This is a genomic window from Rhodosalinus sp. K401 (assembly GCF_041365735.1).
GTDB lineage: Bacteria > Pseudomonadota > Alphaproteobacteria > Rhodobacterales > Rhodobacteraceae > Rhodosalinus.
In genome coordinates this window covers 1-54,374 of the sequence record NZ_JBGFSI010000004.1, presented here as the reverse complement: position 1 = coordinate 54,374, position 54,374 = coordinate 1, and the positions used below count along the sequence as shown (strand labels likewise).

Here is a 54,374-nt window from a genome sequence, read left to right as displayed (position 1 = left end):
GCTCGTTCTCGTTGTGGGGGGCGCCGTCTGGCTCACCCGCGCGCCAAGCGCTCCGGAAGGGCTGCCGATGGCGGCCGAGGCGCAGGGCGCGGAGGTGGACACCTCCTCGGTCACCGAGATGGCGCTCGGCGATCCCGACGCGCCGGTGACGGTGATCGAATACGCCTCCTTCACCTGCCCGCACTGCGCGAGCTTCCACACCGGGCCGTTCGAGCAGATCAAGGAGAACTACGTGGATACCGGCAAGGTCCGTTTCATCCACCGGGAGGTCTATTTCGACAAGTACGGCATGTGGGCCTCGCTGATCGCGCGCTGCGCCGGGCCGGATCGCTACTTCGGCATCGTCGACCTGATCTACGACGGTCAGAGCGAATGGTCGCGCGCGGGCTCCGACCTCGCCATCGCCAACGAACTGCGCAAGATCGGGCGCATGGCGGGGATGGACAACGACCGGATCGAGGCCTGCCTGACCGACGCGGACAAGCTTCGGACCCTCGTCGCATGGTACCAGGAAAACGCCACCGAGCATGACATCGACGCCACGCCGAGCTTCGTCATAGACGGCGAGAAATACTCCAACATGGGCTATTCCGATTTCGCCCGCATCCTGGACGAAAAGCTCGCCGGGCAATGACCGCCCCGCTCGAAGGGGTCCGTGTCGTCGAGCTGGCGCGCATCCTGGCCGGTCCCTGGGCCGGCCAGGTCCTCGCCGACCTCGGCGCGGAGGTGGTGAAGGTCGAAAGCCCCGAGGGGGACGATACGCGCCGCTGGGGGCCGCCCTTCGTGGAGCGTGACGGCGCGCGCGAAGCCGCCTATTACCATTCCTGCAATCGCGGCAAGGCGAGCGTGACCGCCGATTTCCGCACCGAGGCGGGCCGTGCCAGGGTTCTGGAGCTGGTGGCCGGGGCGGACGTGGTGATCGAGAACTTCAAGGTGGGCGGGCTCGCCAAGTACGGGCTGGATTACGCGAGCCTCGCGCCCGATCATCCCGGGCTGGTCTATTGTTCGGTCACCGGGTTCGGGCAGGACGGCCCCTACGCCCACCGGGCGGGCTACGACTACATCATCCAGGGCATGTCGGGGTTCATGTCGATCACCGGCGATCCGGACGGCCCGCCGCAGCGCGCGGGCGTTGCGGTCACCGACATCTTCACGGGCGTCTATGCCGCGACCGCGATCCTCGCCGCCCTGCATCAGCGCGCGCGCACGGGGCGGGGCCAGCACGTCGACATGGCGCTCCTCGACGTCGCCGTGGCGGTCACGGCGAACCAGGCGATGAACTATCTGGCCACCGGAACGCCGCCCGCGCGCACGGGCAATTTCCACCCGAATCTCGCGCCCTACCAGGTTTTCGCCTGCGCGGACGGCCACATCATCATCGCCACCGGCAACGACGCGCAGTATCGCCGGCTCTGCGGGCTTCTGGGCGCTGACCACCTCGGCGAGGCGGCGGAGTTCGCGACCAACGCCGACCGGGTGCAACGCCGCGATCTGCTTTCCGCGCGGCTCGAGGCGCAGACGCGGGGCTGGTCCAAGGCCGCGCTTCTGTCCGCCTGCGAGGCCGAGGGCGTGCCGGCGGGACCGATCAACGACATGGCCGAGGTCTTCGCCGACCCGCAGGTGCGGCACCGGGGCATGCAGGTGACCCTCGACGGGGTGCCGGGCGTGCGCTCGCCCTTCGCTTTCTCGGATTCGGATCTCACGCTGCGCCGCCCGTCCCCGAAGCTCGGCGAGGACGACGGCACGGCCTAGCCTTCCGCGGTCTCCACAACGCCCGCGAGCGCGGCGTCGAGCGGCGACCAGTCCACCAGTTCGAGGCGCACCGGCAGGGTCAGGACCTTCGGCCGGAAGGCGGCCGGAAGGCGCACCGCGTCCTTCTCTGTGGTGACGAGCTGCGCGCCGAGGGCCGCCGCCTCCCGCTCCAGCCGGGCCAGCAGCGCGGGCGTCAGCGGCTGGTGATCCTGGAGCGCCTCGGCGCGGGTGAGCTCCGCGCCGAGACCCTTAAGCGTCGCGAAGAACTTCTCCGGATGGCCGATCCCCGCGAAGGCGAGAAGCCGCGCGCCGGTCCAGTCCATGCCGGTCTGGAGCGTGGCGAGATGGCCGCGAAGATGCGGCACGCGGATCGCCCCGCCCCATGTCGCGTCGAAGGCGCGCTGGGCGGGCGGCGCCCCGATGGACAGCAGCATGTCGGCGCGCGCCAGCCCCGCCTCCACCGGCTCGCGCAGCGGTCCGGCGGGAAGGCAGCGCCCGTTGCCGAAGCCGAGCGCCGCGTCCACCACCACGATCGAGAGGTCCTTGGCCAGCGCCGGGTTCTGGAACCCGTCGTCGAGAACGATCGCCTCGGCCCCCGCCGCCGCGGCGGCGCGCGCGCCGGCGGCGCGGTCCCGCGCCACCCAGACCGGGCCGAAGGCCGACAGCAGCAGCGGCTCGTCGCCCACATCCGCGGCGTCGTGGCGGCGCGGGTCCACCCGCACGGGGCCTTCAAGCCGCCCGCCGTGACCGCGCGAGACGACATGCGCCGCAACGCCCTGCGCCGCGAGGCGCTGCACGAGCGCCATGACGGTGGGCGTCTTGCCCGTGCCGCCGGCATTGAGGTTGCCCACGCAGATCACCGGCGCGCCGGGCCGCGCGCCGGGCCCCCTGGCCACGCGCCGCGCCGTGGCCCGCGCCGTCAGCGCCCCGAGAGGCGCGAGCAGGCGCGCGCGCCAGTCCGGGCGGTCGGGCGGAGTGAACCAGAAGGCAGGGGCGCGCATCAGGTGAGCCTTCCCAGGTCGAGCGTGTCGAGCACGAGGTCCACGATACGGTCCGTGGCCTCTGCCCCTTCGGAGGCGACGCTCCAGGCGGCCTCGGCCATCGCCGCGGCGCGGTCCGGCGCCAGAAGCTGCGCCAGCGCCGCGGCGAGGCCGTCGGCATCCGCGATCCGAAGCGCCGCCGCCGCCGCGTCGAGCCGCGCGTAGGCGTCGATGTGGCGGCGCACGTTCGGCCCGTGAATCACCGCAGAGCCAAGCGCGGCCGGCGCGAAGGGATCCTCGCCGCCGCGCTCCGTTTCGATGGAGCTTCCCATGAAGGTGACCGGGGCGAGGCGGTAGAGCAAGCCGAGATCGCCCGGGCCCTCCGAGACGAGCACCTGAGTCCGGTCCTGGGGCGGCCCGTCCCGCATCCGTGCCACGGAAAGCCCCGCCGCCGTGGCCATCGCCGCGGTGACCTCGGGGGTGACGGTCCGCTCCGCCGGCGCCAGCACGAGCAGAAGCCTGTGCGACAGGCGTGCCGCCGCACGATGGGCGCGCAGCACGGTTCGCATTTCGGTGGGCTGGACATGGGCGGCGAGCCAGACCGGCCGCCCCGCCAGCGCCTCGCCGAGGCGCTCGAGCATGCGAAGGTCGCAGGGCAGCGCCGCGCCGGCCTCCTGCAGCGGGCCCGTCACCGTGATCTCGCTTTCGGGAACGCCGAGACGCTCCAGCCGCCGCCCGGCGGCACCGGTGCGCGCGAAGCAGGCGGTGAAAAAGGCGAGGGTCGCCGGCACCACGCGCGGCAGGAACCGGACCGGCCGCCGGGAAAGGCCCGTCTCTTCGGCGTCCACCATCAGAAGGGGCACGCCCGCCCGTGCCGCGCAGGCCAGAAGCGCGGGCCTGACGGCGCCCCCGCCCCAGATGCCGCAATCGGGACGCCAGTGGGCGAGGAAGGCCTCGGCCGCGGCGCTGTTCTCGTCCGGCACGCGTCGCCAGATGGCCTCGCCGGGCAGCGTGTCCGGCCGGGCGTCGTCCGCACTGGTGAAGAGCAGCGCGAGACCTGGCCGCTGCGCCGCGATCCGCTGCCCGAGCTGGACCAGCCCGCGCGGCCGCGCATGGCGTCCCAGGTGCAGCCAGACAATTTCCTCCCCGGGGCGCGCTTCGGTCTCCGCCGCCGCCCCGCGCAGCGGCTTGCGGGTCAGGGCCAGGTAGGCGGCGAGGCCGGGGGCGGGTCTCAGCTGTCGAGTTCCTCGGTGGGCGAGGCCTCCGCGGCCTCGTCGCGCAGGCGGTGCAGGTGGGCGATGAAGTAGCGGGTGTGGGCGTTGTCCACCGTGCGCTGCGCCTCGGCCTTCCAGGCGTTGTAGGCGCTCTGGTAATCGGGAAAGATGCCGACCATGTGGATGTCGTCGACGTTCTTGAACTTCGTGCTGGTGGGATCGACCAGCTCGCCGCCGAAGACCAGATGCAGTCGCTGCGCCATGGCTGTTCCCTTTCGCTGTGGGCCGGACCGGCGCGACCCTACGCGATGGGGGCGCCCGGTCAAGGCGGGTCGGGCATGAGCGCCCCGGGTCAACCCGTGCGCGACACGCGCGCGATGATCGCGGCGATGGAGCCCGCGCTCGATCCCGCGACCTATCGCTTCTGCACCTGCGCGGATCCCGCCCGCGCCGCCGAGGCCGCGGCGCGGGCGCTCGCGACCTTTCGGGAGGATGAGGGGCTTTCGCTCGTGCTTGCGGTGGCCGAGGCGCGGGACATGGGCTTTCCCGACGGTCCCGCGATGCGGCGGATCACGCTTACCGTGCACTCCGCGCTCGACGGCGTGGGCCTCACTGCTGCCGTGTCAGAGGCGCTCGCCGCGCGCGGCATCGCCTGCAACGTGGTCGCGGCCTTCCACCACGATCATCTTTTCGTGCCGGAGATCCATGCGGACGAGGCGATGGAGGCGCTTTCGGCCCTTCAGCGCGCCGCGCGGGCCGGTCAGCCCCCGCCGCCCCGAAGCGCCTCGATCAGCGGCGCGTGAAGCTGCGGCGGGGCGGCCACCACGCCGGCGGTGCGCGGCGGATCGGTGTTGAAGCGCGGGGTGCCGCCGTGCCGGTCGGTCACGACCGCCCCGGCCTCGACGCAAAGCAGCAGCCCGGCGGCGATGTCCCAGTCCCAGCTTTCGCGCAGCGTCAGCATGGCGTCAAACCGCCCCTCCGCCACCAGCGCGAGGCGGTAGGCGAGCGAGGGCCGGTGATGGCGCTCGAAGTCCGGGCGCCCCCCCGGCCAGTTCCGGTCATCGAGCGCGTACCGGGTCGCCAGCACGTTCGCGCCGTCGATCTCCTGCCGGGCGGAGGCCGAGAGCCGTGCGCCGTTCAGCCAGGCGCCGCCGCCCGCCTCGGCGCTGTAGAGCAGGTCATGGGCAGGAAGATAGACCACGGCTGCGCTGATCGCGCCCCCCGCCGCCACCGCGAGCGAGAGCGACCAGCTCGAGGATCCCTCGATGAAGCCGGTGGTTCCGTCGATGGGGTCGAGGACGAAGCATCGCTCGGCGGCCAGCCGATCCGGGGCGTCCTCGTCCTCCTCGCTCAGCCAGCCATAGTCGGGCCGCGCCGGACGAAGGATCTCGGCGAGCGCGGCGTTCACGGCGATGTCGGCCTCGGTCACCGGGCCCGCGTTTTCCGGCTTGTCCCAGCGTTTCGCGGTCGGGCCGTGGAAGCGCAGCGCGACCGCGCCAGCCGTTCGGGCGGCGCGGACGAGCAGGGCGAGGTCACTCTCCTGCAAGCGTCAGCCCCTCGACCAGAAGCGAGGGCACGACGCGCGACAGCCACGGCCGCGCGTCGTTGGCGGGCACGAGGGTCAGAAGCATCTCGCGCAGGTTGCCCGCCACCGTGCATTCATTGACCGGCCAGGCGATCTCGCCGTTCTCCACCCAGAAACCGGACGCCCCGCGCGAGTAGTCGCCGGTGTTCGGGTTGATCGTGGAGCCGATCATCGAGGTCACCAGGAGCCCCGTCCCCATCTCGGCAAGAAGCTCCGCGCGGCTTCGTGTGCCCTGGGTGAGGGCCACGTTCCAGTTGGTCGGCGAGGGCGGCGAGGACACGCCGCGCGCGGCGTTGCCGGTCGAGGCCATGCCGAGCTTTCGCGCGGTGGCCAGGTCGAGCGTCCAGCCCGTCAGCCTTCCGTTCTCGACGATGGCGCGGCGGCGGGTCGACAGCCCCTCGGCGTCGAAGGGCCGCGAACCCGGCACGCGGGGGCGATGCGGATCCTCGATCAGCGACAGGGCCTCGGGCAGGACCTGCTCGCCCAGCGCGTCGCGCAGCCACGACGCGCCGCGCGCCACCGCGGTGCCGTTGATCGCCGACAGAAGGTGCCCGACCAGCGAGGCGGCGATCCGCTCGTCGAAGACCACCGGGTAGGCGCCGGTGCGCGGGCGGCGCGCGCCCAGCCGCTCCACCGCGCGTTCGCCGGCGGTGCGGCCGATCTCGTCTGCGTCGCGCAGGTCCGACTGGTAGACCCGGCCGTCGCCGTCGTAGTCGCGTTCCATGCCGAGCCCCTCGCCGGCGATCGCCACGCAGGACAGCGACCGGCTGGTGCGCCGGTAGCCGCCGGAAAATCCGTTGCTGGCCGCGAGATGCATCTCGCGCGCGCCCCAGGAGGCCGAGGCGGCCTGCACCTGGCTGACGCCCTCGACCGCCAGGGCGGCGGCCTCGGCGCGGGCCGCGTCCTGCTGCAGCGCGTCGGGCGCGGGTTCGGGGGCGGGATCGGCCAGGTCGAGCGCCGCCGCCGAGCGATCCTCGGCAAGCTGCGCCGCATCGGCGAGGCCGGCATGGGGATCCTCCGGCGCCTCGCGCGCCATCGCCACGGCGCGTTCCGCCATCTCGGCGATGGTTTCCGCGCGGGGATCGGAGGCGGACACGCAGGCTTGGCGGCGGCCCAGCATGACCCTTAGGCCGAGGTCGATCCCTTCCGCCCGCTCCGCCTGTTCCAGCGCGCCGCCGCGCACCTCGACGGTCACCGAGCGGTCGGCCAGCACCATCGCGTCCGCGCTTTCGGCGCCCGCCCTGCGCGCGGCGTCGAGAAGCTGGGCGGAGAGCGTGTCGGGGCTCGGGGTGGGCATGGGCGGTCTCCTCGGCTGTGAGCCCGTGAGGTAGACCTCGCCCCGCCGCTTCGCAAGCGGGGCGTGCCCGCCGGGGTCGCGAAACCGTCCGCGCCGACCGGACCCCCGGCCGGCGCGGCACGGCCCCGTGCGCCGGCGCTACTGGATACGCTGGCCGTTGGCGAGGATCTGCCCCTCGCCGTTGATGGCGATGTTCGAGCGCAGGACGTCGTCGCCCGCCGGCACCGCGAACATGCTCATCATCATCCGCGCGCCCATCGCCTGTTCCTCCGGCAGCAGGCCCATGCTCACCAGCGTGTCGAGCAGCGCGTTGGCGCCCGCGAGGCGCAGGTCGATCGACCCGGTGGGGTGCGGCATGCCGTTGAAGGTGGCCGTGTCGCTGTTGTCGAAGGTGAAGGCGCCCTCGCCCGTCAGTTCGGCGCCTGCCGCGCGCAGTTCCAGGCTGTTCAGCGTCATCGCCTCCAGCTGCGCGGGCTCGTCCGCGCTTTCCATGACGTCGGGGTCGAAGACGTTCACCAGGACGCGGGCGAGCCCGTCCACGTCGAGCGAGAGCGTGGCCGGATCGCGGGGCAGCATCGCGCCCGGGTCGAAGATGTTCCAGAGATTGTCGGACATCGTGAAATCGCCGAGCGTGAGACCGAGCGAGAAGGCGCGCGGCTCGTCGGACGGGGTGAGCGGCACGACGAAGGACATGACGGTCCGGGCCATCTGGAAGGACACCGGGAAGGGCAGTTCGTCGCCCTCGAGCGTCACATCGGTGCCCTCGCCCGTCAGATCGTAGGACAGCCGTTCGGCGTCGATGGCCAACGCGACGCCGCCTTGCGTCGCCCGGGTGGAGCCGGTGAGGGTCTGCCCGTCCTCCTCGGCGGAGAAGTCGGCCTGTCCGCCCGAGTAGGAGAGGCTGCTTTCCAGGGCATACCCCTCGTCGAGCGCCGCGGCCATGTCGTCGAGGTCCGCGCGTTCGGGGATGCGCGCGGAGGTCCGCGACTCCAGCGCGTTCATGCTGCCCTTGAGCGTCACGCGCCCGTCGTCGCCCTCGGGGTCGACGAAATCGACGTCGTAGTCGAGCCGCTCCATCGAGGCGCTCTGCTCGATGGCACGCAGCGGCCCGCTGCCCACCGTGGCCGTTCCGTCAAGCCCGGTGACCGTCAGCGCCGCGCGGGCGTCCCCGGGCGGAACGGGCTGTCCGTCCACCACAAGATCGGCGAGCGCGATGCCCAGCTGCGCGGCGCCGTAGTCGTAGCGCAGGCTGTCCTCCGGATCGCCCGAGACGACGATCTCGAGGCCCGACTGGGTCAGGTCGAGGCGGAAGTCGGCGGGCGGCTCGTCCTCGGGCCGGGCCGAGATCGCGACGGGCAGGGTCTCGGGGTAGCGGATGCTGACCGTGCCGTCACCGTTCTCGGTGAAGCGGATCTCGGGCACCGTCACATCCACCGAGCCTTCGTCGTCCGGCAGGGCGCGGGCAAGCGAGATGTCGCGCACCGTCAGCGTGTCGCCGGCCGCCGAATCGCTCGCCGTGACGCTGTATCCCATACCCTCCAGGTAGCCGCGCATGTCGTCCCAGACCTGCCGGGCGGTGACGTCGGCGCTCGCGCCGCCGGCGGCGAGGGCGATGACGGCGGCGAGGCCGCCGCGCAAGGTGTTCCAGCTCATGGTTCGGCCTTTCATGCGTATCGTTCGGCCCGAGCGTCCTCCCGCGCGGGCGGCAGGTCAAGCCCGAAGCCTCGGGGTGGACGTCTGCCGGGGGCAGCCGTATCACCCCGGTACGACGGAAGCGCGACATCGCGGCAGGGAGGCGAGGCATGGGCGGACTGGACGGAAAGGTGGTCATGGTCACCGGGGCGAGCCGGGGCATCGGCGCGGCCGCGGCGCGCGCCTTCGCTGCCGAGGGCGCGAAGGTGGCGCTTCTCGCGCGGAGCGAGCGGGACATCGCCGAACTGGCCGGAGAGATCGGCCCCGATGCCATCGCGGTGCCCTGCAACGTCGCGCGCTACCTCGAGGTGGAGGCCGCGGTGGGCGCCTGCCTGCAGGCCTTCGGGCGGCTCGACGTGCTGGTGAACAACGCCGGGGTGATCGAGCCCATCTCGCCCCTGGCCGATGCCGACCCGGACGCCTGGGCGCAGGCCGTCGCCATCAACCTCAACGGCGTCTTCCATGGGATGCGCGCCGCGATGCCGGTGATGATCGAGGCGGGCGGTGGCACGATCCTGACGGTCAGCTCGGGCGCGGCGCACAGCCCGCTGGAAGGCTGGAGCCATTATTGCGCCTCGAAGGCGGGCGCCGCGATGCTGACCCGCTGCGCCGACACCGAGGGCCGCGCCCACGGCATCCGCGCCATGGGCCTCAGCCCCGGCACGGTGGCGACCGAGATGCAGCGCGAGATCAAGGCGAGCGGGATCAATCCCGTGAGCGCGCTCGACTGGTCCGAGCACATCCCCCCCGAATGGCCCGCCCGCGCGCTGGTGTGGATGTGCAGGGCCGAGGCCGACCCCTGGATCGGCGAGGAGATCAGCCTCCGCGATCCCGACATCCGCGCGAAGGTGGGTCTTTCATGATCCGGGTGACGCGCGAGGGCGGGCTCTGGACCGCCGTGATCGACCGGCCGGAAAAGGCCAATTCGCTGACCCTGGAAATGCTCCAGGATCTCGCCGAATTCGCCGAGAGCGCGAGCGCGGAAGGCGCGCGGGCGCTCGTCCTGACCGGCGCAGGCGGCGTCTTTTCGGCGGGGGCGGACCTCGAGGAGGCGCGCGCGGGGCTTGCCACCTCCCCGGTGTGGGAGCGGCTTTCGGCCGCCGTCGCGGGCTTTCCGGGCCTTTCGATCGCCGCGCTCAACGGCACGCTTGCGGGCGGCGCCTTCGGCATGGCGCTGGCCTGCGACCTGCGCCTCGCCGCGCCCGAGGCGAAATTCTTCTACCCGGTGATGAAGCTCGGCTTCCTGCCCCAGCCCTCCGATCCCGGGCGGCTCGCCGCGCTGGTGGGGCCGGCGCGGGCGAAGCTGCTGCTCATGGGCGGCGCGAAGATCGGGGCGGACGAGGCGCTGGCCTTCGGGCTCGTCGATCGTGTCCTGCCCGCCGATGACCTCATGGACGCGGCGCATACCCTCGCCGCGGACACGCTCGCCGCCGCGCCCGAGCATGCCCGCGCCATCAAGGAGCTCTGCCGCTAGCGCCGCCGTCGCAGACGGCGCGCGCCCGGCGAACGCGAGTGGAAGTCCGGCGGGCGCTTCGACACCCAGCCGATGAACCGCGCCAGACGGGGATGCGCGCGCAGCGCCTCGACGGTGTGAAAGTCCCGCGCCAGTTCGGCCTCGGTCAGCGTGGCGTGGATCTCGTTGTGGCAGATCTGGTGCAGAAGCACCGTGGGCCCGCCCTTGCCGCCCTTCAGCTTCGGCACGAGGTGGTGCAGGCTTTGCCGCGCGCCCGGCGGGATCGGGCGGCCGCAGAGCGGGCAGACGGGATCGGGCGCGGTGTCGGTCATCGGCGCAGAGCATGGTCCGCGCCGCGGAAAGGGCAAGGACGCGATGGAGCGGATCGAGGCGCTGGTGGTGGGTGCGGGGCCGGCGGGGCTGATGGCGGCCGAGGAACTCGCCCGCGCAGGCCGCGCCGTGCTGGTCGTCGAGGCGAAGCCCTCGGTCGCCCGGAAGTTCCTGATGGCCGGCAAGTCCGGCCTCAATCTCACCAAGGCCGAAGCCCGCCCGCGCGTCCTCGCCGCCTACGGCGCCGCGGCGGATCCGCTGCGCCCGATGCTGGAGGCCTTCGGCCCCGAGGAGGTCATGCGCTGGGCCGAGGGGCTCGGCCAGCCGCTCTTCACCGGCTCCTCCGGGCGCGTCTTTCCGGAGGCGATGAAGGCCTCGCCGCTCCTGCGCGCCTGGCTCGCCCGGCTCGACGGGCTCGGTGTCGCGCGCCGCGTGCGCTGGCGCTGGACGGGCTGGGAGGGCGCGGCGCTCCGCTTCGAGACGCCCGGCGGGCCGCGCCTGATCGAGGCCGGTCGCACGGTTCTGGCGCTGGGCGGGGCGAGCTGGGCGCGGCTCGGCTCGGACGGGGCCTGGGCCCCGTGGCTCGCCGCGCGGGGCGTGCCGATCGCGCCCTTCGCGCCATCGAACGCCGCGCTTCGGGTGGCGTGGTCGGCGCACATGGCGCGGCATTTCGGACGGCCCGCGAAGCCGCTCGCACTTCTTGCGGGCGGCCGGCGGGTGCGCGGCGAGGCAGTGATCTCCGCGCGCGGGCTCGAGGGCGGCGGGCTCTATCCGCTGACACCGGAACTTCGCGCGGGCGCGCCGCTCTTCCTGGATCTCGCGCCCGACCTCACCGAGGCCGAGGTGGCCCGGCGGCTCGCCCGCCCGCGGGGCAAGGCGAGTCTCTCCAACCATCTCCGCCGCGCGCTGCGGCTGGATCCCGTGCGCCAGGCGCTACTGATGGAGTTCGCGCGGCCGCTGCCGGCCGCGCCCGGGGCGCTTGCGCTGCTCGTCAAGGCGCTGCCCGTGGCCCATGCCGGGCTCGCGGCCCTCGACGAGGCGATCTCGACCGCGGGCGGCGTGCGCTGGGAGGGGCTCGATTCGGGGCTTCAGCTGCGCGATGTGCCCGGGGTCTGGTGCGCGGGCGAGATGCTCGACTGGGAGGCGCCGACGGGCGGCTACCTGCTGACCGCCTGCCTTTCCACGGGGCGCTGGGCCGGGCGCGCGGCGGCGGCGGCGCGCGCCACGCCCTAGCGCGCCCCCAGCCGGGCGAGACGAATCAGGAGACGTTCCACCAGCGCCATGGCGGGGGCGGTCTGCCCCGCCGAGCGCAGCGCGAGGTCGGTGTCCACGATCATGCCGAGCCCCTCGTCGAGCCGCGGCGCGCCCCATCGCTGGGCCTGCCGGACCATGCGGTCGCGGCGCGGGCCGAAGACCGGCGGCCGCAGCCGCGCCGCCCCCTCGGACGGTCCGCCCGGGGCGGAGGCGATGGCATAGAGCGCCCGGAAATGGCGCGCCGCCGCGATCACGAGGCCAACGGGCGTCGCGCCCTGCGCCGCGAGGCGCTGCATGATCGGGCCGATCTCGCCGTCGCGCCCCTCGGCCGCGGCATGCACGGCGTCGTCCATGTCCGCCTCGGTGGAGGCGGGTGCCAGGGCCGCGACATCGGCGGGGCCGAGCGGCGTGTCGTCGGACATCTTGTAGAGCACGAGCTTTTCCAGCGTCTGGCGAAAGTCGCCCGGCTCGATCTGTCTGGCGAGCNCGCCGCGAGGCGCTGCATGATCGGGCCGATCTCGCCGTCGCGCCCCTCGGCCGCGGCATGCACGGCGTCGTCCATGTCCGCCTCGGTGGAGGCGGGTGCCAGGGCCGCGACATCGGCGGGGCCGAGCGGCGTGTCGTCGGACATCTTGTAGAGCACGAGCTTTTCCAGCGTCTGGCGAAAGTCGCCCGGCTCGATCTGTCTGGCGAGCGCGGCGAGCGCCTCGCCGGCGTCGCGCGGGATGTCCGAAAGACCGGCGCGGTCCAGTTCCGCCTCGATCTCGGCGCGGCCCATGGGCTCGTCGTAGACGCCGGCTGCGTAGGCCGACCCGTGACCTTCGAACAGCTTGCGGAGCTTCGACCGCGCGTTGAGCGAGCCGGCGGTGACGACGATCTGCGCGTCGCCCGGCCGCCATTCGCCCAGGGCGGTGGCGATCGTGTCGGCGAGGCCGTCGCCCGCCTCTTCCACGAAGGCGACGCGCGGGCCTGGAAAGAAGCCCTGCGCCTTCACCGCGTCGAGCAGACGCGCCGGGTCGCGGCGCAGGTCCGCGGCGGCGATGCGCGTCAGCCGCATCTCGGTCTCGCCCTCGGGTCCGACGAGCGCCGCGATCACCTCCTGCCGGCGAAGCGCGATGCGCATGGTGTCCGTCCCGTGGATCAGAAGCCCCGCGGCGTTCGGGTCGGGCCGGGCGAAGTAGCGGGGCGCGTCGCGGGGCGAAAGCTTCATCGCGGGCTCAGGAAAGATCCGGCGCCGCCAGAAGCAGCCGGTCCACGATCCGGTCGGCGAGCAGCCCCATCAGCCGCGTTTCCGCGTCCCGTCGTGCGGCCTCGGTGGCCACGATGCTTCCGGTGGTGGAGTAGCCGGTGAAGCCGTCGACCTCGCCCTCGGCCAGCACCGTGCCCCCCTCCGCGTCGGAGAGCGTGTAGGCCGCGCGGCCCAAGAGCTGGAAACGCGAGGTGCGCCCGTCGCGCGTGGAGCCGAGCCCCTCGGATCTGACGGAGGGCACGACATCGAGCGCGTAGCGGCCCGCCGTCGCGGCCCCGAGACGCTCTTCGAGCCGCGCGCGCAGGTCGAATCCCGCCCGTGTTCCGGGGGCGGAGAAGGCGACCTGCCCCTGAAGCCGGGATGCGCCCCCGCCCGGGGCGTAGACCGGCGTGAAGCCGCAGCCCGCCAGCGCCGCCGCGCAGGCCGCCAGAACGAAGCTGCGGCGATCAGACCACGACATTCACGATCCGCCCCGGCACGACGATGACCTTGCGCGGCGCGGCGCCCTCGAGCGCCTTTGCCACCGCATCGGTGGCGAGGGCCGCCTTTTCGACGTCTTCCTTGCCGAGGTCGCGCGGCACGGTGATCTCGGCCCGGCGCTTGCCGTTGACCTGCACCGGCAGGGTGACGGTGTCCTCCACCAGCATGGTTTCGTCGGCCTCGGGCCAGGGCGCGTCGATGACGAGGCCCTCGCGGCCCAGAAGCGCCCAGAGCTCCTCGGACAGATGCGGGGTCATCGGCGACATGAGCTGCGCGAGCGCCGCGGCGGCCTGCCGTTTCGCGCCGCCCCCCGCGGCCGATTTCGAGAGCGTCGCGGTGAAGGCGTAGAGCCGGGCGATCGCGGCGTTGAAGCCGAAGCTTTCCACCCCCTGCGTGACGTCGTGGATGGTCTTGTGCATCTCGCGCAGAAGCGCCTCGTCCTCTTCCGGCTGGCCGGCCTCGTCCGGCAGGCCGGCGATCTCGGCGACGATCCGGTGGACGCGGGCGAGGTGCTTGTGCGCGGCCTCCGCGCCGGAGGCCGTCCATTCAACGTCGCGCTCGGGCGGGCTGTCCGACAGGACGAACCAGCGCACCGTGTCGGCGCCGAAGGCGGCGATGATCGAGACCGGGTCCACCACGTTCTTCTTGGATTTCGACATCTTGGCGGAGGCGACGATCTCGACGGGCGCGCCCGTCTCCTTCAGGACCGTCGTGCCGTCGCGGGTCTCGACCTCCTCGGGGAAGTGATAGACGGGCCGCCCCTCGGCGTCGCGGGTCTGGTAGATCGCGTGGGTCACCATGCCCTGGGTGAAGAGCGCCTCGAAGGGTTCCTTCGACTTCTCGGGCAGGTGGCCGCAGATGTGCATCGCGCGGGCGAAGAAGCGGGAATAGAGCAGGTGCAGGATCGCGTGCTCGATGCCGCCGATATACTGGTCCACGTTCATCCAGTAGGCGGCTTCCTCGGGGTCCGTGGGCGTCTCGGCATGGGGCGCGGTGAAGCGCGCGTAATACCAGGAGCTGTCCACGAAAGTGTCCATCGTGTCGGTCTCGCGCCGCGCGCGCTTGCCGCAGGCGGGGCAGTCGGTGTGCGCCCAGCTCGGGTGCCGGTCGAGCGGGTTGCCGGGCACCGAGAAGTCGATCGGTGTGCCGTCCTCGTCGTAGGGGAGGAGGACCGGCAGGTTCTCCTTCTTCTCCGGCACCACGCCGCAATCGTCGCAGTGGACCACGGGGATCGGGCAGCCCCAGTAGCGCTGGCGCGAGAGGCCCCAGTCGCGCAGGCGATACTTGGTCACGCCCCGGCCGACGCCGTTCTCCTCGCAGAAGCGGATCGCGGCCTCCACGGCCTCCTCGCCGGTCTGCTCGGTCTCGCCGGCGAAGCCGCGGATGTAGATCACGCGCTCGGACTTCGGCGGCACGAAGGCGGGCCCGCCATCCTCTGCGAGCGGCTGGCCGTCATCCTCCAACGGCGCGAAGGTGGAAATCACCGGCAGGTCGTATTTCCGCGCGAAGTCGAGGTCGCGCTGGTCATGCGCCGGGCAGCCGAAGATCGCGCCGGTGCCGTAGTCCATCAGGATGAAGTTGGCGATCCAGACCGGCAGCTCCCAGCTGGTGTCGAAGGGGTGCCGCACCCGCAAGCCGGTGTCGTGGCCCTTCTTCTCGGCGGTCTCGAGCTCCTCCTCCGAGGTGCCCATCCGCCGGCACTCGGCGTTGAAGGCGGCGATGCCGTCGTCGTGGCGTTCGAGCGATCGCGCCAGCGGATGATCGGGCGAGACGGCGACGAAGCTCGCGCCGAGAAGCGTGTCGGGCCGGGTGGTATAGACCTCCACCCGGTCGTGCCCCTCGATCCCGTCCACCAGCGAAAAGGAGAACTGCAGGCCGCGGCTCTTGCCGATCCAGTTGGCCTGCATGGTCTTCACCTTGGCGGGCCAGTCGTCGAGCGTCTCCAGCGCCTCCAGCAGTTCCTCGGAATAGTCCGAGATACGGAAGAACCACTGCACCAGCTCGCGCCGCTCGACCGCCGCGCCCGAGCGCCAGCCCTTGCCGTCGATCACCTGCTCGTTGGCGAGCACGGTCATGTCGACGGGATCCCAGTTCACCACCGCCGCCTTGCGGTAGACGAGGCCCTTTTCCAGGAAGTCGAGGAAAAGCGCCTGCTGCTGGCCGTAATACTCGGGGTCGCAGGTGGCGAATTCCCGGCTCCAGTCGATGGAAAGGCCCAGGGGCTTCATCTGCCCGCGCATGTCGGCGATGTTGCCGTAGGTCCAGTCCTTCGGGTGGCCCCCGCTCGCCATCGCCGCGTTCTCTGCGGGCATGCCGAAGGCGTCCCATCCCATCGGGTGCAGCACGTTGAAGCCCTGCGCGCGCTTGTAGCGCGCCACCACGTCGCCCATCGTGTAGTTGCGCACATGCCCGATATGGATGCGCCCCGACGGATAGGGGAACATCTCGAGCACGTAGTATTTCGGCCGCGCGGGATCGGCCGTGGCGGCGAAAGCGCCGGCCTCGTCCCAGGCGGCCTGCCATTTCGGCTCGATCTCGGCGGGGGCGTAGCGGGCCATGGCGCGGTCCTCGGGCGTTGTGCGTGTGGATTGCGCCGGGTGATAGGCGAGCGGGCGGCGGGCGTCCAGTGCCGCGCGTGCCATTGGCGCGGGGGCCGCGCGCCGCTATGAGGGGGGCCGGGGGCAGGCGTGCGGAGCGGTCGTTGCGGATACTCGTGATCCACCAGAACTTTCCGGGGCAGTACAAGCACCTCGCCCCGGCGCTCGTCGCGGCGGGGCACGAGGTGGTGGCACTGACGCTGAAGGTGAAGGCGCCCACGACCTTCCACGGGGTGCGCGTGCTGCCCTATCGCCTCGAGCGCGGCAACGCGCCGGGACTGCATCCGTGGCTCACCGATTTCGAGACCAAGCTCATCCGCGCCGAGGGCTGCCATGCCGGCGCGGTGGCGCTGCGCGAGCAGGGCTTCGCGCCCGACGTGATCCTCGCCCATCCGGGCTGGGGCGAGAGCCTTTTCCTCAAGGACGTGTGGCCGGATGCGCGGCTCGGCCTCTTTTGCGAGCTCTACCACCGCTCGGACTACCCGCATGTCGATTTCGACCCGGAGTTTCCCAGCCCCGAGGGCGCCCGCGGCCCGCTGCGGCTGCGCATGAAGAACCTCAACAATCGCCTGCATTTCGAGATCGCGGAGGCGGGCGTCAGCCCCACGCGCTTTCAGGCCGACACCTTCCCGGACACGTTCCGCGACCGAATCACGGTGATCCATGACGGGATCGACACCGAGGCGGTGACCCCCGACCCCGCCGCGCGGCTGGATCTGGGCGAGGGCCGGGCGCTGACCTGCGAGGACGAGGTCGTGACCTTCGTCAACCGCAACCTCGAACCCTATCGCGGCTACCACGTCTTCATGCGCGCGCTGCCGGAACTCCTGCGCCGCCGCCCGCGGGCGCATGTGGCGATTCTCGGCGGCGACGGCGTGAGTTACGGGGCCCGCCCCCCCGAGGGGCAAAGCTGGAAACGCATCTTCATCGACGAGGTGCGCGGGCAGATCCCCGACGCCGACTGGGCGCGCGTGCATTTCCTGGGCCGGGTGCCCTACGCGCAGTTCCTGTCGCTCCTGCGGGTGAGTCGCGCGCATGTCTACCTGACCTATCCCTTCGTGCTGAGCTGGTCGCTTCTGGAGGCGATGAGCGCGGAGGCCGCGATCGTGGCCAGCGACACCGCGCCGGTGCGCGAGGTCATCCGCGACGGCGAGACGGGGCTCCTGGTGGATTTCTTCGACGGCGCGGGGCTCGTGGACCGGATCGACGCGCTGCTCGACGACGCGGCGCTGCGCGTGCGACTGGGCCGGGCGGCGCGGCGCACCGTGCGCGAGGGCTACGACCTGCGCACGCGGTGCCTGCCGCGGCAGATCGCCTGGGTGGACGGGCTGGCCGGGCTCACGCCCCGCGCGCCCGCGACCTGAGGGGCCTCAGAAGCCCGCGTCGCGCTGGCGAAGCTGGCGTGCGCGGGCGAGAATCGCGTCCTCCACCGCGCGCTGCGTGCCGGTCGCGACCGGCCGGCCGTCGCGGGTCTGAAGCGCCACGCGCAGCGATCGCGCGTCGAGCGCGGGGTCCGAGACGTAGATCGTCGCGCGATAGGCCCGACCGCCGCCGGGCGGCGTGCCGAATCCGGTCACGATCACGCCGGTGAAGGGATCGACCGAGTCCACGGGAAGAAAGTTCAGCACGTCGGTGGAGGCCTGCCAGATGTAGCGGTTGACCTGCGTCACCTGCTCGTCGCTGTTGCGCCGGAACACGTCCCATATGCTGGAGCGGGGGCGCGCGCCCTGCTGCCGCTCCGCGTCGATGATGTCCTGCGGGCTGCGGGTTTCCACCGGCGCCTGCCGCGACCCGCAGGCCGTCAGGGCGAGCGCCGCCGCGGCGAGCACCAGAAACCGGGGGGTGAAGATAGCCATGGGCCGCTCCTGACAACTCTCGTTTGTCTCCTTAACCGCCCGTCCGCGCCGCGACAAGGCGGCAGCGTTCCGGCGGCCCGGATGCGGGGGCGGCGGGGCGGCCTGCGGGTGCCGCGGCGTCACGCACACGCCTTGTGGCAAACGCGCATCACTTGGGGACGTGTTGGTCCGCGCCCGGCGCCACCGCTTGCCAACGGACCCCCCCAGGGTGCATTCACCCCTCATCGCATCCGGGGCACCGGATTGGGACGATCCTTGAACACATGAGGGAAAAAATGAAGAAAGTTCTCTTCGCCACCACCGCCCTGGTCGCCTCGGCCGGCGTGGCATCCGCCCAGGACCTGGGCATCTCCATCTCGGGCTTCGCCGAAATCGGTATCGCCGGCGGCAGCGGGTTCCCCGATGTCGCGACCGGCTCGGGTCCCATCACTGACCCTGTCGACCGGAACAAGACGCGTCTGCACAACGACATCGGCATCCAGATCGACGCCGTGGGCGAGACCGACAACGGCATCTCCTTCGGCATGTCGTTCGAGATCGACGACAGCAACGGCAACGACCGTGTCAACGGCACGCCGGGCTTCGACAACGAGTTCGCGTTCGTCTCCTCGGGCCCCGTCACCTTCACCATGGGTGAGATCAACGGCGCCTACGACCAGCGCGTGGACGAGGCCTCCTGGGGCGGCTCGCTGACGGACGATCACACCGCGCATGGCGGCTTCAACACCACGAACGGGGCCGATGGAGCCTACGACAACCAGATCGCCCGCCTCGACTACGACATGGGCGCCTTTGGCGCGTCGATCTCGGTCGAGCAGGACGACAGCGCGAACGATCTCAACCCGATCTGGGGCATCGGCGTTTCCTACGGCCTGGAACTGACGGGCGTGGACCTCGACTTCGGCGCCGGCTTCATGTCACATGACGAAAATAATGGTCGGGTTGTTGCAGGGGCGCAGCCCTTTCTCGGCATTGAATCCGCCTGGGGCCTGAGCGTCGGCGCCGGCTTTGACAACGGTCTGAAGTTGGCGGCAAACTACGAAAGCATTAGCATTGACGAGGCGAAGCAGGTCACGGTCACCGGTGATGCTGAGCGCTGGACCATCGGTGCGGGTTACGACTTCAACAACCTGTCGGTCGAGGCCAACTACGGCCAGACCAACTTTGACAGTGCTGATAACATCGACGGCTTCGGCCTCGCCGCCCAGTACGACCTCGGTGGCGGCCTTCAGGCCCAGGCCGGCTACGGCAACACCAACGTGCCCAGCGCGGTTGGTGACGACGTGGAGACCTGGTCGCTCGGCCTCTCGATGAGCTTCTAAGCGTCACGATCCCCGACTACCGAAGAGCGGGCCCTCGCGGCCCGCTCTTTTCTTTTGCGCGCTCGGGGTGTTACTTGGCGGCGACCCACGGAGCCCGCCATGCCCCCGCCCACGCCCCAGCAGATCAAGGCCGCTTTCGCGAAGGCCGGCGCGCTTCACGCCAAGGGCCGGCTGGCCGAGGCGCGGCGCCTTTACGCCGACCTGACCCGCGCCGCGCCCCGCGCGCCGGAGCCGCATTACCACCTGGCCCGCATCGCCCTGGCCGAGCGCGACCTCGACGCCGCCGCGAAACACCTGAAGACCGCCGGGCGGCTGAAACCCGGCGAGCCCGCGCTGCTCGCCCTTCAGGCGCAGATCGAGGAGGCGGCGGGCCGCCCCGAGGCCGCGCTGAAGACCTATGACCGGCTGATCGCCGCCCGCCCCAAGGCGCCCAAGCCGCGCGCCGACAAGGCGCTTCTTCTTCAGCAGATGGGCGATTTCGACGCGGCGGAGGCCGAGTTCATGACCGCCATCCGCCACAACCCCGCGCAGGGGGAGCTTTACCGCATGGTCGGCGCGACACGGAAACTCGCGCCCGGCGACCCGCTGATCGCCGAGATGGAGCAGGTCTATGCCCGCGACGACCTGACCGACGGCGCGCGCTGCCAGCTCGCCTTCGCGCTGGCCAAGGTGATGGAGGACACCAAGCGCCACGACCGGGTGTTCGGCTATCTCGACACGGCCAACGCGTTGCAGCGCAGGGCGTTTCCCTTCGATTTCGACGAGCGCGCGGTCGAGATCGACCGGCTTCATGCCGCGATGGACGATCTGTCGAAGGTGCCCGCCGCCGCAGAGGATTTCCGGCCCGTCTTCGTGATCGGGCTGCCGCGCTCGGGCACCACGCTGGTCGAGCAGATCGTGGCGGCCCATTCCACCGTGGAGGCCGGCGGCGAGCTGGGCCTCGCGCTCGACGAATTCTACCGCCGCTTCCAGGCCGGCCGCGCCTTCACGCCCGTGTCGAAGGCCCATCCCCGCACGCATCTCGATTTCGCGGCCGCCTACGAGGCGCGTGTGCGCGCGGAGGTGCGATTCGACGCGCGCGTGACCGACAAGTCGATCCAGACCTTCCAGCTTGTCGGCTATCTCGCGCGCGTGCTTCCTGGCGCGCGCTTCGTGGCGGTGCGGCGCGATCCGCGCGACGTGGCGCTCTCGATCTACAAGAATCACTTCCAGGGCGGCACCCACCGCTATTCCAACGATCTGCGCGACATCGCCCGCTACATGCGTCTTTACGGGCGCATCCTCGAGGCGTGGAAGGCGCGCCTGCCCGGCGTGATCCACGAGGTCGGCTACGAGGATCTGGTCTCCGATCCCGAGCCGCAGGCGCGCGCCCTCGTCGCCGCGGCCGGGCTCGACTGGGAGCCGGGCTGTCTCGATTTCCACAAGGCGGCCGGCTCGGTGAAGACGCTGTCGCTTCATCAGGTGCGCCAGCCGATCTACAAGAGCTCCGCCGAGGCGTGGCGGCGCTACGAGGCGGAGCTCGCGCCCTTCCTCGAGGAATGGGAAAGGACGGCATGAGCGGATTGCAGGACATCCGGGAGCGAATCGCCGCCGCGGAATTCGCCGCGGGCCGCGACGACGGCTCCGTCACGCTGGTCGCCGTGTCGAAGAAGCAGCCGCTGGAGCGTGTGGAGGCGGTTCTGGAGGCCGGGCACCGCGTCTTCGGCGAGAACCGCGTGCAGGAGGCCGCGGAGAAGTGGCCCGCCTTCCGCGAGCGCTACGACGGGGTGGAGGTGCACCTGGTCGGGCCCTTGCAGACCAACAAGGCGCGCCAGGCGATGGAGCTTGTGCAGGCGATCCACTCGGTGGACCGGCCGAAGCTCGCGCGGACACTCGCGCGCCTCGCGCAGGAGATCGGCCACTGCCCGAAGCTTTTCGTGCAGGTCAACACCGGCGAAGAGCCGCAGAAGGCCGGCATCCCGCCCGCCGAGGCGGACGGTTTCATCGCCGAATGCCGCGGGCTCGACCTGCCGGTCGAGGGGCTGATGTGCATCCCGCCGGTCGAGGAGGAGCCGAGCCTGCACTTCGCGCTTCTGGCCAAGATCGCGGAGCGCAACGGCCTCGCGGGCCTCTCCATGGGGATGAGCGACGATTTCGAGAAGGCGATTTCCTTCGGCGCGACCCATGTGCGCGTGGGCAGCGCGATCTTCGGGGCGCGCGACGAAGGGGCCTGAGCGTCAGGGCACGATCAGCCGCGTGTCGTGGCCGATCCGCGCCGCGACCTCGCGCAGGTGATCGCGCCGCAGCGCGACGCAGCCCGCCGTGGGATAGCCCGGTCGCCGCCACTGGTGGATGAAGATGCATGATCCGCGGCCGCGTTCGGCCCGCGGCCAGTTCCAGTCGGTGACCAGCACCAGATCGTAAAGCGGATCGGGCCGGCGGAGCGCCTCGTGGCTCCAGGGATAGGGCGCGCGGACCATGAGGTTGTAATCCTCGTGGCGCGGGTCGTCGGACCACAGATCGCCCGGCCTGATCGGCACCGCCCAGTCGGCGGGCGGCGCCATCCGGTCCGGGCGGTAGAGCATCCCCACGATCCGGTGGGTGCCGCGCGGGGTGGCGCCGTCCCCCTCGCGCTTGGCCCCCGTGACGCCGGTCCGGCCGATCGCGCAGGGGTAGAGCCGCCCGCGAAAGCGCAGCCCGCGCGGTGTCAGCACCATGTCCCCTGCGTCGCCCGTCACAGCAGGTGCCCCGATTTCGCGGCCTTCGTGGCGAGGTAGCCCTCGTTCTCGGCCCGGCGGCCGACGCTGAGCGGCACGCGCTCGGCAACGGTAAGGCCGCAGGCCTCCATCATGTGCAGCTTCGCGGGGTTGTTCGTCATCAGCCGCACCTCCGTGAAACCCATGCGCCGCAGGATGTCCGAGCCGATGCGAAAGTCGCGCTCGTCGTCCTCGAAGCCCAGCCGGTGGTTGGCCTCCACCGTGTCGAAACCCTGGTCCTGCAGGGAATAGGCGCGCATCTTGTTGGCCAGGCCGATGCCGCGCCCCTCCTGGTTGAGGTAGAGAAGCACGCCCGCGCCCTCCGCGCCCATCTGGGCGAGCGCGCCGCGCAACTGCGCGCCGCAATCGCATTTGAGGCTGCCCAGCACGTCGCCGGTGAAACAGGCCGAGTGAAGCCGGGCGAGCACGGGGCGATCGCGGTGGGGCTTGCCGATCTCGAAGGCGTAGTGCTCCTCGCTGCCGTCCTCGGGCCGGAAGACGTGGAGCCGCCCGGCACCCGCGGCCTCCACCGGCAGGCGCGCCTGCGCCACCGTGTGAAGCGGGCTGACCGCGGCGAGCACCGGATCGGCGAGCCCGGCGGGCAGCAGCGTCAGCCCGTGCGCGGCGGCGAACGCCTGCGGATCGGCGAGATCCGCCACCAGTGCGGCGGGAAGCAGATGGGCCGATTTCACCAGCCGCAGCGCTGTGCGGTGCATCGCCGCGTCGCCGCCCCGCTCGGACACGAGGGGGCCCTTCATCGGGCGGGCGAGATCGTCGGCCGGATCCGCCACGGCGTGGATCCAGCCCAGATCGGCGTCCGCGGGCAGGCGCACGCGGGCGAGATCCTCGTCATAGACCCGCGCCTTGAGCGTCTCGGCCCGGCGCCGCGTGATCGCAAGGCTCGGGGCCGCGCCAAGCGCCGTCACGGCCTCCAGCCGTTCACGGCGCAGCGTCTCGGCGGCCAGCACCAGCGCCCCCCGCCCCGCGCCCGTAAGCACCACGCCCACGCCCATGCGCAGGTCTGCGCGGGCGCGCGCGATCTGTTCGACAAGGTCTGGCGCGAGGCTCATGGCATCCTTCGGTTCGTGACGTGCCCCCGCAGAGGCGCGCGGTCCAGAGGCACCCGTTCTAGATACGTCTGCCGCGACATGAAACAATTCCTCATGCGGTTACACGACAGCGTGAGACGCTTGCAGCAAATCTTGTCACCCCCTGCCGGCTTGCGCATCTCGGTCAGGCAGAGGAGGAGGACGTATCCCGATGCCCCAGCTCAAGAACATTCTTCTTGTCGACGACGACGACGATCTTCGCGAGGCGCTTTCGGAACAGCTGGTCATGACCGAGGACTTCGAGGTCTTCGAGGCGGACAGCGGCACGCAATCCATGGAGCGTGTGAAGGCACAGATCTTCGATCTGGTCATACTCGATGTCGGTCTTCCCGACACCGATGGCCGCGAGCTCTGCAAGCGGATGCGCAAGCAGGGCGTGAAAAGCCCGATCATCATGCTCACAGGGCACGACAGCGACGCCGACACCATCCTGGGCCTCGACGCGGGGGCGAACGATTACGTCTCGAAACCCTTCAAGTTCCCGGTGCTCCTGGCACGGATCCGCGCCCAGCTTCGCCAGCACGAGCAGTCCGAGGACGCGATCTTCTCGCTCGGGCCCTACACCTTCAAGCCGGCGATGAAGATGCTGATCACAGAGGACGACCGCAAGATCCGTCTCACCGAGAAGGAGACGAACATCCTCAAGTTCCTCTACCGCTCGCCGGAAGCCGTGGTGCCGCGCGACGTGCTGCTGCACGAGGTCTGGGGCTACAACGCGGGCGTGACCACGCACACGCTGGAGACGCATATCTATCGCCTGCGCCAGAAGATCGAACCGGACCCCTCCAACGCGCGGCTGCTGGTGACCGAAAGCGGCGGTTACCGCCTGGTGGCGTGACGGCCGGCTTTTTTTGAGCCAGATCAATGTGGCACGACGCGTGCATCTTTTATGGTGGCAGACAAGGACTCCCGCGCATGTCCGGGTCATGACATGCACCTCCCTGTTGGACTCGGCCGGGCCTCGCGCCCGGCCTTTTTTCTACCCACCGGAGGACGGGTCTGCGGATGGGCGGCGCCACGCGCGGCCCGGCCCGTCGCCACGCTGGACCTCCCCCGCCCGGCTGATTAGGGTCCGCGCGCCGTGAAGAAGGAGCTGCGCATGTCTGTCACGCTTGCCACATGGAACATCAACTCCGTCCGCCTGCGGGCGGGCCTCGTGGCGCGGCTGATGGCGGAGGAGGCGCCCGACATCCTGTGCCTTCAGGAATGCAAGAGCCCGGTCGACAAGATCCCGCGCGAGGCCTTCGCCGATCTGGGCTACCGGCACATGGTCGCGCGGGGCGAGAAGGGCTACAACGGCGTGGCGATCCTGTCGAAGCTGCCGATCGAGGATGCGGGCGATCTCGACATGGCGGGGCTCGGCCACGCCAGGCATGTCGCCGGCCGGCTGGAGAACGGTGTGGTGATCCATAATTTCTACGTTCCCGCCGGCGGGGACGTGCCCGACCGCGAGGTGAACGTGAAATTCGGCCAGAAGCTCGACTACCTCACCGACATGCGCGACTGGCTCAATGCCGATAAGCCGGGAAAGACGATCCTCGTCGGCGATCTCAACATCGCCCCGCGCGAGGACGACGTCTGGTCCCACAAGGAGCTTCTGAAGGTCGTCAGCCACACGCCCGTGGAGGTGGAGCATCTGGCCGGCGTGCTGGAGGCGGGCCGCTTCACCGATGTCACCCGCCGCGACATCCCCGAGGGCCGGCTCTATTCCTGGTGGTCCTACCGGGCACGCGACTGGGAGGCGTCCGACAGGGGTCGGCGGCTCGATCACGTCTGGGCGACGTCCGACATCGCGGGCGCCGCGCATTCCAGCCGGGTCCTGCGCCATGTCCGTGGCTGGGAGAAGCCGTCGGATCACGCCCCGGTGTTCGCCTCCTTCGATTTCTGACGGACGGGCGCGACATCTTGGAAGACGGGCCTGCCGGGTCCATATTCAGGCGAAAGCGAATTCGAGGGTGACAGAATGATCGAACTGGGCGGAGGCGCCGCAGCGGCGCCGGCAACGGACCTTATCAAGGACGTGGACGAGCAGACCTTCATGGCGGAGGTGGTGGACGCCTCCCAGGAGGTGCCGGTCATCGTCGATTTCTGGGCGCCATGGTGCGGCCCCTGCAAGACGCTCGGCCCCGCGCTGGAGGCGGCGGTCACGGCGGCGCGCGGCGCGGTGCGCATGGCCAAGGTGAACGTGGACGAGAACCAGATGATCGCGGGCCAGCTGCGCATCCAGTCGATCCCCACGGTCTACGCCTTCTGGAAGGGCCAGCCGATCGACGGGTTCCAGGGCGCCTTGCCCGCCTCCGAGATCAAGCAATTCATCGACCGCGTGGTCGAGGCGGCGGGCGGCGACGCCTCGGGTGGCCTCGGCGAGGCGCTGGAAGCGGCGGAGCAGATGCTCGCGGATGGCGCGGCCGCCGACGCCGCCCAGACCTTCGCGGCGATCCTCGGCGAGGAAGAGGAGAACGCGGCCGCCTATGGCGGGCTGGTGCGGGCGCACATCGCCCTGGGCGAGCTCGACCAGGCGGAGGCGATCCTGAACGGCGCGCCCGCCAGCATCTCCAAGGCGCACGAACTCGAGTCGGCCGCCGCGCAGCTCGAACTGGCGCGCCAGGCCGAGGGGGCGGGCCCTGTCGCGGAGCTACAGGCCAGGGTCGAGGCCGATCCCGACGATCTTCAGGCGCGCTTCGATCTGGCCCAGGCGCTCTACGCCAAGGGCGACGCGGCCGCCGCCGTGGACCAGTTGCTCGAGCTTTTCCGCCGCGATCGCGAGTGGAACGACGGCGCCGCCAAGGCGCAGCTTTTCACCATCTTCGAGGCCCTGAAGCCCAACGATCCGGTGGTGCTGAACGGCCGCCGCAGGTTGAGCTCCATGATATTTGCCTGAGGCATGGGGCGGGCTAGCTCGATGCGCATGACAAAGCCAGCCGATCTTCCGGATACGATTCCGGTCTTTCCATTGCCGGGCGCGCTGCTTTTGCCGCGCGCGCGCCTGCCGCTGCACATATTCGAGCCGCGCTACCTCGCGATGGTGGAGGACTGCCTCAAGACGCCGGAGCGGCTGATCGGCATGGTGCAGCCATGCCCGGGCCCGGGAAAGCAGGACCCCGCGCCGCTGCAGAGGATCGGGTGCGCCGGGCGCCTCACCCAGTTCTCCGAAACCGAGGACGGGCGCTACATGATCACGCTGTCGGGAATGTCCCGCTACCGCGTGCTGGAAGAGGTGGAGGGCTTCACCCCCTACCGCCGCGCGCGCGTCAGCTGGACGGGGTTCGACAACGATCTCGGCAAGACGGAGCATGATCCGAACTTCGACCGCAGTCGCTTTCTCGACCTTCTGGGGCGCTACTTCGCGGCGCGGAACCTGTCGACCGATTGGGACTCGCTCAAGGAAGCCGAGGACGAGTTGCTCGTGAACTCGCTTTCGATGCTTCTCGACTTCGAGCCAGAGGACAAGCAGGCGCTGCTGGAGGCGCCGAGTCTCAGCACCCGGCGCGAGACGCTCGTGACGCTGATCGAGTACACGCTGCGTGGCGGCGAGGGTGGCGGAGAACTGATGCAATGACCGAACCGACGCCCGCCACCGAGCGCAGCCGGGACTTCGATCGCCACATGCTGGAGGCGCTGATCTGCCCGGTGAGCCATGGCCGCCTGTCCTACGACGCCTCGCGACAGGAGCTGGTATCGGAGGCCGCGGGGCTGGCTTTCCCGATCCGCGACGGCATCCCGGTGATGCTGGTGGACGAGGCCCGCAAACTCGACTGAGCGGGCCGGGGCAGTGCTGCCGGAAGCGCGGGCCCTCCTTCCCCTTTCAGCGCATGAGATCCGGTAGCTCTCCGGTCAGGCCGGCCGCCTCCCGGATGAAGGTCCGACGCAGGCCCGGCACCGCGTTCACCGCGCCCAGCCCGAGGTCGCGGCCCAGCCGCAGGATCGGATTGTCGTTGGAGAAGAGCCGGTTGAAGCCGTCAGTGGCCAGCGCGAGGGTCGCGGTGTCCCAGCGCCGCCAGCGCTGGTAGCGCAGCAGAACCTGGGTGCTGCCGATGTCCTCTCCGCGCCGCCGCGCCTCGGCCAGCACATGGGCCAGTGCGCCCACGTCGCGCAGCCCGGCGTTGAGGCCCTGGCCCGCGATGGGATGCACCCGATGCGCCGCGTCGCCGGCAAGCGCCACACGCGCCGCCACGAAACTCTGCGCGAGGCTGAGTGTCAGGGGATAGGTATAGCGATCCCCGGCCAGCGCGATCTCTCCCAGGAAATCCCCGAAGCGGGGGCGAAGGACCGAAAGATATCCCTCGTCGTCCATCGACTGGATCTCGCGCGCCGTGGCGTCCTCCTCCGTCCAGACGATCGAGGACCGCCGCCCCTTCAGCGGAAGGATCGCGAGCGGCCCGGGGGGCATGAAGAACTGGTGCGCGCAGCCGCCGTGGTCGCGTTCATGGGCGATCGCGCAGACGAGCGCGGTCTGGCCGTAGCGCCAGCCGGTGCGCCGGATCCCCGCCCGGGTCGCGGTTCCGCTCGCCATTCCGTCGCAGCCCACGAGCAAGGCGCCCGAGAGCGTGCGTCCCGACGCGAGCGTGACCGTCACCCCGGCCGGGCCGGACGCCTGCGCCGTGACGCGGTCCCCCTCGACATGGGTGATGCGCGGAACGGCCGCCACGGCGGCCAGAAGCGCGGGCCGCAGGTGGCGATCCTCCACCATGTGGCCCATGGGGCCTTCCTCGATCTCGGCATGGTCGAAGATCAGGTGAAGGGGCGAGGCACCCTCGCCCGCGCGCCCGTCGCTCACGGCGATTCGCTCGATGGGTTGCGCGTCCTCGGCCACCGCGTCCCAGACGCCGAGGGCCGCCAGAAGCCGCCGCGAGGCGAGGGCGAGCGCGTAGGACCGGCCGTCGAAACCGGGCGTGGCGCGCGCTTTTGCCGGGGCGGGGTCGATCAGCGCGACGGAGTGCCCGCCGCGGGCCAGCGCGAGCGCCAGCGCCGTGCCCGTGAGGCCGCCGCCGGCAACGAGAATATCCGCATCATGTGTCATGGGGGGAAATATGACCGGGCGCCCGGGATTGTCCATGCGCCGTGCCGCCGCTAGCCTCGCCTCCGAGCGCAACGGAGGGATGGCGATGGACGAGTGGCGGGGGATGAGCGCGGCGTCGCTCGGGCGTGGCATCGGGGCAGGCGAAATCGACCCCGTGGCGCTGACCGAGGTCTTTCTGGACGCGATCGAAGCGCATCCCGACAGCGGGCGCATCTATGCGCGGCTCACGCCCCGGCGCGCCCGCGCCGAGGCGCAGGCCGCATCGGAGCGCGCGGCGGCGGGTCTGCGACGCTCGCCGCTCGACGGTGTGCCCGTAAGCTGGAAGGATCTCTTCGACACGGCCGGCACGGCCACGGAGGCGGGAAGCGCGCTTCTTGCCGGGCGCGTGCCCGACCGCGACGCCGAGGTGCTGGAAAACGCGACCGCGCTGGGCCTCGTCTGCCTCGGCAAGACCCACATGTCGGAATTCGCCTTCTCCGGGCTGGGCTACAACCCGGTGACCGGGACGCCGCCCTGCGTGAACGACCCCGGGGCGGCGCCGGGCGGCTCCTCTTCGGGGGCCGCGGCGTCGGTCGCCTTCGGCCTGGCGGCGGCCGCGGTGGGCTCGGACACCGGCGGATCGGTGCGGGTTCCCGCGGCGTGGAACGACCTCGTCGGACTGAAGACGACCTCGGGGCGGCTTTCGCTTTCGGGCGTCGTGCCGCTCGCCCCGCGCTTCGACACGGTGGGGCCGCTGACGCGCACGGTGGAGGACGCGGCGCTGATGCTTGCCGCGCTCGAGGGCGGGGCGCCCGCGGATCTTGCCGGCGCCGACCTGTCGGGGCGCCGCTTCGCCGCGCTGAGCACGGTCGCGCTCGACGAGCTGCGCGAGGGGCCGGCCGCGGCCCACGCCGATGCGCTGGCCCGGCTGGAGGGCGCCGGCGCCGAGATCGTCGAGCTTGCGGTGCCGGAGCTCGAGGAGGCGATGGCGCTCTCCGGCATCCTCTACACGTCCGAGGCCTACGGCGTCTGGCGCGAGACCATAGAGGCGCGTCCCGAGGCGATGTTTCCCGAGATCCTCGCGCGGTTCCGCGGCGGGGCCGAGCACGGCGCCGCGGACTACGTCGCCGCCTGGCGGACGCTGGAGCGTCTGCGCGGGGTCTGGGCGCGCGCCACGGCGGGCTTCGACGCGGTGCTGGCGCCGACCGTACCGATCATGCCGCCCGAACTGGCGCGGCTCGAGACCGAGGACGCCTATTACCGCACCGAAAACCTGATGACGCTGCGCAACACCCGCATCGGCAACCTGATGGGGCTTGCCGCGCTCACCCTGCCCACCGGCCATCCGTCCTGCGGGCTGCAACTCCTGGCGCCGCCGACGGCCGAGCGCAGGCTCCTGCGGCTCGGCTCCGCGGCGGAGGTCGTTCTGGCCGCCTGAGCCACTCGTTTCGCGCCGCTATGGCCGCGAGGCCACAAGCCCCCGTCGTGCGGGGCTTTGGCTGGACGGGGCAGGGGGGATTTCGTATCGTGCCCCGCAAACGGGGCGCCAACGATCCCGTAGCCCGAGGCAGCAAGAGCATGTTTTCCGAGAGGTTCTCGACCCTCCCTCCCTACGCGTTCCCGCGTCTGCGGGCGCTGCTCGACGGCCATGCGCCGGGCGGGGAGGTCGTGAACATGTCGATCGGGGAGCCGCAGCACCCGTTCCCGCCCTTCGTGACGGAGATCGTCGCGCGCGAGTCGGCCGGTTTCGGCCGCTACCCGCCGAACGACGGCACGCCGGAACTGCGCGCGGCCTACGCCGACTGGCTGGCGCGGCGCTACGGCGTGCGCGCGGACCCGGAGACGCAGGTCATGCCGCTCAACGGCACGCGCGAGGGGCTTTTCGACGCCGCTCTCGCGCTGGTGCCCGAGACGAAGGCGGGCCGGCGCGCGGCGGTGCTGATCCCGAACCCCTTCTACCAGGTGTACCTTGCGGCGGCGCTGGGGGCGGGGGCCGAGCCCGTGCTCGTTCCCGCGACGCCGGAGACGGGCCATCTGCCCGACATCGCCTCGCTGCCGGCCGAGACGCTCGACCGCGCGGCGGCGGTCTATCTCTGCTCGCCCGCGAACCCCCAGGGCGCGGTGGCCGGGCGCGACGACTGGCGCGCGCTGCTGGCTCTCGCCGAACGGCACGATTTCCTCATCCTGTCGGACGAATGCTATTCCGAGATCTACCGCGACGCGCCGCCGCCCGGCGGGCTCGAGATGGCGGCGGAGATGGGCGTCGACCCTGAGCGTGTGGTCGCCTTCCACTCGCTGTCGAAGCGATCGAACCTGCCGGGCCTGCGGTCGGGGATGCTGGCCGGCGGGCCCCGGGCCGTGGCGCGGATGAAACAGCTGCGCGCCTATGGCGGCGCGCCCCTGCCGCTGCCGCTGCAACGCGCCGCCGAGGCGGTCTGGGCCGACGAGACGCATGTCGAGGAGAATCGCGCCCGCTACCGCGCGAAATACGCGGTGGCCGACGAGATCCTCGGCGACGTTCCCGGCTACGAAAGCCCCGCGGCGGGCTTTTTCCTGTGGCTGCCGGTGGAAGACGGCGAGGCGGCCGCGGTGAAACTCTGGCGCGAAGCGGGGCTGCGCGTCCTGCCGGGCGCCTATCTCGCGCGGGACACCGTCGCGGGCAACCCGGGGGCGGGCTTCATCCGGGTGGCGATGGTCGCCCCCGAGGATGATCTGCGGCGCGGTCTGAAAAGCCTGCGCCGGGTTCTGTGGACGTGAGGACGAGGGGTAGAATGGCGTATCAGACACGCGGACGCGATCCGTTCTTCGACAGCGACACGGCCATGGCGATCGAGCGCCGGGGCAAGGAACTTCTGGGCCTCGCCCTGGTTCTGCTCGGCGCCGCCGCGGCGGCGATGATCCTGTCCTACACGCCCGACGACCCGAGCTGGATGAGCGCGACCGACGCGCCGGTGCAGAACTGGCTGGGCCGCGTCGGCGCCACCCTCGCCGCGCCGCTGTTCATGATCGTGGGGTGGGGCAGCCTGGGCATCGCGGTGGTGCTGGGCACCTGGGGGATTCGCTTCGCGCTTCATCGCGGCGAGGACCGTGCGATCGGGCGGCTCGTCTTCGCGCCGATCTGGATCGCCTTCGCCTCGGTCCACGCCTCCACGCTGGTGCCGGGCGAGGGCTGGGCCCACCCGTTCGGCATGGGCGGCCTTTTCGGCGACACCGTGCTCGCCGCGATCCTCACGGTCGCGCCCGTTGCCGCGGGCGCGGGGCTGAAGGTCGCCTCGGCCGTGATGGCGTTGCTGCTGCTGGCGATGGGCGCCTTCGTGCTGGGCTTCACCCGCGCCGAGGTCCGTGCCGCCTTGCGCTTCCTGCTCTTCGGGCTCGTGATGACCTACGCGGCGCTCGTGGCGTTGCTGGGACGCGCGGCGCGCGGCCTGGTCGCCACGGGGCGGCAGCTGCGCGGCGCGCAGGAAGGGTGGCGCGCGCGCCGTGCCGAGACGGCGGCGCGTCGCGCGGACGACGATCTCGTGGCGTGCGACGACGCGGAGGATCCCGCCCCGCCGCCGCGTGCGCCCGCGGGCGGGTTGCTCTCGCGGGTGCCGGCGCTGGTGCGCCGGGCCGAACCGATGCCGGAGCCCGAGCTGGTCGAGACCATGCTTCCCGGCGACGACGACGAGCCCATGCCGGGAGAGGACCGCATCCGCGCGCGTATCGCGGACGCGATCCGCGCCCGCACGCGCAAGCCCATGACGATCGCGCCCGAGGCGTCGCTCACGGGCGGGCGCGGGCGTGGCCCGGACCCGCTCGTGCTGGACACGAGCCTCCCGCGGGCGGCCCGGGCAGAGCCGCCGCTGACCTCGGGCATGCCCGTCCCGCCCGCCGAGCCGCCCCTGACGGCGCGGCCCGATCGGCATGAGACGCCGCGCACCGCCTTCGAGGACGAGCCCGATGACGGGGACGAGGCACAGGAGATGGCGGCATTCCGGTCCGAGCCCATGCAGATCCCGGCCGCGCAGCCGTCGCGGCCGAAGGTGGAGCAGCCGGTGCGCCGCGCGCCCGCCCCCTCGCGCCGCGCGCGGGAAGAGGCGCAGCCCTCGTTGCAGTTCGACGAGGCGCAAGGCTCGTCCTACGAGCTGCCGCCGCTGGGGCTGCTGGCCAACCCCGCCGCGATCGAGCGGCTCCACCTGTCCGAGGACGCGCTCGAACAGAACGCGCGGATGCTCGAAAGCGTGCTCGACGACTATGGCGTGAAGGGCGAGATCGTGAGCGTCCGCCCGGGCCCGGTCGTCACCATGTACGAGCTCGAGCCCGCGCCGGGGCTGAAGGCGAGCCGCGTGATCAACCTGGCCGACGACATCGCGCGCTCGATGTCCGCGCTGTCGGCGCGGGTCTCCACCGTGCCGGGCCGCTCGGTCATCGGCATCGAGCTTCCCAACGAGAAGCGCGAGATGGTGCTTCTGCGCGAGATCCTCGCCTCGCGCGAGTTCGGGGACGGCACGCAGAAACTGCCGCTCGCGCTGGGCAAGGACATCGGCGGCGCGTCGGTGGTGGCGAACCTGTCGAAGATGCCGCATCTGCTGATCGCGGGCACCACAGGTTCGGGCAAGTCGGTGGCGATCAACACGATGATCCTGAGCCTTCTCTACAAGCTCACGCCCGAGGATTGCCGTCTCATCATGATCGACCCGAAGATGCTGGAACTTTCCGTCTATGACGGCATTCCGCATCTGCTCTCGCCCGTGGTCACCGATCCCAAGAAGGCGGTCGTGGCGCTCAAGTGGGTCGTGGGCGAGATGGAGGAACGCTATCGCAAGATGTCCAAGATGGGCGTGCGCAACATCGACGGCTACAACTCTCGCGTGGCCGACGCGCTGGCCAAGGGCGAGATGTTCTCGCGCACCGTCCAGACGGGCTTCGACGACGAGACCGGAGAGCCCGTCTTCGAGACGGAGGAGTTCGCCCCCGAGAAGATGCCTTACATCGTCGTGATCGTGGACGAGATGGCCGACCTGATGATGGTCGCGGGCAAGGAGATCGAGGCCTGTATCCAGCGGCTCGCGCAGATGGCGCGCGCGAGCGGGATCCATCTCATCATGGCCACGCAGCGCCCGTCGGTGGACGTGATCACCGGCACCATCAAGGCGAACTTTCCCACGCGCATCAGCTTCCAGGTGACCTCCAAGATCGACAGCCGCACGATCCTGGGCGAGATGGGCGCCGAGCAGCTTCTGGGCCAGGGCGACATGCTCTACATGGCCGGCGGCGCCCGCATCACGCGTTGCCACGGCCCCTTCGTTTCCGACGAGGAAGTGGAGGAAATCGTCCGCCATCTGAAATCCTACGGCGCGCCCGACTACGTCTCGGGGGTGGTCGAGGGGCCCGACGACGAAAAGTCCGGCGACATCGATGCGGTTCTCGGACTTGGCGGGAACACGGACGGGGACGACTCGCTTTACGATCAGGCCGTGGCGATCGTGGCGCGCGACAGGAAGTGCTCGACCTCCTATGTCCAGCGCAAGCTCGGCATCGGCTACAACAAGGCCGCCCGGCTCGTGGAGCAGATGGAGGACGCGGGCGTCGTCACGGCGGCCAACCACGTCGGCAAGCGCGAGATCCTGTTGCCCGAGCCGCAGTAGCGGCCGCGGGCGACAGGCGGCGCGGCGCCGCTCGCGGCAAAGTGAGCGAGATTGCGGATGCGCGGCCTGCGCGCGATGGTTAAATGCAAATCATGAACATGCGGACCCTCCTCCTCGCCGCGGGGCTCGCCCTCGCCTCCGCGCTTCCGGCCGCCGCCGAGAAGCTGCCGCTTTCGGCGCTCTCCGCCTATCTCAACAGTTTCGAGACGGCGCGAGGCGCCTTCACGCAGATCAACGACGACGGCACGATCCAGACGGGCACCATCTATATCCGGCGGCCGGGCCGGGTGCGGTTCGAGTACGATCCCCCCGAAGAGACGCTCGTGCTGGCCTCGGGCGGCGCCGTGGCCGTGTTCGACCCCAAGGGCAATTCCGGCCCCGAAACCTACCCGCTGGACCGCACGCCTCTCAAGATCATCCTCGCGCGGCAGGTGGACCTCTCGCGGGAGCGCATGGTGACCGCGCACGATCATGATGGCAGTGCGACGACCGTCACCGCGCAGGATCCCGAAAACCCCGACTACGGGAACATCCAGCTCGTCTTCACCGGCCCGCCGGTCGAGCTGCGCCAATGGAAGGTGAACGACAGCGGCGGGGGCTCGACCACGGTGGTGCTGGGCGATCTGGAACTCGGCCCGTCGCTTCCGAACCGGCTTTTCAACATCCAGCTCAATACACGGCAGCGCTAGCGCGCGGCGCGGCAGTTCGAAAGCTGGGCCCCGTAGAGCACGGCACGTGTCTGCACGTCGTCGGCCACGCGGACGAGCCACGATTTCGCGTTGTAGCTGCCCCGCGCGAAGCCGGTATGGCCTTCGTGATAGGCGAGATACTGGTTGCGCGCGTCGCTGAGCGGGATGCCGTTCCGCTCCCGGCTCTTGGTCATGTACCAGCCCATGAAGTCGGTGGCGTCGCGGATGTCGTCGCGCCGCGCCCGGCGCGCCCCGGTCTCGCGCTGGTATTCCTCCCAGGTGCCGTCGAGCGCCTGGCTGTAACCGTAGGCGGAGCTTTGCCGACCCATGGGCAGCACGCCCAGCGTGTAGCGGAACGGCGTGCGCGCATCGCCTATGAACTTGCTTTCCTGGTACATGGCCGCCATCTGCACGGAGACGGGCACGCCCCATTTCCGTTCCGTCGCGCGGAAGGCGCGGTAGTAGTGGGGCCGCTCGGTCGCGATCGCGCAGGCGTCATCCAGATTGCGCGGCGCGGCATACTGTGTTTTGGCGCCGCAGGACGCCAGGAGAAGCGCGGTCAGAAGCGCGCCGAGAATTCTGCTCATCTGCCTCGTGTCCGGTTCTGCGCCGATTGGGGCAAGTGTAACGCAACGCACCCTTGGGGGGAAACATCAATCCACGCGGCGCCGCCGGTCACGTTTCATTGTGACTGCGCGAGTCACAGTCTGTTTCCGGGGCAACGGGTTCCGGGGAATGGACAAGCCGTGCAACAAACGATTAAAAGGTTAGTGGGGCTATACCATGTTAAAAACGCGCGCCAAATATTGTATCGGTCAAGTGGTCCGACATCGAAAGCACCCCTTTCGGGGCGTGGTGTTCGACGTGGACCCCGAATTCAACAACACCGAGGAATGGTACCAGGCCATCCCCGAGGACAGCCGCCCGGCACGCCAGCAGCCCTTCTACCACCTGCTCGCCGAGAACGACGACAGCTTCTACGTGGCCTACGTGTCCGAGCAGAACCTCGTCGCCGACTACTCGGGTGAGCCGGTCGACCATCCCGACATTCCCGAACTCTTCGGGCCTTTCCAGGACGGTCACTACGATCTGCACTTCCAGTTGAACTGATGAAGGCCCGGCGCGCCTGCGCGCACCGGGACGCGATCAGTAGCCCAGCGCGCAGCCATCCTTGCGGGGATCGGAGGCGCCTTCGAGAACCCCGTCCTCGTGGATCCGGATCGCCTGAGCGCCGCCGAGCGGGCGCGCGGGCGTGACCACCTTGTGGCCCAGCTCGGCCAGCGCGGCGCGGGTGGCGTCGGGGTAGCCGCGTTCCAGCCGCAGCTCTCCCGCCTCGGAAAAGGCGCGCGGCGCGTCGAGCGCGGCCTGCGGATTGATCCCGAAGTCGATGAGGTTGGTCATCACCCGCACGTGGCCCGTCGGCTGATAGCCGCCGCCCATCACGCCGAACGGCATCGTCACGCGACCGTTCTCGCGCAGCATCGCCGGGATGATCGAGTGGAGCGGGCGCTTGCGCGGTCCCAGCTCGTTCGGGTGGCCCGCCTCCAGCGTGAAGGCCGCGCCGCGGTTCTGAAGCAGGATCCCGAACCGCTCCGAGACGAGGCCCGAGCCGAACCCGTGGAAGATCGAGTAGATCAGCGAGACGGCCCGGCGGTCGCGGTCCACCACGGTGATGTAGACGGTCTCCTTGTGCTCGGCCCAGGCGGGCGCGGGCGGCGGCGGCAGCACCGCATCGGCCCTTATGCGCGCCGCCAGCCTGCGCGCCGTCTCCGGCGCGAGCATCGCCTCGGCCGCCGCGGCGTGGTCCGGATCTGCGATCAGGCGGTCACGTTCCTGGTGGGCGAGCTTGGCCGCCTCGGTCTCCAGATGCGTGCGCTCGGGCCCCAGCGGATCGAGCGATGCGAGGTCGAACTCCGCCAGCATGTGCGCCATCAGGATCGCCGTCGCGCCCTGTCCGTTGGGCGGATGCTCGACAAGCTCCACGTCCTTGTAGCGCCCCGAGACCGGCGCCGCGGTCATGGATGCGGTCGCCGCGAAGTCCTCGGCGGTGTGCACGCCGCCATGGGCGTTCAGCACCGCCAGCATGTCCTCGGCGACTTCGCCCGTGTAGAAGGCATCGCGCCCGTCGCGCGCGATGCGGCGCAGCACCTCCGCCTGTCCGGGCGCGCGGAAGATCGCGCCGGGGGCGGGTGCGGTGCCGTTCACGGCGTAGATGTCGCGCGCAGCGCCTTGCAGCACCGCGGCGTCGCCCGCCCAGTCGAAGGCCACCCGCGGCGCCACCGGCACGCCGTTTTCCGCCGCCGCGATGGCGGGAGCGAGCAGCGCGTCGATGCCGAGCCGCCCGTGACGTTCCGCCAGAGTGCAGAACGCGTCGATGGCGCCGGGCACCGTCACGGCCTGTGCGCCGTAGGGCGGGATGGTGGTCAGCCCCTCGGCGCGCAGCGCCTCCGGATCCGCGGCCGCGGGCGCGCGGCCGGAGCCGTTCAGCGCGGTCACCTCTCCGGTGGACGGATCGGACAGAAGCGCGAAGCAGTCCCCCCCGATGCCGGTCATCTGCGGTTCGCAAAGGCCGAGCATGACGGCCCCCGCGACGGCCGCATCGGCGGCCGTGCCGCCCTGGCGCAGGATGTCCACCGCCGTCAGCGCGGCGAGCGGGTGCGACGTGGCGCACATGCCCTCGGTGGAGAAGACGGCCGAGCGGCCGGGTGTCTGGAAATCGCGCATGATGCCCTCCCCGCATGACGCAAGCCGCCGGGTTTTCGCGGCTGCCGTGCCGGATTGCAAGGCTCGGGACGGTGAAGGGGGAAGACCTCGGTACCGCGCACTGGGTGGGGGCTGTTGACGACGCGGCACCGAGGGAAGCCTAAGCAGCTACAATGCTGTTGTCGCCCGGCATTCTGTCCGCCTTTGGGACTCATTGCGGCGTTTTCGGGGCAGTCGTGGCGCCGGGCGCTTTCAGGCAAAGCGCCAGCCGGAGTTCGTTGCGTCCGTATCGGCGCCTGTAGCGCACGTCCCGCGCCAGGCTGTGGATGAGCGGCCAGCCGAAGCCGCCCTCGGGCAGGGTGGCCTTCGGCCCCGCGAGGGACGGAAACTGCCCCTCGGGAAGGCGCCCGCCGGGCATTGGGCGCCCGTCATCCGAGACGGAAAGGTCGAGTCTGCCCTCGCGCACCCGGACCTCCACGCGGATGGCGCAGGGCGCGTCCGACGCATGGGCGTGTTCGACCACGTTGTTCAGCACTTCGGCAAGCACCAGTTCGGTGGCCGTCCGACCAGCGCAGTCGCCGAGATGCGGGGCGAGCCCGGCCATCACCCGCCCGAGCGCGGTCCGGACGTCCGCCGGCCGGGCCGCGCAGCGGGCGACGACCCGGCGGTCGCCGGTCCGAGAGGGGCCACCCGACGCCTGCACGTGGGGGGGCGCGCTCATCGCAGCGACCCGCCGGCGGCTGGGAGCATCAGCCGCCCGCCCCGGTGAGGGCGGTGTCGACGCTGTCGTGGATGGTGAAGATCGTGTCCATGCGGGTCAGGCGGAACACCTTGTCCACCGCCGGGGCCAGCGCCGCGAGTTCGAGCCGGGCGGCGCCGTCGAGCTGCTTCATCGCGGCGACGATGGCGCCGAGCCCGCTCGAATCGATGAACTCCACCCGCCCGAGATCGAGCAGAACGCGCCCCGGCGTGCCGCCGCCGGGGTCGGGCGCCGTGATCTCGCGCATCCTGTCCTTGAAGCGAATCGCCACGAAGGCGTCGATCCGCGGCTCCGCCACCGACACGAGCCGCACGCCGTCCCTGTCCTGCACCGAAAGTTCCATCGTCATCTCCGGCCGGCCATCCTCTCGCGAGGAGAGGCTAGACCCGATTCCTTACCATCCGGTATTGAGACGCGGGAGCCATGCCGAGCCAGGGGGAAAGAGGATGAGCGAAGTCGTGATCGCCGGGGCGGCGCGCACCGCGATGGGCGGGTTGCAGGGCGTGTTCGCCGGGATGCCGGCCGCGGAACTGGGTGGCGCCGCCATCTCCGCGGCCCTGGGCGAAGCTGCCCGCCCGGAGGTGGACGAGCTGGTGATGGGCTGCGTGCTACCCGCCGGGCAGGGGCAGGCGCCGGCGCGTCAGGCCGGTTTCGCCGCCGGTCTCGGCGAGGAGGTGCCGGCCACCACGCTGAACAAGATGTGCGGCTCGGGGATGAAGGCGGCGATGGTGGCCTTCGACCAGATCGCGCTCGGCCAGGCGCGGGTCGTGGTGGCCGGCGGCATGGAAAGCATGTCGCGCGCGCCTTACCTCTTGCCCGCGATGCGCGGCGGGGCGCGGATCGGCCATCAGCAGGCGGTCGATCACATGTTTCTCGACGGTCTCGAGGACGCCTACGACAAGGGTCGGCTCATGGGCACCTTCGCCGAGGATTGCGCCGAACACTACCAGTTCACCCGCGAGGCGCAGGACGCCTATGCGCTGGGCTCCCTCGAAGGCGCGCTCAAGGCACAGGAGAGCGGCGCCTTCGCCCGCGAGATCGTTCCCGTCACGGTTCGCGGCCGCAAGGGCGAGACCGTGGTCGCCGAGGACGAGCAGCCGGGCCAGGCCCGCCCCGACAAGATCCCGCAGCTGAAGCCGGCCTTCCGCGAAGGCGGCACGGTGACCGCGGCCAACGCCTCCTCGATCTCGGACGGGGCGGCCGCGCTCGTGCTCGCGGCGCGCGACACGGCCGAGGCCGCCGGCATGACGGTGCGCGCGCGGGTGCTCGGCCATGCCTCGCACGCCCAGGCGCCCGGCTGGTTCACCACCGCCCCGGTGCCCGCGGCGCGCAAGCTGCTGGACCGGATCGGCTGGCAGGTGGGCGACGTCGATCTTTGGGAGGTCAACGAGGCCTTCGCCGTGGTGCCCATGGCCTTCATGCGCGAGATGGGGCTGCCGCGCGACATCGTGAACGTGCACGGTGGCGCCTGCGCGCTCGGCCATCCCATCGGCGCATCGGGCGCGCGGATCATGGTCACGCTGCTCAACGCGCTGGAGACCCGCGGGCTGAAGCGTGGCGTGGCGGCCATCTGCATCGGCGGCGGCGAGGGCACGGCGATCGCGATCGAGCGGATCTGATCGCCGACACGGCAAGCGAGGGGAGGCCGCCGATGACGGTTGATTACGCGGAGCTCGCCCGCATGGTGGCGGCGCTGACGGAGGGCGAGACGGACCCGGTGGCGCTGATGGCGACGCTCGCCTGCGAGATCCACCACGCCGATGCGCGTTTCGACTGGACCGGGTTCTACCGCGTCACCGAGCCCGGGCTTCTGAAGATCGGCCCCTACCAGGGCGGGCACGGCTGCCTGACGATCCCGTTCGACCGGGGCGTCTGCGGTGCCGCGGCCCGCACCGGCGAGGTGCAGATCGTGGATGATGTGGAGGCGTTCCCGGGCCATATCGCGTGCTCTTCCTCGACCCGGTCCGAGATCGTGCTGCCGGTCCACGACGGCGCGGGCCGGCTGATCGCCGTTCTCGACATCGACAGCGACCGCCCCACCGCCTTCGGCCCGGACGACGCGGCGGGCATCGGCGCGATCCTCGCGGAGACGTTCGGTCGGTTCTAACGCCGTCCGGCGCCAGGGTTCAGCCGAACTTGCCCTTGATGAACGCGCGAGCCTCGGGGTCCTGCGCGGCGCTGAACATCATCTCGGTCGGCGCGATCTCGCGCAGTTCGCCCAGATGGAAGTAGGCCACGCGGTCGGCCACCCGGCGCGCCTGCATCATCGAGTGGGTGACGACCACGACCGCATGGCGCGTCTTGATCTCCAACAGAAGATCCTCGACCTTCTGGGTCGCGATCGGGTCGATGGAGCCCGTGGGCTCGTCCATCAGGAGCACGTCGGGCATGGTGGCGAGCGCGCGCGCGATGCAGAGGCGCTGCTGCTGGCCGCCCGACAGGTCGGTGGCTTCCAGGTCGCGCAGGTGATCCTTCACCTCGTCCCAGAGATGCGCGCGGCGCAGGCAGTCCTCCACATGGTCGGCGAGTTCCGCGCGACTGCCGGTCAGGCCGTGGATCTTCGCGCCGTAGGCCACGTTGTCCCAGATGCTCATGGGAAAGGGGTTGGGCTTCTGCGCGACCCAGCCGAACCGGCGCCGGTGAAGCGGCGGATCGACGTCGCGCGCGTGGATGTCGTGCCCGTCCATCAAGACGCTGCCCTCGATCCGGACGCCGCGGGTGTCGTCGTGCATCCGGTTGAGAACCTTCAGCATGGTGGACTTGCCGCAGCCCGAGGGCCCGATGAAGGCGAGGACCTCGCGCGGGTAGAGATCGAAACTCATATCTTTCAGCGCGTGCGTGCCGTCGCCGTACCAAAGGTTCAGATCGCGTATTTCGATGATCGGCGCGGCGTTGTCGCGCGCGTTTCCGCCTGGCCGCTCCGCGGCCCCGTTCTGGTCGAACATGTCGTCCTCCCGTTCGTGCATGAGCAGGAGGATGCCCGGCGCCGTCCGACGGGCGATTGATCTGGGTCACGCGCCCGCGGATTTCACAAAAGTTTCACGTTTCGCCGGAACCCGCGCCGCGCCGCTCACTCGCCGAGCTTGGCGTGCACCTCCTCGAGGTCGATCTCTCCCGTGGGCATCCGGTTGGCCGGGTTCTCGAAATCGTAGCGGAAGAGCTCGAAATCCCGCTTGTAGATCTCGTAGACGAGGTGCATCGACAGATCGTCGAAGTAGTCCTCCACCGGGTGCAGGCGCTTGGGCCCGTGGCCCGAGCTTTCATTGAAGCGGGGCACCTTCGCCAGATCGACGGGGTGGGGCGTCTCGATCCCGTCCAGCACCGCCTGCATCCCCTCGTCGAACCTCTCGGTCCAGAAGATGTGGTCGTAGCGCCCGCCGTTCAGGATGAAGGTGGAGACATGGCCCGAGACGGAGGACCAGTGGATGTCGGGCTCCATCGGGCGTTTCCAGCGGATCGTGTCGCGGGCGAAGAGCAGGAAGCGGCGGAAGCTCTTGATCTGGTCGAAGTCCTGCCGGCCGTCCGCGCCGCCTACCTCGATCCCGTATTTCTGGATCACCGTGGGCACGAGGTTGCCCCGGTAGCGCCGCCCGTTGCGCTGGATGCCGCAGATCTTGTCGAAGAAGGAGGACAGGATCCGGCTGTAGGGATTGCGCACGCAGGTGAAGGCGACCGCGCCGCGCGCCCTCACCGTCTCCTCGATGCGCGGCTGGCTTTCCGGCTGCGCCCACTTGTGCAGACCCTCGGTCGCGTCGTGGATGTCGCCGTCATGGTAACGCCCGTGATCGGAGTAGTAGAGGATCTGCCCGATCGTGGAGCATGCGCATTTCGGCACCACGCGGTAGACCACGCTGCCGCTTCCGGTCATCCATGTGCCTGGAAAGCCGATGGGTCCTGCCTCCGTCAGCCGCTTCGGGCCCTGCCTGTCTGGCGGTATACCGCGAGGCGGCGAAACAGGGAAAGAACCTATCGCGCCGAAGCGCCGGGAAACACTGTTTCTCCGGCGCGGCTTCGGCGGTATCAACGTCGGAATCGGGGGCGGACACGGGGGGGCGGCGCGCAGGTTTGGCCAGGATCGCGTTCATACTTCTTTGCCACAAGGATCCCGACGCGATCGTCAAGCAGGCGCAGCGGCTGACGGCCGCGGGCGACTGCATCGCCATCCACCTCGACGCGCGCGCGGATCCCGGGCATTTCGCGCGCATTCGCGCCGCGCTGCGCGACAACCCCGCCGTGACCTTTGCGAAACGGCGGGTCAGATGTGGCTGGGGGGAATGGTCGCTGGTTCAGGCGACGCTCAACGCGGTCGAGGCCGCGCTCGGCGCCTTTCCCGAGGCCACGCATTTCTACATGCTGTCCGGCGACTGCATGGCGATCAAGTCGGCGGAATACGCCCATGCCTTCCTCGACGCGCGCGACGCCGACTACATCGAAAGCGTCGATTTCTTCGCCTCCGACTGGATCCGGACGGGGATCAGGGAAGAACGGCTGATCTACCGGCACTGGTTCAACGAGCGCCGGCAGAAGCGGCTGTTCTACGCCTCGCTCGACATCCAGCGCCGCCTCGGGCTGGCGCGGCGCGTGCCCGCCGACCTGGAAATGATGATCGGCAGCCAGTGGTGGTGCCTGCGCCGCCGCACGGTGGAGGCGATCCTGGGGTTCCTGGCCAGGCGGCCCGACGTCGTCCGCTTCTTCCGAACCACATGGATCCCGGACGAGACGATGTTCCAGACGCTGGTGCGCCACCTCGTGCCCGAGACCGAGATCGAAAGCCGCACGCTGACCTTTCTCATGTTCTCCGACTACGGGGTGCCGGTCACCTTCTACAACGACCACTACGACCTGCTGCTGAGCCAGGATGCGCTTTTCGCCCGCAAGATCAGCCCCGAGGCGCGCGATCTGAAGCGCCGGCTCGGCCATCTCTACGCCTCCGAGGGCACCGAGTTCCAGATCTCGGACGAGGGGCGGAGCCTTTACAGGTTCCTCACCGGGCGCGGCCGCATCGGCCGGCGCTTCGCGCCGCGCTTCTGGGAGGCAGAGGGCACGCTCGGCCACGAGCGCGAGCTGCTGATCGTGGTGTGCAAGAAATGGCATGTCGCCAAGCGCCTCGTCGGGCGCATTCGGCAGATGACGAACCTGCCCTGCGCCGAGTATCTCTTCAACGAGGAGACCGCCGAACTGCCCGATCTGGGCGGCATCCAGAAAAGCATGGAAAAGCGCCATCGCCACCGCCGCGCGCTGATGCGGATGCTGTTCGACTATCACGGCGCCGACCGGCTCGTGGTGTGCATGGATCCCGCCGATCTCGATCTCATGCTGGATTTCGGCCGCGATCGCTCGGTCACGCGGATCCTGGAGATCGAGTGCGCCTTTACCGATGCCTATCTCGTCGGACATGCGATGCGTGTCGGACTGGCCGGGCCGCGCACGCCGCGGGAGACGCTGGAACGGCTGCTGCCGACGATCCGCAACGAGATCGCCTTCGAAAGCGACCGCATCCGCGAGGCGGGCTTTGCGCATCACTACCGCCTGCGCGAGAACGACCCGCCCGAGGCCAACGCCCGGCCGCTGGCGGAATTCCTTGCGATCGGCGACGCACAGGCGCTAGAGATCGCGCGCACGCAGCATCTGTTTGCCGACTGAGGGGACGGGGATGGCCTACGCCTACGACGACCAGAACGTGTTCGCGAAGATCCTGCGCGGGGAGATCCCCAACGACACCGTGATGGAGACCGAGCACAGCCTCGCCTTTCGCGACATCCAGCCCCAGGCGCCGGTGCATGTGCTGGTGATCCCGAAAGGCCCCTACGTGTCCTTCGACCACTTCGCGCAGGAAGCGTCGGAGGCGGAGATCGTCGATTACGTCCGCACGGTGGGCGAAGTCTGCCGCATGGAGGGCGTGGAGGAGCAGGGCTTCCGCCTCATCTCGAACGCGGGCCGCGACGGCGTGCAGGAGGTGCCGCATCTCCACGTGCACATCCTCGCCGGCCGTCCGCTCGGCCGGATGCTGGCGCGCGCGGAGTAGCCGCGCGGCGCGTCACTCCGCGCGGGTGCGCGTGAGCGACAGGAACACGTCCTCCAGGTCGGGCTCTTCCGAGCGCACGTCGCGGATCGAGATGCCCGCCGCGCGCACCGCGTCCAGCACCGCCCCGGCCTGCGTGCGCCGGGTCTGGTAGCTCAGCGCGAGCGCGCCGTCGGCGCGGCGCTCTACCGTCACGCCCTCCGCTTCCGGCAGGCGCGGCACCTCGCCATCGGGTTGGACCACGAGCGTCTTGGCGTCGAAGCGCGCCAGCAGGGCCGGGGTGCTGTCATGGGCGACCACGAGGCCCTCGTGGATGATGGCGATCTCGTCGCACATCTGCTCGGCCTCCTCGAGGTAGTGGGTGGTCAGGATGATCGTCATCCCCTGCTCGTTCAGCCGCCGGACATTGGCCCAGAGCATCTGGCGCAGCTCGATGTCCACGCCCGCGGTGGGCTCGTCGAGGACGAGCACCTGCGGATCGTGGACGAGCGCCTTGCCGAGCAGGAGCCGCCGGCGCATGCCCCCCGACAGCGTGCGGGCATAGGCCTCGGCCTTGTCCTCGAGCCCGACGAGGCGAAGGATCTCGGCGGTGCGACGCTGCGATTTCGGCACGCCGTAGAGCCCGGCCTGCACCTCCAGCAGCGCCCGCGGCGTGAAGAACGGGTCGAGGTTCAGTTCCTGCGGCATCACCCCGATCGCGGCGCGCGACTGGCGCGGGTTCACGTCCTGGTCGAAGCCCCAGATCGCGACCCGGCCCGCCGTTTTCAGCACCAGCCCGGCCAGGATGTTGATCAGCGTCGACTTGCCGGCCCCGTTGGGGCCCAGAAGGCCGAAGACGGACCCTTCCGGCACCGCGAGATCGACGCCGCGCAGCGCGTGCTTGGGCGCCGCGCCGCGCCCCCCCGCATAGGTCTTCGTCAGCCCTTCGATCTCGATCGCGTTGCCGGCCATGTCGCCCTTGTCCCTGCCTCGCTCATCGCGCATATCTGCCCTTAGTCGAGGCGCCGCGCGCCTACAACCGTCAGGAGCCGTCATGCCGATGACCTTCGAGCCGCCCGAGACGAAAATCGTCGATCGCTGGCGCGTCGCCTGCGACGGCGGCGAGGGCGCGCTGGGGCATCCGCGCGTCTGGCTGCAGATCCCGCGCGACACCGGCTGGGTCGAATGCGGCTACTGCGACGCGAAATACGTTCACCGCGACTTCGCCGAGGCGCCTGGCGAGGGCTGAGCGGCCCGGCGCGGCGTTGCCGGCTCCGTCCGGTGGCGCGAGCCGGCCGCAAGGCCGCGCCACTGGCGCCCGCCCGCCCTGCGTGGCAAGACAGGGCGCGACTGCACGGGCGGGAGGCTTCCCCATGAGTTTCGGCAAGGGCCATCATCTGCATCTGATCGACGGGTCGGCCTTCATCTTCCGGGCCTACCACGCGCTGCCGCCGCTCACCCGCCGGTCGGACGGGACGCCGGTGGGCGCCGTGGCGGGCTTTTGCAACATGCTGCAGCGCTACATCTCCAACAATGAGGGGCCGGACGCCGCGACGCATCTGGCGGTGATCTTCGACAAGGGCAGCCACACCTTCCGCAACGACCTCTACGACGCCTACAAGGCCAACCGCGAGGAGATGCCCGAGGACCTGCGCCCGCAGATCCCGCTCACGCGCCGCGCGACCGAGGCCTTCAACATCCCCTGCATCGAGATGGAGGGCTTCGAGGCCGACGACATCATCGCCACCCTGGCCTGCCGCGCGCGCGACGCCGGCGCCCGCGTCACCATCGTGAGTTCCGACAAGGACCTGATGCAACTGGTGGGCGAGGGCGTGGAGATGTTCGACGCCATGAAGAACCGCCGCATCGACCGCGAGGGCGTGGAGGAGAAGTTCGGCGTGCCGCCCGAGAAGGTCGTGGACGTGCAGGCGCTCGCGGGCGACAGCATCGACAACGTGCCCGGCGCGCCCGGCATCGGGGTGAAGACCGCCGCGCTTCTCGTCAACGAGTTCGGCGACCTCGAGACGCTGCTGGAGCGGGCCGAGGACATCAAGCAGCCCAAGCGCCGCCAGACCCTGATCGAGCACGCCGACCAGATCCGGCTTTCGAAGAAGCTGGTGGAACTCGACCGCGACATGGACCTCGCGGTCGGCCCGCACGAGCTGGAGCTGCGCGACCCCGACGCCGAGACGCTTCTGGGCTTTCTCTCCGAGATGGAGTTCCGGACCCTCACCCGGCGCGTGGCCGAGGCGCTGGGCGTCGAGCCGCCGGCGATCCCCGACACCAACCCGGGGGGCGCCGACCCGTCCGAGGGCGAGGACGCGCCCGAGACCGCGGGCTTCGAGCCCGGAAGCTACGCGTGCATCCGCGATCTCGCCACCCTCTCGGCGTGGCTCGACCGCGCCCGCGCGCAGGGCTACTTGGCGCTCGACACCGAGACCACGGGCCTCGACGACATGCGCGCGGACCTTGTCGGCGTCTCGCTCGCGCTCGCCCCCGGGGAGGCGGCCTACCTGCCGCTCGCCCACAAGGCCGAGGCCTCGGGCGATCTCTTCGGCTCGGACGCGCTCGCTGAGGGCCAGGTGGAGATGGCGGACGCGCTCGCGGCGCTGAAGCCCGTCCTGGAGGACGACGCGATCCTCAAGATCGGGCAGAACATGAAGTACGACGCCAAGATCCTGGCCCGGTACGGCATCTCCGTCGCGCCCGTCGACGACACGCTGCTGATGTCCTACGCGATGAACGCCGGTCTGCACGGGCACGGGATGGACACGCTGTCCGAGCGCTACCTCTCCCACACGCCGATCCCGATCAAGGAGCTGATCGGCTCGGGCAAGAGCCAGATCACCTTCGACCGGGTGCCCATCGACCGCGCCACCGCCTACGCCGCGGAGGACGCCGACATCACGCTGCGGCTCTGGCAGCTGTTCCGGCCGCAGCTTCACGCCGCGCATGTCACCCGCGTCTACGAGCGGATGGAGCGCCCGCTCGTGCCCGTTCTCGCCGAGATGGAGATGGCGGGAATCAAGGTGGACCGCGATACGCTCTCGCGCATGTCGGGGGCCTTCGCGCAGAAGATGGCGGCGCTCGAGGAAGAGATCCACGAGCTCGCGGGCGAGACTTTCAACGTGGGCAGCCCCAAGCAGCTGGGCGAGATCCTCTTCGACAAGATGTCGCTCGAGGGCGGCAAGCGCGGCAAGACCGGCGCCTACGCCACCGGCGCCGAGGTGCTCGAGGATCTCGCCATGGAGCACGAGCTGCCCCGCAAGGTGCTCGACTGGCGCGCCGTCTCGAAGCTGAAGAGCACCTACACCGACGCGTTGCAGGAGCACATCAATCCCGAGACCGGGCGCGTGCACACCTCCTATGTCCAGTCGGGCGCGGCGACGGGGCGGCTCGCTTCCACCGATCCGAACCTGCAGAACATCCCCGTGCGCACCGAGGAGGGCCGGCGCATCCGCGAGGCGTTCGTGGCCGAGGAGGGAAAGTTGCTGGTCAGCCTCGACTACAGCCAGATCGAACTTCGGATCCTTGCCCATGTCGCGGGCATCGGCGCGCTGAAACAGGCGTTCCGCGACGGGCTCGACATTCACGCGATGACGGCATCCGAGATGTTCGACGTGCCGCTGGAGGACATGACGCCCGAGATCCGCCGGCAGGCGAAGGCGATCAACTTCGGGGTCATCTACGGCATCTCGGGATTCGGGCTGGGGCGGAACCTGCGGATCCCGCGGTCCGAAGCGCAGGGCTTCATCGACCGCTACTTCGAGCGGTTTCCCGGCATCCGCGACTACATGGACGAGACGGTCGCCTTCGCCAAGGCGCACAAGCGGGTCGAGACGCTCTTCGGCCGCGTGATCCACACGCCCGAGATCGACGCGCGCGGCCCGCGGGCGGGCTTCGCCCGGCGCGCCGCGATCAACGCGCCGATTCAGGGCACCGCGGCGGACATCATCCGGCGCGCCATGGTGCGGATGCCCGGGGCGATCGAAGGACTGCCCGCGCGGATGCTCCTGCAGGTCCACGACGAGCTTCTCTTCGAGGTGGAGGCAGGCGCCGAGGCGGATCTCGTCGCCGCTGCCCGCACGGTCATGGAGGCCGCGGCCGAACCCGCCGTGCGGCTCGACGTGCCGCTCGTCGTGGACGCGGGGCAGGGGGCAAACTGGGCCGAGGCGCACTGAACGTTCGCGGCCGGTCTCGGTGGACCGCCCGCGCGCGACGTGAGACAGTCACGCTTGAAGCGTCGCCAGCCCCCGGAGCCCCGCCATGGTCAAGCCCGTCCGAAAGATCCTCTGCCCCGTCAATCTTCGCCATGTGAAGCACGAACAAAGCGCCTACGAGGAAGCCAGCGAAATGGCCGGGCGGCGTGGCGCGGAGCTCATCGTGGCGACCATCGCGCCCGAGATGGAGCGCAACCTGAACATCTACGACGCGGAGACCTACTGGACGGGCGAGTTGCGGAAATTCGTCGCCGCCAACCGCCATCCGGGGGTGACGCCGCGCCTGATCGTGCGCAAGGGCGCGGTGCACCGGCAGATCGTGAAGCTCGCCATGTCCGAGGCGGTAGATCTCATCGTGATGGAGGCGGCCAACCCGCGCATCCGCGACTATCTTCTCGGAACGACCGCAAGCCACGTCGTGGCGCATGCGCCCTGCTCCGTCTACGTGGTGCGCCAGCTGGACTGACGCGGCCATGGGCGACCATCACGGCCACCACCACGGGATCGACGCCGGGGCGGGCGACCTGCGTGTCGCGCTCGCCGTCGGCGTGAACCTGTTCCTGACGCTGGTACAGATCGTCGCCGGGGCCATATCCGGAAGCCTCGCGCTCGTCGCCGACGCGATCCACAACCTGTCGGACGCGCTCTCGCTCGGGATCGCGCTCGCCGCGCGGCGCATCGGGCGGCGGCCCGCCGACGCGGCAATGACCTTCGGCTACCGGCGCGCCGAGGTCGTCGCGGCGCTCGTCAACTACACGACGCTGATCGTCATCGCCGTCTGGCTCGGGGCGGAGGGGGTGATGCGCCTTGTCGCACCGGAGCCGGTCACCGGCTGGATCATGGTGGCGGTGGCGGGGGTCGCCCTCGCCGTGGACCTCGTGACCGCCGCGCTCACCTGGGCGATGGCGAAGAGCAGCGTGAACATACGCGCGGCCTTCCTGCACAATCTTGCGGACGCGCTGGGCTCGCTCGGCGTCATCGTCGCGGGCAGTCTCATCCTGCTCTACGGTGCGACCTGGGTGGACGCGGCGGTGACGCTCGGGATCGCCGCCTACATCCTGTGGCAAAGCGCGGCGGGGCTGGGGCCCGTGGTGCGCATCCTGATGCTGGCAAGCCCGGAGACCCCGGACGCCCGCGAGGTTCTTTCCGCCATGCGCGCCGCGCCGGGCGTGGGCGACGTGCATCACCTGCACCTCTGGCGGATGCAGGAGCACGAGGCCGCGCTCGAGGCGCATGTGGTGATGTCGGGAGAAATGCCCGCCCAGACCGTGCGCCTCGCCCTGAAGGACTTGCTCGAGGCGCGCTTCGACCTCACGCACACGACCCTCGAGATCGAGACCGAAGAGACCGCGTGCGAGGCGCCGCAACGGCTCGGCCATCCCGACTGACATGCGGCCCGGCGCGCCGCCCGACAGCGCCCGCCGCGCTCAACCGTCCGGCAGCTCCGCCGCGGGGATCACCGGAAAGAAGGCACCGCCGGACCAGAGGCCGAACCAGCGCCCGCCGCCCACCTCTTCGCGCCCGCCGTGATCGACGAGGCGGTAGAAGCTCTTGCGGTCGATGAGCGCCTCGAGCCGGTCGCGCACGAGGACGTAGGGCGCGGGCTCTCCCGTCTCGGGGTCGCGTTCCACGCGGATCGGATGGTCGGGGCCCGCCGCGACGGTGTCGCCGACATGGGTGCGGAATGTCAGCACCTGGTCCTGCCCCTTGCCTTGCGCCTCGAAATCGACGGCGACGAAAGGCGCGTCGTCCACGGTGATCCCGACCTTCTCGACCGGCGTCACGAGAAAATACCTGTCGCCATCCTTCCGCAGGATCGAGGAAAAGAGCTTCACGAGCTCGAATCGGCCGATGGGCGTGCCCAGATAGAACCAGGTGCCGTCGCGCGCGATCCGCATGTCGAGATCGCCGCAGAAGGGAGGATTCCAGTCATGCACGGGCGGGCGTCCCTTGCCCCGGGCGGCGCGCGCGGAGGCGGCGAGGCTTTCGGCGGACGGGGTCACGGGAATGTGTGCGCTCATAGTTTTTGCCTTCCTCCTGTCGCGCGATACACTTCGTCAAAGGGATATATGATGCAAGGAGCGCCTGTCATGGCCGAGGATGCGGATCTCATCGCCGGGATTGAGTCCCTCGAATCGAAGATCGCCGAAGCCCGCGCCTCCATCACGCGCCGCTTCATCGGGCAGGAACGGGTGGTGGACCTGACGCTTTCGGCGCTGCTTTGCGGCGGCCACGCGCTGCTGATCGGCCTTCCGGGTCTCGGCAAGACGCGGCTCGTCGAGACGCTTTCGACCGTGATGGGGCTCGACGGCAACCGCGTGCAGTTCACCCCCGACCTCATGCCCGCCGACATTCTCGGCTCGGAGGTGCTCGAGACGGGCGAGGACGGCAGCCGCACCTTCAAGTTCATTACCGGCCCGATCTTCTGCCAGCTTCTGATGGCGGACGAGATCAACCGCGCCTCGCCGCGGACGCAGTCGGCGCTCTTGCAGGCCATGCAGGAAAAGCGCGTGACCGTCGCCGGAGAGGACCGGCCGCTCGCCAGGCCCTTCCACGTGCTCGCCACGCAGAACCCGATCGAGCAGGAAGGCACCTATCCGCTGCCCGAGGCGCAGCTCGACCGGTTCCTCGTGCAGATCGACGTGGCCTATCCCGACCGCGCGACCGAGCGCGACATCCTGCTGGCCACCACCGGCGTGGAGGAGGAGGAGGCGCACGCCGTCTTCACCGCTGCCGAGCTGATGGAGGCGCAGACGCTTCTGCGCCGCATGCCCGTGGGCGACAGCGTGGTCGAGGCGATCCTGGACCTGGTGCGCGCCTTCCGTCCCGATGACGAAAGCGCCCCCGCCCGGGTGCGCGAAAGCGTCGCGTGGGGTCCGGGCCCGCGCGCCGCGCAGGCGCTGATGCTGACCGTCCGGGCGCGGGCGCTTCTGCAGGGCCGCCTCGCGCCCTCGATCGAGGACGTGATGGACATGGCGCGCCCGGTTCTCAGCCATCGCATGGCGCTGCGCTTCTCGGCGCGCGCCCGTGGCGACAGCCTCGCCGATCTGATCGACGAGACCTGCGACGCCATGGCGCGGCCCGAGGCCGCCGCGTGACGGAACCCCTCGTCCTCCGTTCCCGCGCCGAGGAAGAGGCCGCCCCGTTCCCGCCGCTGCTCGCACGGGCCGAGCACCTGGCCGGGACCGTGCTTCTGGGCGAGCACGGGCGCCGCCGGGCCGGGCTTGGCGACGATTTCTGGCAATACCGGCCCGTCCAGCCCGGCGACTCGCTGCGGATGGTGGACTGGCGGCGCTCGGCGCGCGGCGACGACCGCTACGTCCGCGAGCGGGAGTGGACCGTCGCGCAGTCGGTGATGCTCTGGGTGGACCAGGCCGCGTCCATGCAGTTCGCGTCCTCGAAGGACCTGCCCAGCAAGGGCGAGCGCGCCCGCGTTCTGGCGCTGGCGGCGGCGATCCTGTTGATCCGCGGCGGAGAGCGCGTGGGGCTCACCGGCGGATCGCTGCCGCCGCGCCGGGGCGAGGTGCAGATCCTGCGCCTCGCGGAGGCGTTCTCGCGCGACGGGATCGAGGAGTACGGCACGCCGGAGGCGCGGGCGATGCTGCCGATGTCGCGCGCGCTGTTCATCTCGGATTTCCTCGGCGACCCTGAGCCGGCAGAGCAGGCGCTCGCGAAAGCGGCCGATCGCGGGGTGCGCGGGGTGCTGATCCAGGTGCTCGACCCCACGGAAGAGGCGTTTCCGTTCCGCGGCCGCACCGTGTTCGAAAGCATGGGCCGTGGGCTTCGCCACGAGACGCTGAAGGCCGACGACCTGCGCGGGCGCTATCTCGAGCGGCTGGCCGAGCGGAAGGAACGGCTCGGCCAGCTTTGCGCCACGACCGGCTGGCGCTTTCACGTTCACCACACCGACGCCTCGGCGCAGTCGGCGTTGCTCTGGCTCTGGCAGGCGATGGAGGCGGGCACGGCATGACGCTTTTCGGCGCGATCGGCTTCGCGAACCCCTGGCTTCTGCTGGCACTTGCGGCGCTGCCGGTGCTGTGGCTGATCCTGCGCGCGGTGCCGCCCGCGCCGCTGCGCCGCTATTTCCCGGGCGTCGTTCTGCTTCTCGGCCTGCGCGACGAGGAACAGGTGAGCGACCGCACGCCCTGGTGGCTTCTGCTGCTGCGGATGCTCGCCGTGGCGGCGGTGATCCTGGGGTTGGCCGGGCCGGTGCTGAACCCCGAGGAGGAGCGCTCGTCCGGCGACGGGCCGCTTCTGGTCCTCATGGACGGCTCCTGGGCGGGGGCGGGCGACTGGGCCGCCAAGCTCGACGCGCTCGAGCGCGAGCTTGCAGAGGCCGGCCGCGCGGGCCGCACCGTCGCGATGGTGCGCCTGACCGCGCCCGAGGCGCCGGTCTTCCAGTCCGCCGATGCCTGGCGCGGCCGGCTGGTCGGGCTGGAGCCGCAGCCCTGGCAGCCCTCTGCGGACGATGTCGAGACCTTCCTCGCGGGGCTGGGCGACACGCGCTTCGACACGCTCTGGGTGTCGGACGGGCTTGCGCGCGACAGCCGCGCGGAGCTGCTTTCCGCGCTCGAGGCGCGCGGGACCGTGCGCGTGCTGCAATCGCCCGGGCCGGTTCTGGGTCTCATGCCGCCCACCGTGGAGGACGGCGCGATCCGCCTTGTCGCCCGCCGCTCCGAGCCCGGCGCGCCACGCGAGATCACCATCGCCGCCCACGGGCTGGATCCGGCGGGGGCGCCGCGGATCCTGGCGCGCGTGGGGGCGCGCTTCGCCGCCGGCGAGACGGAGGCGGAGGCCGCGCTGTCGCTGCCCGCGGAGCTTCGCGCGCGGCTGACCCGGTTCGAGGTCGAGGGCGCGCGCAGCGCGGGGGCGGTCAGCCTGCCAGACGACAGCCTGCGCCGGCGCGAGGTCGCGCTGATCGCCGGGCGCGACGACCGCGAGGGGCTCGAACTGCTGTCGCCGCTGCACTACCTCGAAAACGCCCTCGAACCGACGGCCGACCTGCTCGATGGCGCGCTGACCGACATCCTGCCCGCCAACCCCGACGTGATCGTGCTCGCCGATGTCGCCACGCTGTCGCCAGCCGAGGAGGCGGGTCTTGCCGAGTGGGTCGAAGGCGGCGGGCTGTTGCTGCGCTTCGCCGGACCCCGCCTAGCCGCGAGCGACGTGAGCCGCGCGGAAGAGGCCAGGCTGATGCCGGTCCGCCTGCGCGCGGGCGGGCGCACGGTGGGCGGCGCCATGAGCTGGGGCGAGCCCAAGAGCCTCGCACCCTTCGACGACGACAGCCCCTTCCGCGGCCTCGAGGTGCCCGGCGACGTGACCGTGTCGGCGCAGGTGATGGCCCAGCCGGACCCGGTGCTGTCCGAGCGCGTCGTGGCGCAGCTGACCGACGGCACCCCGCTCGTCACCCGCAAGCCGCTCGGCGAGGGGCAGGTCGTCCTCTTCCATGTCACCGCGAACGCGGAATGGTCCACCCTGCCGCTCTCGGGGCTTTTCGTGCAGATGCTGGAACGCCTTGCCGTCTCCTCTGCCGTCGCGGCGCCGGAGGCGTCGGACCTCGAGGGCACGGTCTGGCAACCGCTGAAGCTGCTCGACGGCTTCGGCCAGCTTCGCGACGCGGGCGCGCTGCCCGGGGTGGACGGCGCCGTCCTGGCGGAGGCGCCGCTCGGCCCCGATCTCCGGCCCGGCCTCTACCAGGGCGAGGACCGGACGCTCGCCCGGAACGTGGTGACGCCAGCGGTGACGCTCGCGCCCGCCACATGGCCCGACCGGATCACGGTCCTGGGGCTGTCCCGCCCGGCGGAGACGCCGCTCACCGGGGCGCTTCTGACCTTCGCGCTCCTGCTGCTCGTGGCCGACGTGCTTGCCTCGCTCGCCCTTTCCGGGCGGCTTCGGGGCGCCGCGGCGGCGCTTCTTCTGGCCGCGGCCCCTCTCGCCGGTCCCGCCCCCCCGGCGGCCGCCCAGCAATCCGCCGAGGACGCCTTTGCCCAGGGCGCGACCCGCGAGGTGGTGCTCGCCCATGTGCTGACCGGCGACGCGTCGATCGACGAGATGGCGGAGGCGGGGCTGCGCGGCCTGTCGGAAACGCTCTTCTTCCGCACCTCGGTGGAACCCGCCGAGCCCTTCGGCGTGAACCTCGAGACCGACGAGCTGGCCTTCTTCCCGCTGCTTTACTGGCCTGTCACGCCGGCGCAGCCGACGCCGTCGGACGCGGCCTATGCCAAGCTCAACGCGTTCCTGCGCTCGGGCGGGATGATCGTCTTCGACACCCGCGACGCGGACGTTGCGCGCTTCGGCGCGTCGAGTCCGAACGGCCGCAAACTCCAGGAGCTGGCGCGCCCGCTCGACATCCCGCCGCTCGAGCCGGTGCCGGACGACCATGTCCTTACCCGGACCTTCTATCTTCTGCAGGATTTTCCCGGCCGCCACGCCGCCCGCGAGGTCTGGGTCGAGGCCGCGCCGCCCGACGC

52 protein-coding genes and 1 pseudogene (1 of these 53 running past the window's edge) are annotated in these 54,374 nt (G+C 70.7%); 31 read left to right on the top strand and 22 right to left on the bottom strand.

Annotated features, from left to right (window positions below):
• On the top strand, positions 1-634 hold the 3' portion of the coding sequence (locus AB6A66_RS06145; protein WP_371055197.1) for a DsbA family protein. The gene continues 32 nt to the left of window position 1, outside the view; the window shows 634 of its 666 coding nt (coding positions 33-666); the start codon falls outside the window, past its left edge; the stop codon is at positions 632-634.
• Complete coding sequence (locus AB6A66_RS06140; protein ID WP_371055196.1) at positions 631-1,752, top strand: CaiB/BaiF CoA transferase family protein; 1,122 nt, start codon at positions 631-633, stop codon at positions 1,750-1,752. Before AB6A66_RS06145 ends, AB6A66_RS06140 begins: the two co-directional genes overlap by 4 nt.
• On the opposite strand, the gene lpxK is transcribed toward AB6A66_RS06140, so the two are convergent.
• The 3 genes from lpxK to AB6A66_RS06125 form a co-directional block, all read right to left on the bottom strand.
• Positions 1,749-2,753, bottom strand: a complete 1,005-nt coding sequence (gene lpxK, locus AB6A66_RS06135) for a tetraacyldisaccharide 4'-kinase (RefSeq protein WP_371055195.1) — start codon at positions 2,751-2,753, stop codon at positions 1,749-1,751. The genes AB6A66_RS06140 and lpxK overlap by 4 nt on opposite strands.
• Positions 2,753-3,871, bottom strand: a complete 1,119-nt coding sequence (locus AB6A66_RS06130) for a 3-deoxy-D-manno-octulosonic acid transferase (RefSeq protein WP_371055394.1) — start codon at positions 3,869-3,871, stop codon at positions 2,753-2,755. The genes lpxK and AB6A66_RS06130 overlap by 1 nt, the downstream gene beginning before the upstream one ends.
• Positions 3,872-3,963: 92 nt before the next feature.
• Positions 3,964-4,209, bottom strand: coding sequence for a DUF4170 domain-containing protein (locus tag AB6A66_RS06125; protein WP_371038226.1), 246 nt, complete (start codon positions 4,207-4,209; stop codon positions 3,964-3,966).
• A 75-nt stretch (positions 4,210-4,284) separates the two neighbouring features.
• Here AB6A66_RS06125 and AB6A66_RS06120 point away from each other — a divergent pair, with 75 nt between their 5' ends.
• Positions 4,285-4,749: an ACT domain-containing protein gene (locus AB6A66_RS06120; RefSeq protein WP_371055194.1), complete on the top strand. Its 465-nt coding sequence runs from the start codon at positions 4,285-4,287 to the stop codon at positions 4,747-4,749.
• On the opposite strand, the gene AB6A66_RS06115 is transcribed toward AB6A66_RS06120, so the two are convergent.
• From AB6A66_RS06115 to AB6A66_RS06105, 3 genes are all read right to left on the bottom strand, one after another.
• Entirely contained in the window at positions 4,707-5,492 is a 786-nt protein-coding gene (locus AB6A66_RS06115) for an inositol monophosphatase (RefSeq protein ID WP_371055193.1), read from the bottom strand. The genes AB6A66_RS06120 and AB6A66_RS06115 overlap by 43 nt on opposite strands.
• Positions 5,479-6,828, bottom strand: a complete 1,350-nt coding sequence (locus AB6A66_RS06110) for a TldD/PmbA family protein (protein ID WP_371055192.1) — start codon at positions 6,826-6,828, stop codon at positions 5,479-5,481. The genes AB6A66_RS06115 and AB6A66_RS06110 overlap by 14 nt, the downstream gene beginning before the upstream one ends.
• 138 nt (positions 6,829-6,966) lie before the next feature.
• Positions 6,967-8,481, bottom strand: coding sequence for a DUF2125 domain-containing protein (locus AB6A66_RS06105; RefSeq protein ID WP_371055191.1), 1,515 nt, complete (start codon positions 8,479-8,481; stop codon positions 6,967-6,969).
• A 149-nt stretch (positions 8,482-8,630) separates the two neighbouring features.
• Here AB6A66_RS06105 and AB6A66_RS06100 point away from each other — a divergent pair, with 149 nt between their 5' ends.
• The gene (locus tag AB6A66_RS06100; RefSeq protein WP_371055190.1) at positions 8,631-9,383 is read left to right on the top strand and encodes an SDR family oxidoreductase; all 753 of its coding nucleotides are present in this window, start codon (positions 8,631-8,633) and stop codon (positions 9,381-9,383) included.
• The gene (locus AB6A66_RS06095) at positions 9,380-9,994 is read left to right on the top strand and encodes an enoyl-CoA hydratase/isomerase family protein (protein ID WP_371055189.1); all 615 of its coding nucleotides are present in this window, start codon (positions 9,380-9,382) and stop codon (positions 9,992-9,994) included. Before AB6A66_RS06100 ends, AB6A66_RS06095 begins: the two co-directional genes overlap by 4 nt.
• Here AB6A66_RS06095 and AB6A66_RS06090 read toward each other — a convergent pair.
• Entirely contained in the window at positions 9,991-10,305 is a 315-nt protein-coding gene (locus tag AB6A66_RS06090) for an HNH endonuclease (RefSeq protein WP_371055188.1), read from the bottom strand. The two genes, AB6A66_RS06095 and AB6A66_RS06090, sit on opposite strands and share 4 nt — an antisense overlap.
• Positions 10,306-10,348: 43 nt before the next feature.
• On the opposite strand from AB6A66_RS06090, the gene AB6A66_RS06085 reads away from it, so the two are divergent.
• Positions 10,349-11,536 carry a TIGR03862 family flavoprotein gene (locus tag AB6A66_RS06085; protein ID WP_371055393.1) on the top strand — a complete coding sequence of 396 codons (1,188 nt, stop codon included), beginning with the start codon at positions 10,349-10,351 and terminating at the stop codon, positions 11,534-11,536.
• On the opposite strand, the pseudogene AB6A66_RS06080 reads toward AB6A66_RS06085, so the two are convergent.
• From AB6A66_RS06080 to leuS, 3 genes and pseudogenes are all read right to left on the bottom strand, one after another.
• A pseudogene (locus AB6A66_RS06080) lies at positions 11,533-12,767 on the bottom strand (DNA polymerase III subunit delta). The gene AB6A66_RS06085 and the pseudogene AB6A66_RS06080 sit on opposite strands and share 4 nt — an antisense overlap.
• A 7-nt stretch (positions 12,768-12,774) precedes the next feature.
• Entirely contained in the window at positions 12,775-13,266 is a 492-nt protein-coding gene (gene lptE, locus AB6A66_RS06075) for an LPS assembly lipoprotein LptE (protein ID WP_371055187.1), read from the bottom strand.
• Positions 13,253-15,844, bottom strand: a complete 2,592-nt coding sequence (gene leuS / locus AB6A66_RS06070; RefSeq protein ID WP_371055186.1) for a leucine--tRNA ligase — start codon at positions 15,842-15,844, stop codon at positions 13,253-13,255. Before leuS ends, lptE begins: the two co-directional genes overlap by 14 nt.
• Before the next feature lie 143 nt (positions 15,845-15,987).
• On the opposite strand from leuS, the gene AB6A66_RS06065 reads away from it, so the two are divergent.
• Positions 15,988-17,247: a glycosyltransferase family 4 protein gene (locus tag AB6A66_RS06065; RefSeq protein ID WP_371055185.1), complete on the top strand. Its 1,260-nt coding sequence runs from the start codon at positions 15,988-15,990 to the stop codon at positions 17,245-17,247.
• A 6-nt stretch (positions 17,248-17,253) separates the two neighbouring features.
• On the opposite strand, the gene AB6A66_RS06060 is transcribed toward AB6A66_RS06065, so the two are convergent.
• Complete coding sequence (locus AB6A66_RS06060) at positions 17,254-17,739, bottom strand: DUF3576 domain-containing protein (protein WP_371055184.1); 486 nt, start codon at positions 17,737-17,739, stop codon at positions 17,254-17,256.
• Positions 17,740-18,014: 275 nt separating this feature from the next.
• Here AB6A66_RS06060 and AB6A66_RS06055 point away from each other — a divergent pair, with 275 nt between their 5' ends.
• From AB6A66_RS06055 to AB6A66_RS06045, 3 genes are all read left to right on the top strand, one after another.
• Complete coding sequence (locus AB6A66_RS06055; protein WP_371055183.1) at positions 18,015-19,061, top strand: porin; 1,047 nt, start codon at positions 18,015-18,017, stop codon at positions 19,059-19,061.
• 99 nt (positions 19,062-19,160) lie between these two features.
• The gene (locus AB6A66_RS06050; RefSeq protein WP_371055182.1) at positions 19,161-20,618 is read left to right on the top strand and encodes a tetratricopeptide repeat protein; all 1,458 of its coding nucleotides are present in this window, start codon (positions 19,161-19,163) and stop codon (positions 20,616-20,618) included.
• Positions 20,615-21,274, top strand: coding sequence for a YggS family pyridoxal phosphate-dependent enzyme (locus AB6A66_RS06045; RefSeq protein WP_371038242.1), 660 nt, complete (start codon positions 20,615-20,617; stop codon positions 21,272-21,274). The genes AB6A66_RS06050 and AB6A66_RS06045 overlap by 4 nt, the downstream gene beginning before the upstream one ends.
• 3 nt (positions 21,275-21,277) lie before the next feature.
• Here AB6A66_RS06045 and AB6A66_RS06040 read toward each other — a convergent pair whose 3' ends face one another.
• A complete protein-coding gene (locus AB6A66_RS06040) occupies positions 21,278-21,757 on the bottom strand; it encodes a L,D-transpeptidase (protein WP_371055181.1) in 480 nt (159 codons plus the stop codon).
• 17 nt (positions 21,758-21,774) lie between these two features.
• Positions 21,775-22,866 (bottom strand): GTP cyclohydrolase II, encoded by a 1,092-nt coding sequence (gene ribA, locus AB6A66_RS06035; protein WP_371055180.1) that lies wholly within the window; start codon positions 22,864-22,866, stop codon positions 21,775-21,777.
• Between the two features lie 190 nt (positions 22,867-23,056).
• On the opposite strand from ribA, the gene AB6A66_RS06030 reads away from it, so the two are divergent.
• From AB6A66_RS06030 to AB6A66_RS06010, 5 genes are all read left to right on the top strand, one after another.
• On the top strand, positions 23,057-23,743 hold the full coding sequence (locus tag AB6A66_RS06030) for a response regulator transcription factor (protein WP_371038245.1): 687 nt from the start codon (positions 23,057-23,059) through the stop codon (positions 23,741-23,743).
• 261 nt (positions 23,744-24,004) lie between these two features.
• The gene (locus AB6A66_RS06025; protein WP_371038246.1) at positions 24,005-24,793 is read left to right on the top strand and encodes an exodeoxyribonuclease III; all 789 of its coding nucleotides are present in this window, start codon (positions 24,005-24,007) and stop codon (positions 24,791-24,793) included.
• A 75-nt stretch (positions 24,794-24,868) separates the two neighbouring features.
• On the top strand, positions 24,869-25,786 hold the full coding sequence (locus AB6A66_RS06020; RefSeq protein ID WP_371055179.1) for a tetratricopeptide repeat protein: 918 nt from the start codon (positions 24,869-24,871) through the stop codon (positions 25,784-25,786).
• 27 nt (positions 25,787-25,813) lie between these two features.
• Positions 25,814-26,464, top strand: a complete 651-nt coding sequence (locus AB6A66_RS06015; RefSeq protein WP_371055178.1) for an LON peptidase substrate-binding domain-containing protein — start codon at positions 25,814-25,816, stop codon at positions 26,462-26,464.
• Positions 26,461-26,664, top strand: coding sequence for a Trm112 family protein (locus tag AB6A66_RS06010; RefSeq protein WP_371055177.1), 204 nt, complete (start codon positions 26,461-26,463; stop codon positions 26,662-26,664). The genes AB6A66_RS06015 and AB6A66_RS06010 overlap by 4 nt, the downstream gene beginning before the upstream one ends.
• 46 nt (positions 26,665-26,710) lie before the next feature.
• On the opposite strand, the gene AB6A66_RS06005 is transcribed toward AB6A66_RS06010, so the two are convergent.
• The gene (locus AB6A66_RS06005) at positions 26,711-27,961 is read right to left on the bottom strand and encodes an FAD-dependent monooxygenase (RefSeq protein ID WP_371055176.1); all 1,251 of its coding nucleotides are present in this window, start codon (positions 27,959-27,961) and stop codon (positions 26,711-26,713) included.
• A 49-nt stretch (positions 27,962-28,010) separates the two neighbouring features.
• Between AB6A66_RS06005 and AB6A66_RS06000 the strand changes: the two genes are divergently transcribed.
• The 4 genes from AB6A66_RS06000 to AB6A66_RS05985 all read left to right on the top strand — a co-directional run bounded on the left by AB6A66_RS06000 (position 28,011) and on the right by AB6A66_RS05985 (position 34,220).
• Entirely contained in the window at positions 28,011-29,342 is a 1,332-nt protein-coding gene (locus tag AB6A66_RS06000; protein ID WP_371055392.1) for an amidase, read from the top strand.
• A gap of 140 nt (positions 29,343-29,482) precedes the next feature.
• Positions 29,483-30,661, top strand: coding sequence for an aminotransferase class I/II-fold pyridoxal phosphate-dependent enzyme (locus AB6A66_RS05995; RefSeq protein WP_371055175.1), 1,179 nt, complete (start codon positions 29,483-29,485; stop codon positions 30,659-30,661).
• A 14-nt stretch (positions 30,662-30,675) separates the two neighbouring features.
• Positions 30,676-33,531: a DNA translocase FtsK 4TM domain-containing protein gene (locus AB6A66_RS05990; protein WP_371055174.1), complete on the top strand. Its 2,856-nt coding sequence runs from the start codon at positions 30,676-30,678 to the stop codon at positions 33,529-33,531.
• A gap of 92 nt (positions 33,532-33,623) precedes the next feature.
• On the top strand, positions 33,624-34,220 hold the full coding sequence (locus AB6A66_RS05985) for an outer membrane lipoprotein carrier protein LolA (RefSeq protein ID WP_371055173.1): 597 nt from the start codon (positions 33,624-33,626) through the stop codon (positions 34,218-34,220).
• Here AB6A66_RS05985 and AB6A66_RS05980 read toward each other — a convergent pair.
• A complete protein-coding gene (locus AB6A66_RS05980) occupies positions 34,217-34,807 on the bottom strand; it encodes a lytic transglycosylase (protein WP_371055172.1) in 591 nt (196 codons plus the stop codon). The two genes, AB6A66_RS05985 and AB6A66_RS05980, sit on opposite strands and share 4 nt — an antisense overlap.
• A gap of 196 nt (positions 34,808-35,003) precedes the next feature.
• Between AB6A66_RS05980 and hspQ the strand changes: the two genes are divergently transcribed.
• Positions 35,004-35,330: a heat shock protein HspQ gene (gene hspQ / locus AB6A66_RS05975; RefSeq protein WP_371038254.1), complete on the top strand. Its 327-nt coding sequence runs from the start codon at positions 35,004-35,006 to the stop codon at positions 35,328-35,330.
• A 36-nt stretch (positions 35,331-35,366) separates the two neighbouring features.
• On the opposite strand, the gene AB6A66_RS05970 is transcribed toward hspQ, so the two are convergent.
• The 3 genes from AB6A66_RS05970 to AB6A66_RS05960 form a co-directional block, all read right to left on the bottom strand.
• Positions 35,367-36,944, bottom strand: a complete 1,578-nt coding sequence (locus tag AB6A66_RS05970; protein WP_371055171.1) for a gamma-glutamyltransferase family protein — start codon at positions 36,942-36,944, stop codon at positions 35,367-35,369.
• 190 nt (positions 36,945-37,134) lie between these two features.
• Positions 37,135-37,644, bottom strand: a complete 510-nt coding sequence (locus AB6A66_RS05965; protein ID WP_371055170.1) for an ATP-binding protein — start codon at positions 37,642-37,644, stop codon at positions 37,135-37,137.
• Positions 37,645-37,672: 28 nt separating this feature from the next.
• A complete protein-coding gene (locus AB6A66_RS05960; protein WP_371055169.1) occupies positions 37,673-38,026 on the bottom strand; it encodes an STAS domain-containing protein in 354 nt (117 codons plus the stop codon).
• 103 nt (positions 38,027-38,129) lie between these two features.
• Here AB6A66_RS05960 and AB6A66_RS05955 point away from each other — a divergent pair, with 103 nt between their 5' ends.
• Complete coding sequence (locus AB6A66_RS05955; RefSeq protein WP_371055168.1) at positions 38,130-39,302, top strand: acetyl-CoA C-acyltransferase; 1,173 nt, start codon at positions 38,130-38,132, stop codon at positions 39,300-39,302.
• A 32-nt stretch (positions 39,303-39,334) separates the two neighbouring features.
• On the top strand, positions 39,335-39,790 hold the full coding sequence (locus AB6A66_RS05950) for a GAF domain-containing protein (protein WP_371055167.1): 456 nt from the start codon (positions 39,335-39,337) through the stop codon (positions 39,788-39,790).
• A gap of 19 nt (positions 39,791-39,809) precedes the next feature.
• Here the strand turns inward: AB6A66_RS05950 and AB6A66_RS05945 are convergent, their stop codons facing one another.
• Both AB6A66_RS05945 and AB6A66_RS05940 read right to left on the bottom strand, forming a co-directional pair.
• Positions 39,810-40,628, bottom strand: a complete 819-nt coding sequence (locus tag AB6A66_RS05945) for a phosphate ABC transporter ATP-binding protein (protein ID WP_371055166.1) — start codon at positions 40,626-40,628, stop codon at positions 39,810-39,812.
• Positions 40,629-40,753: 125 nt separating this feature from the next.
• On the bottom strand, positions 40,754-41,572 hold the full coding sequence (locus AB6A66_RS05940; protein ID WP_371055391.1) for a sulfotransferase family protein: 819 nt from the start codon (positions 41,570-41,572) through the stop codon (positions 40,754-40,756).
• Between the two features lie 176 nt (positions 41,573-41,748).
• Between AB6A66_RS05940 and AB6A66_RS05935 the strand changes: the two genes are divergently transcribed.
• Positions 41,749-43,326: a DUF5928 domain-containing protein gene (locus AB6A66_RS05935; protein ID WP_371055165.1), complete on the top strand. Its 1,578-nt coding sequence runs from the start codon at positions 41,749-41,751 to the stop codon at positions 43,324-43,326.
• Positions 43,327-43,336: 10 nt separating this feature from the next.
• Entirely contained in the window at positions 43,337-43,708 is a 372-nt protein-coding gene (locus AB6A66_RS05930) for a histidine triad nucleotide-binding protein (protein ID WP_371038261.1), read from the top strand.
• 12 nt (positions 43,709-43,720) lie between these two features.
• Here the strand turns inward: AB6A66_RS05930 and AB6A66_RS05925 are convergent, their stop codons facing one another.
• Entirely contained in the window at positions 43,721-44,656 is a 936-nt protein-coding gene (locus tag AB6A66_RS05925) for an ABC transporter ATP-binding protein (protein ID WP_371038262.1), read from the bottom strand.
• 88 nt (positions 44,657-44,744) lie between these two features.
• Here AB6A66_RS05925 and AB6A66_RS05920 point away from each other — a divergent pair, with 88 nt between their 5' ends.
• The 4 genes from AB6A66_RS05920 to AB6A66_RS05905 all read left to right on the top strand — a co-directional run bounded on the left by AB6A66_RS05920 (position 44,745) and on the right by AB6A66_RS05905 (position 49,292).
• Positions 44,745-44,933: a zinc-finger domain-containing protein gene (locus AB6A66_RS05920; protein ID WP_371038307.1), complete on the top strand. Its 189-nt coding sequence runs from the start codon at positions 44,745-44,747 to the stop codon at positions 44,931-44,933.
• A 124-nt stretch (positions 44,934-45,057) separates the two neighbouring features.
• Positions 45,058-47,865 (top strand): DNA polymerase I, encoded by a 2,808-nt coding sequence (gene polA / locus AB6A66_RS05915; protein ID WP_371055164.1) that lies wholly within the window; start codon positions 45,058-45,060, stop codon positions 47,863-47,865.
• An 85-nt stretch (positions 47,866-47,950) separates the two neighbouring features.
• Positions 47,951-48,370, top strand: a complete 420-nt coding sequence (locus tag AB6A66_RS05910; protein ID WP_371038264.1) for a universal stress protein — start codon at positions 47,951-47,953, stop codon at positions 48,368-48,370.
• A gap of 7 nt (positions 48,371-48,377) precedes the next feature.
• Positions 48,378-49,292: a cation diffusion facilitator family transporter gene (locus tag AB6A66_RS05905; RefSeq protein WP_371055163.1), complete on the top strand. Its 915-nt coding sequence runs from the start codon at positions 48,378-48,380 to the stop codon at positions 49,290-49,292.
• Positions 49,293-49,331: 39 nt separating this feature from the next.
• On the opposite strand, the gene AB6A66_RS05900 is transcribed toward AB6A66_RS05905, so the two are convergent.
• Positions 49,332-49,925 carry a DUF1285 domain-containing protein gene (locus tag AB6A66_RS05900; protein WP_371055162.1) on the bottom strand — a complete coding sequence of 198 codons (594 nt, stop codon included), beginning with the start codon at positions 49,923-49,925 and terminating at the stop codon, positions 49,332-49,334.
• Between the two features lie 69 nt (positions 49,926-49,994).
• Here AB6A66_RS05900 and AB6A66_RS05895 point away from each other — a divergent pair, with 69 nt between their 5' ends.
• From AB6A66_RS05895 to AB6A66_RS05885, 3 genes are all read left to right on the top strand, one after another.
• Entirely contained in the window at positions 49,995-51,002 is a 1,008-nt protein-coding gene (locus AB6A66_RS05895; RefSeq protein WP_371055161.1) for an AAA family ATPase, read from the top strand.
• Positions 50,999-51,874: a DUF58 domain-containing protein gene (locus tag AB6A66_RS05890; protein ID WP_371055160.1), complete on the top strand. Its 876-nt coding sequence runs from the start codon at positions 50,999-51,001 to the stop codon at positions 51,872-51,874. The genes AB6A66_RS05895 and AB6A66_RS05890 overlap by 4 nt, the downstream gene beginning before the upstream one ends.
• Positions 51,871-54,374, top strand: a 2,504-nt coding sequence (locus tag AB6A66_RS05885; RefSeq protein WP_371055159.1) for a DUF4159 domain-containing protein, incomplete at its 3' end; no start/stop codon positions are given. The genes AB6A66_RS05890 and AB6A66_RS05885, both read left to right, overlap by 4 nt.

Bases quoted from the DNA above. Each gene is read 5' to 3' on its own strand.
- AB6A66_RS06140 (WP_371055196.1), top strand. From the start codon at position 631: ATGACCGCCCCGCTCGAAGGGGTCCGTGTCGTCGAGCTGGCGCGCATC.
- lpxK (WP_371055195.1), bottom strand. From the start codon at position 2,753: ATGCGCGCCCCTGCCTTCTGGTTCACTCCGCCCGACCGCCCGGACTGG.
- AB6A66_RS06125 (WP_371038226.1), bottom strand. From the start codon at position 4,209: ATGGCGCAGCGACTGCATCTGGTCTTCGGCGGCGAGCTGGTCGATCCC.
- AB6A66_RS06120 (WP_371055194.1), top strand. From the start codon at position 4,285: ATGAGCGCCCCGGGTCAACCCGTGCGCGACACGCGCGCGATGATCGCG.
- AB6A66_RS06110 (WP_371055192.1), bottom strand. From the start codon at position 6,828: ATGCCCACCCCGAGCCCCGACACGCTCTCCGCCCAGCTTCTCGACGCC.
- AB6A66_RS06105 (WP_371055191.1), bottom strand. From the start codon at position 8,481: ATGAGCTGGAACACCTTGCGCGGCGGCCTCGCCGCCGTCATCGCCCTC.
- AB6A66_RS06100 (WP_371055190.1), top strand. From the start codon at position 8,631: ATGGGCGGACTGGACGGAAAGGTGGTCATGGTCACCGGGGCGAGCCGG.
- AB6A66_RS06095 (WP_371055189.1), top strand. From the start codon at position 9,380: ATGATCCGGGTGACGCGCGAGGGCGGGCTCTGGACCGCCGTGATCGAC.
- AB6A66_RS06090 (WP_371055188.1), bottom strand. From the start codon at position 10,305: ATGACCGACACCGCGCCCGATCCCGTCTGCCCGCTCTGCGGCCGCCCG.
- AB6A66_RS06085 (WP_371055393.1), top strand. From the start codon at position 10,349: ATGGAGCGGATCGAGGCGCTGGTGGTGGGTGCGGGGCCGGCGGGGCTG.
- lptE (WP_371055187.1), bottom strand. From the start codon at position 13,266: ATGTCGTGGTCTGATCGCCGCAGCTTCGTTCTGGCGGCCTGCGCGGCG.
- leuS (WP_371055186.1), bottom strand. From the start codon at position 15,844: ATGGCCCGCTACGCCCCCGCCGAGATCGAGCCGAAATGGCAGGCCGCC.
- AB6A66_RS06060 (WP_371055184.1), bottom strand. From the start codon at position 17,739: ATGGCTATCTTCACCCCCCGGTTTCTGGTGCTCGCCGCGGCGGCGCTC.
- AB6A66_RS06055 (WP_371055183.1), top strand. From the start codon at position 18,015: ATGAAGAAAGTTCTCTTCGCCACCACCGCCCTGGTCGCCTCGGCCGGC.
- AB6A66_RS06050 (WP_371055182.1), top strand. From the start codon at position 19,161: ATGCCCCCGCCCACGCCCCAGCAGATCAAGGCCGCTTTCGCGAAGGCC.
- AB6A66_RS06045 (WP_371038242.1), top strand. From the start codon at position 20,615: ATGAGCGGATTGCAGGACATCCGGGAGCGAATCGCCGCCGCGGAATTC.
- AB6A66_RS06040 (WP_371055181.1), bottom strand. From the start codon at position 21,757: ATGGTGCTGACACCGCGCGGGCTGCGCTTTCGCGGGCGGCTCTACCCC.
- ribA (WP_371055180.1), bottom strand. From the start codon at position 22,866: ATGAGCCTCGCGCCAGACCTTGTCGAACAGATCGCGCGCGCCCGCGCA.
- AB6A66_RS06030 (WP_371038245.1), top strand. From the start codon at position 23,057: ATGCCCCAGCTCAAGAACATTCTTCTTGTCGACGACGACGACGATCTT.
- AB6A66_RS06025 (WP_371038246.1), top strand. From the start codon at position 24,005: ATGTCTGTCACGCTTGCCACATGGAACATCAACTCCGTCCGCCTGCGG.
- AB6A66_RS06020 (WP_371055179.1), top strand. From the start codon at position 24,869: ATGATCGAACTGGGCGGAGGCGCCGCAGCGGCGCCGGCAACGGACCTT.
- AB6A66_RS06015 (WP_371055178.1), top strand. From the start codon at position 25,814: ATGACAAAGCCAGCCGATCTTCCGGATACGATTCCGGTCTTTCCATTG.
- AB6A66_RS06010 (WP_371055177.1), top strand. From the start codon at position 26,461: ATGACCGAACCGACGCCCGCCACCGAGCGCAGCCGGGACTTCGATCGC.
- AB6A66_RS06005 (WP_371055176.1), bottom strand. From the start codon at position 27,961: ATGGACAATCCCGGGCGCCCGGTCATATTTCCCCCCATGACACATGAT.
- AB6A66_RS06000 (WP_371055392.1), top strand. From the start codon at position 28,011: ATGGACGAGTGGCGGGGGATGAGCGCGGCGTCGCTCGGGCGTGGCATC.
- AB6A66_RS05995 (WP_371055175.1), top strand. From the start codon at position 29,483: ATGTTTTCCGAGAGGTTCTCGACCCTCCCTCCCTACGCGTTCCCGCGT.
- AB6A66_RS05990 (WP_371055174.1), top strand. From the start codon at position 30,676: ATGGCGTATCAGACACGCGGACGCGATCCGTTCTTCGACAGCGACACG.
- AB6A66_RS05985 (WP_371055173.1), top strand. From the start codon at position 33,624: ATGAACATGCGGACCCTCCTCCTCGCCGCGGGGCTCGCCCTCGCCTCC.
- AB6A66_RS05980 (WP_371055172.1), bottom strand. From the start codon at position 34,807: ATGAGCAGAATTCTCGGCGCGCTTCTGACCGCGCTTCTCCTGGCGTCC.
- hspQ (WP_371038254.1), top strand. From the start codon at position 35,004: ATGTTAAAAACGCGCGCCAAATATTGTATCGGTCAAGTGGTCCGACAT.
- AB6A66_RS05970 (WP_371055171.1), bottom strand. From the start codon at position 36,944: ATGCGCGATTTCCAGACACCCGGCCGCTCGGCCGTCTTCTCCACCGAG.
- AB6A66_RS05965 (WP_371055170.1), bottom strand. From the start codon at position 37,644: ATGAGCGCGCCCCCCCACGTGCAGGCGTCGGGTGGCCCCTCTCGGACC.
- AB6A66_RS05960 (WP_371055169.1), bottom strand. From the start codon at position 38,026: ATGGAACTTTCGGTGCAGGACAGGGACGGCGTGCGGCTCGTGTCGGTG.
- AB6A66_RS05955 (WP_371055168.1), top strand. From the start codon at position 38,130: ATGAGCGAAGTCGTGATCGCCGGGGCGGCGCGCACCGCGATGGGCGGG.
- AB6A66_RS05950 (WP_371055167.1), top strand. From the start codon at position 39,335: ATGACGGTTGATTACGCGGAGCTCGCCCGCATGGTGGCGGCGCTGACG.
- AB6A66_RS05945 (WP_371055166.1), bottom strand. From the start codon at position 40,628: ATGTTCGACCAGAACGGGGCCGCGGAGCGGCCAGGCGGAAACGCGCGC.
- AB6A66_RS05930 (WP_371038261.1), top strand. From the start codon at position 43,337: ATGGCCTACGCCTACGACGACCAGAACGTGTTCGCGAAGATCCTGCGC.
- AB6A66_RS05925 (WP_371038262.1), bottom strand. From the start codon at position 44,656: ATGGCCGGCAACGCGATCGAGATCGAAGGGCTGACGAAGACCTATGCG.
- AB6A66_RS05920 (WP_371038307.1), top strand. From the start codon at position 44,745: ATGACCTTCGAGCCGCCCGAGACGAAAATCGTCGATCGCTGGCGCGTC.
- polA (WP_371055164.1), top strand. From the start codon at position 45,058: ATGAGTTTCGGCAAGGGCCATCATCTGCATCTGATCGACGGGTCGGCC.
- AB6A66_RS05910 (WP_371038264.1), top strand. From the start codon at position 47,951: ATGGTCAAGCCCGTCCGAAAGATCCTCTGCCCCGTCAATCTTCGCCAT.
- AB6A66_RS05905 (WP_371055163.1), top strand. From the start codon at position 48,378: ATGGGCGACCATCACGGCCACCACCACGGGATCGACGCCGGGGCGGGC.
- AB6A66_RS05900 (WP_371055162.1), bottom strand. From the start codon at position 49,925: ATGAGCGCACACATTCCCGTGACCCCGTCCGCCGAAAGCCTCGCCGCC.
- AB6A66_RS05895 (WP_371055161.1), top strand. From the start codon at position 49,995: ATGGCCGAGGATGCGGATCTCATCGCCGGGATTGAGTCCCTCGAATCG.